At 70.5% G+C, this 57,671-nt stretch carries 53 protein-coding genes (1 of these 53 running past the window's edge); 43 read left to right on the top strand and 10 right to left on the bottom strand.

Features of this window, described 5'->3' with window-relative positions:
- Positions 1–83: 83 nt before the first annotated feature.
- Entirely contained in the window at positions 84–2,060 is a 1,977-nt protein-coding gene (gene thrS / locus ACIRJR_RS21890; RefSeq protein WP_403783332.1) for a threonine--tRNA ligase, read from the top strand.
- Positions 2,061–2,087: 27 nt separating this feature from the next.
- On the opposite strand, the gene ACIRJR_RS21885 is transcribed toward thrS, so the two are convergent.
- On the bottom strand, positions 2,088–2,765 hold the full coding sequence (locus ACIRJR_RS21885) for a potassium channel family protein (protein WP_403783329.1): 678 nt from the start codon (positions 2,763–2,765) through the stop codon (positions 2,088–2,090).
- A gap of 66 nt (positions 2,766–2,831) precedes the next feature.
- Between ACIRJR_RS21885 and ACIRJR_RS21880 the strand changes: the two genes are divergently transcribed.
- Positions 2,832–3,404, top strand: a complete 573-nt coding sequence (locus tag ACIRJR_RS21880) for an HIT family protein (RefSeq protein ID WP_403783326.1) — start codon at positions 2,832–2,834, stop codon at positions 3,402–3,404.
- Between the two features lie 24 nt (positions 3,405–3,428).
- Here the strand turns inward: ACIRJR_RS21880 and ACIRJR_RS21875 are convergent, their stop codons facing one another.
- Positions 3,429–5,099 (bottom strand): hypothetical protein, encoded by a 1,671-nt coding sequence (locus ACIRJR_RS21875; RefSeq protein ID WP_403783323.1) that lies wholly within the window; start codon positions 5,097–5,099, stop codon positions 3,429–3,431.
- 156 nt (positions 5,100–5,255) lie between these two features.
- Positions 5,256–7,481, bottom strand: a complete 2,226-nt coding sequence (locus ACIRJR_RS21870; protein WP_403783320.1) for an elongation factor G-like protein EF-G2 — start codon at positions 7,479–7,481, stop codon at positions 5,256–5,258.
- 279 nt (positions 7,482–7,760) lie between these two features.
- Here ACIRJR_RS21870 and pgsA point away from each other — a divergent pair, with 279 nt between their 5' ends.
- The 19 genes from pgsA (at position 7,761) to ACIRJR_RS21775 (ending at position 27,765) form a co-directional block, all read left to right on the top strand.
- Positions 7,761–8,447: a phosphatidylinositol phosphate synthase gene (gene pgsA, locus ACIRJR_RS21865; RefSeq protein ID WP_403783317.1), complete on the top strand. Its 687-nt coding sequence runs from the start codon at positions 7,761–7,763 to the stop codon at positions 8,445–8,447.
- Positions 8,444–9,367, top strand: a complete 924-nt coding sequence (locus tag ACIRJR_RS21860; RefSeq protein WP_403783314.1) for a phosphatidylinositol mannoside acyltransferase — start codon at positions 8,444–8,446, stop codon at positions 9,365–9,367. Before pgsA ends, ACIRJR_RS21860 begins: the two co-directional genes overlap by 4 nt.
- Positions 9,364–10,524 (top strand): glycosyltransferase family 4 protein, encoded by a 1,161-nt coding sequence (locus ACIRJR_RS21855; protein ID WP_403783311.1) that lies wholly within the window; start codon positions 9,364–9,366, stop codon positions 10,522–10,524. The genes ACIRJR_RS21860 and ACIRJR_RS21855 overlap by 4 nt, the downstream gene beginning before the upstream one ends.
- A gap of 76 nt (positions 10,525–10,600) precedes the next feature.
- The gene (locus ACIRJR_RS21850) at positions 10,601–11,146 is read left to right on the top strand and encodes a hypothetical protein (RefSeq protein ID WP_403783308.1); all 546 of its coding nucleotides are present in this window, start codon (positions 10,601–10,603) and stop codon (positions 11,144–11,146) included.
- A gap of 181 nt (positions 11,147–11,327) precedes the next feature.
- On the top strand, positions 11,328–12,248 hold the full coding sequence (gene pdxS, locus ACIRJR_RS21845; protein WP_403783305.1) for a pyridoxal 5'-phosphate synthase lyase subunit PdxS: 921 nt from the start codon (positions 11,328–11,330) through the stop codon (positions 12,246–12,248).
- 6 nt (positions 12,249–12,254) lie between these two features.
- Complete coding sequence (gene pdxT, locus ACIRJR_RS21840) at positions 12,255–12,848, top strand: pyridoxal 5'-phosphate synthase glutaminase subunit PdxT (RefSeq protein WP_403783302.1); 594 nt, start codon at positions 12,255–12,257, stop codon at positions 12,846–12,848.
- A gap of 61 nt (positions 12,849–12,909) precedes the next feature.
- On the top strand, positions 12,910–13,662 hold the full coding sequence (locus tag ACIRJR_RS21835) for a YebC/PmpR family DNA-binding transcriptional regulator (RefSeq protein ID WP_329226742.1): 753 nt from the start codon (positions 12,910–12,912) through the stop codon (positions 13,660–13,662).
- 119 nt (positions 13,663–13,781) lie between these two features.
- On the top strand, positions 13,782–14,315 hold the full coding sequence (ruvC, locus tag ACIRJR_RS21830; RefSeq protein WP_403783299.1) for a crossover junction endodeoxyribonuclease RuvC: 534 nt from the start codon (positions 13,782–13,784) through the stop codon (positions 14,313–14,315).
- Entirely contained in the window at positions 14,312–14,938 is a 627-nt protein-coding gene (gene ruvA / locus ACIRJR_RS21825) for a Holliday junction branch migration protein RuvA (protein ID WP_403783296.1), read from the top strand. Before ruvC ends, ruvA begins: the two co-directional genes overlap by 4 nt.
- An 80-nt stretch (positions 14,939–15,018) precedes the next feature.
- Positions 15,019–16,104, top strand: coding sequence for a Holliday junction branch migration DNA helicase RuvB (gene ruvB / locus ACIRJR_RS21820; protein ID WP_403783293.1), 1,086 nt, complete (start codon positions 15,019–15,021; stop codon positions 16,102–16,104).
- A gap of 168 nt (positions 16,105–16,272) precedes the next feature.
- On the top strand, positions 16,273–16,755 hold the full coding sequence (gene yajC / locus ACIRJR_RS21815; protein WP_403783290.1) for a preprotein translocase subunit YajC: 483 nt from the start codon (positions 16,273–16,275) through the stop codon (positions 16,753–16,755).
- A 150-nt stretch (positions 16,756–16,905) separates the two neighbouring features.
- Entirely contained in the window at positions 16,906–18,660 is a 1,755-nt protein-coding gene (gene secD / locus ACIRJR_RS21810; protein WP_403783287.1) for a protein translocase subunit SecD, read from the top strand.
- A gap of 1 nt (position 18,661) precedes the next feature.
- Positions 18,662–19,774 (top strand): protein translocase subunit SecF, encoded by a 1,113-nt coding sequence (gene secF / locus ACIRJR_RS21805; RefSeq protein WP_403783284.1) that lies wholly within the window; start codon positions 18,662–18,664, stop codon positions 19,772–19,774.
- The gene (locus ACIRJR_RS21800; RefSeq protein ID WP_403783281.1) at positions 19,771–20,328 is read left to right on the top strand and encodes an adenine phosphoribosyltransferase; all 558 of its coding nucleotides are present in this window, start codon (positions 19,771–19,773) and stop codon (positions 20,326–20,328) included. Before secF ends, ACIRJR_RS21800 begins: the two co-directional genes overlap by 4 nt.
- A gap of 168 nt (positions 20,329–20,496) precedes the next feature.
- Entirely contained in the window at positions 20,497–23,268 is a 2,772-nt protein-coding gene (locus ACIRJR_RS21795) for a RelA/SpoT family protein (protein ID WP_403783278.1), read from the top strand.
- A 25-nt stretch (positions 23,269–23,293) separates the two neighbouring features.
- A complete protein-coding gene (locus ACIRJR_RS21790) occupies positions 23,294–24,604 on the top strand; it encodes a protein kinase (RefSeq protein WP_403783275.1) in 1,311 nt (436 codons plus the stop codon).
- Complete coding sequence (locus ACIRJR_RS21785) at positions 24,597–25,007, top strand: hypothetical protein (RefSeq protein ID WP_403783272.1); 411 nt, start codon at positions 24,597–24,599, stop codon at positions 25,005–25,007. The genes ACIRJR_RS21790 and ACIRJR_RS21785 overlap by 8 nt, the downstream gene beginning before the upstream one ends.
- The gene (locus tag ACIRJR_RS21780; protein WP_403783269.1) at positions 24,991–26,133 is read left to right on the top strand and encodes a caspase family protein; all 1,143 of its coding nucleotides are present in this window, start codon (positions 24,991–24,993) and stop codon (positions 26,131–26,133) included. Before ACIRJR_RS21785 ends, ACIRJR_RS21780 begins: the two co-directional genes overlap by 17 nt.
- Before the next feature lie 135 nt (positions 26,134–26,268).
- A complete protein-coding gene (locus ACIRJR_RS21775) occupies positions 26,269–27,765 on the top strand; it encodes an NF041680 family putative transposase (RefSeq protein WP_403783266.1) in 1,497 nt (498 codons plus the stop codon).
- Positions 27,766–27,854: 89 nt separating this feature from the next.
- Here ACIRJR_RS21775 and ACIRJR_RS21770 read toward each other — a convergent pair whose 3' ends face one another.
- The 3 genes from ACIRJR_RS21770 to ACIRJR_RS21760 form a co-directional block, all read right to left on the bottom strand.
- A complete protein-coding gene (locus ACIRJR_RS21770) occupies positions 27,855–28,637 on the bottom strand; it encodes a phosphotransferase enzyme family protein (RefSeq protein WP_030584751.1) in 783 nt (260 codons plus the stop codon).
- Between the two features lie 502 nt (positions 28,638–29,139).
- Entirely contained in the window at positions 29,140–30,369 is a 1,230-nt protein-coding gene (locus ACIRJR_RS21765) for a DUF349 domain-containing protein (protein WP_403783263.1), read from the bottom strand.
- A gap of 187 nt (positions 30,370–30,556) precedes the next feature.
- Positions 30,557–31,351: a peptidylprolyl isomerase gene (locus ACIRJR_RS21760; protein ID WP_403783260.1), complete on the bottom strand. Its 795-nt coding sequence runs from the start codon at positions 31,349–31,351 to the stop codon at positions 30,557–30,559.
- Positions 31,352–31,498: 147 nt separating this feature from the next.
- On the opposite strand from ACIRJR_RS21760, the gene ACIRJR_RS21755 reads away from it, so the two are divergent.
- The 4 genes from ACIRJR_RS21755 (at position 31,499) to ACIRJR_RS21740 (ending at position 35,941) form a co-directional block, all read left to right on the top strand.
- Entirely contained in the window at positions 31,499–32,185 is a 687-nt protein-coding gene (locus ACIRJR_RS21755) for an MBL fold metallo-hydrolase (RefSeq protein WP_403783257.1), read from the top strand.
- Positions 32,186–32,198: 13 nt separating this feature from the next.
- Positions 32,199–33,461 carry a histidine--tRNA ligase gene (hisS, locus tag ACIRJR_RS21750; protein WP_403783254.1) on the top strand — a complete coding sequence of 421 codons (1,263 nt, stop codon included), beginning with the start codon at positions 32,199–32,201 and terminating at the stop codon, positions 33,459–33,461.
- 424 nt (positions 33,462–33,885) lie between these two features.
- Complete coding sequence (locus ACIRJR_RS21745) at positions 33,886–34,521, top strand: vitamin K epoxide reductase family protein (RefSeq protein ID WP_403783251.1); 636 nt, start codon at positions 33,886–33,888, stop codon at positions 34,519–34,521.
- Between the two features lie 43 nt (positions 34,522–34,564).
- On the top strand, positions 34,565–35,941 hold the full coding sequence (locus ACIRJR_RS21740; RefSeq protein ID WP_403783248.1) for a replication-associated recombination protein A: 1,377 nt from the start codon (positions 34,565–34,567) through the stop codon (positions 35,939–35,941).
- Between the two features lie 9 nt (positions 35,942–35,950).
- Here the strand turns inward: ACIRJR_RS21740 and ACIRJR_RS21735 are convergent, their stop codons facing one another.
- On the bottom strand, positions 35,951–36,652 hold the full coding sequence (locus ACIRJR_RS21735; protein WP_403783246.1) for a DUF2470 domain-containing protein: 702 nt from the start codon (positions 36,650–36,652) through the stop codon (positions 35,951–35,953).
- 188 nt (positions 36,653–36,840) lie between these two features.
- Here ACIRJR_RS21735 and rpsD point away from each other — a divergent pair, with 188 nt between their 5' ends.
- Positions 36,841–37,455, top strand: a complete 615-nt coding sequence (rpsD, locus tag ACIRJR_RS21730) for a 30S ribosomal protein S4 (protein WP_014157362.1) — start codon at positions 36,841–36,843, stop codon at positions 37,453–37,455.
- 14 nt (positions 37,456–37,469) lie between these two features.
- Here rpsD and ACIRJR_RS21725 read toward each other — a convergent pair whose 3' ends face one another.
- Positions 37,470–39,701, bottom strand: coding sequence for an ATP-binding protein (locus tag ACIRJR_RS21725; RefSeq protein ID WP_403783242.1), 2,232 nt, complete (start codon positions 39,699–39,701; stop codon positions 37,470–37,472).
- Positions 39,702–39,941: 240 nt separating this feature from the next.
- On the opposite strand from ACIRJR_RS21725, the gene ACIRJR_RS21720 reads away from it, so the two are divergent.
- The 6 genes from ACIRJR_RS21720 (at position 39,942) to ACIRJR_RS21695 (ending at position 46,543) form a co-directional block, all read left to right on the top strand.
- A complete protein-coding gene (locus ACIRJR_RS21720; RefSeq protein WP_403783646.1) occupies positions 39,942–40,391 on the top strand; it encodes a DUF948 domain-containing protein in 450 nt (149 codons plus the stop codon).
- 7 nt (positions 40,392–40,398) lie between these two features.
- A complete protein-coding gene (locus ACIRJR_RS21715) occupies positions 40,399–40,695 on the top strand; it encodes a DUF6167 family protein (RefSeq protein ID WP_403783239.1) in 297 nt (98 codons plus the stop codon).
- A complete protein-coding gene (gene alaS / locus ACIRJR_RS21710; protein WP_403783236.1) occupies positions 40,695–43,364 on the top strand; it encodes an alanine--tRNA ligase in 2,670 nt (889 codons plus the stop codon). The genes ACIRJR_RS21715 and alaS overlap by 1 nt, the downstream gene beginning before the upstream one ends.
- Positions 43,365–43,372: 8 nt before the next feature.
- On the top strand, positions 43,373–43,846 hold the full coding sequence (gene ruvX / locus ACIRJR_RS21705) for a Holliday junction resolvase RuvX (RefSeq protein ID WP_181011366.1): 474 nt from the start codon (positions 43,373–43,375) through the stop codon (positions 43,844–43,846).
- 100 nt (positions 43,847–43,946) lie between these two features.
- Complete coding sequence (gene mltG, locus ACIRJR_RS21700; protein WP_403783233.1) at positions 43,947–45,704, top strand: endolytic transglycosylase MltG; 1,758 nt, start codon at positions 43,947–43,949, stop codon at positions 45,702–45,704.
- Positions 45,701–46,543 carry a shikimate dehydrogenase gene (locus ACIRJR_RS21695; RefSeq protein ID WP_403783230.1) on the top strand — a complete coding sequence of 281 codons (843 nt, stop codon included), beginning with the start codon at positions 45,701–45,703 and terminating at the stop codon, positions 46,541–46,543. The genes mltG and ACIRJR_RS21695 overlap by 4 nt, the downstream gene beginning before the upstream one ends.
- Before the next feature lie 54 nt (positions 46,544–46,597).
- Here ACIRJR_RS21695 and ACIRJR_RS21690 read toward each other — a convergent pair whose 3' ends face one another.
- Positions 46,598–47,032, bottom strand: a complete 435-nt coding sequence (locus ACIRJR_RS21690) for a hypothetical protein (RefSeq protein ID WP_403783227.1) — start codon at positions 47,030–47,032, stop codon at positions 46,598–46,600.
- A gap of 299 nt (positions 47,033–47,331) precedes the next feature.
- On the opposite strand from ACIRJR_RS21690, the gene aroC reads away from it, so the two are divergent.
- The 7 genes from aroC to nusB all read left to right on the top strand — a co-directional run bounded on the left by aroC (position 47,332) and on the right by nusB (position 53,763).
- Positions 47,332–48,516 (top strand): chorismate synthase, encoded by a 1,185-nt coding sequence (gene aroC / locus ACIRJR_RS21685; RefSeq protein ID WP_403783224.1) that lies wholly within the window; start codon positions 47,332–47,334, stop codon positions 48,514–48,516.
- Positions 48,513–50,159 carry a 3-dehydroquinate synthase gene (gene aroB / locus ACIRJR_RS21680; protein ID WP_403783221.1) on the top strand — a complete coding sequence of 549 codons (1,647 nt, stop codon included), beginning with the start codon at positions 48,513–48,515 and terminating at the stop codon, positions 50,157–50,159. The genes aroC and aroB overlap by 4 nt, the downstream gene beginning before the upstream one ends.
- A complete protein-coding gene (aroQ, locus tag ACIRJR_RS21675; protein ID WP_403783218.1) occupies positions 50,156–50,599 on the top strand; it encodes a type II 3-dehydroquinate dehydratase in 444 nt (147 codons plus the stop codon). Before aroB ends, aroQ begins: the two co-directional genes overlap by 4 nt.
- Before the next feature lie 116 nt (positions 50,600–50,715).
- Positions 50,716–51,534, top strand: coding sequence for a Pro-rich N-terminal domain-containing protein (locus ACIRJR_RS21670; protein ID WP_403783215.1), 819 nt, complete (start codon positions 50,716–50,718; stop codon positions 51,532–51,534).
- A gap of 70 nt (positions 51,535–51,604) precedes the next feature.
- The gene (locus ACIRJR_RS21665) at positions 51,605–52,711 is read left to right on the top strand and encodes a M24 family metallopeptidase (protein WP_403783212.1); all 1,107 of its coding nucleotides are present in this window, start codon (positions 51,605–51,607) and stop codon (positions 52,709–52,711) included.
- Positions 52,712–52,762: 51 nt separating this feature from the next.
- Entirely contained in the window at positions 52,763–53,329 is a 567-nt protein-coding gene (efp, locus tag ACIRJR_RS21660; protein WP_383116240.1) for an elongation factor P, read from the top strand.
- A 2-nt stretch (positions 53,330–53,331) separates the two neighbouring features.
- Positions 53,332–53,763: a transcription antitermination factor NusB gene (gene nusB / locus ACIRJR_RS21655; RefSeq protein ID WP_031097763.1), complete on the top strand. Its 432-nt coding sequence runs from the start codon at positions 53,332–53,334 to the stop codon at positions 53,761–53,763.
- 156 nt (positions 53,764–53,919) lie between these two features.
- Here nusB and bldD read toward each other — a convergent pair whose 3' ends face one another.
- The gene (bldD, locus tag ACIRJR_RS21650) at positions 53,920–54,420 is read right to left on the bottom strand and encodes a transcriptional regulator BldD (protein ID WP_014157378.1); all 501 of its coding nucleotides are present in this window, start codon (positions 54,418–54,420) and stop codon (positions 53,920–53,922) included.
- Positions 54,421–54,639: 219 nt separating this feature from the next.
- Between bldD and pyrR the strand changes: the two genes are divergently transcribed.
- The 4 genes from pyrR to ACIRJR_RS21630 form a co-directional block, all read left to right on the top strand.
- Positions 54,640–55,224: a bifunctional pyr operon transcriptional regulator/uracil phosphoribosyltransferase PyrR gene (gene pyrR, locus ACIRJR_RS21645; protein WP_403783207.1), complete on the top strand. Its 585-nt coding sequence runs from the start codon at positions 54,640–54,642 to the stop codon at positions 55,222–55,224.
- A 90-nt stretch (positions 55,225–55,314) separates the two neighbouring features.
- Entirely contained in the window at positions 55,315–56,331 is a 1,017-nt protein-coding gene (locus ACIRJR_RS21640) for an aspartate carbamoyltransferase catalytic subunit (RefSeq protein WP_403783204.1), read from the top strand.
- A 2-nt stretch (positions 56,332–56,333) separates the two neighbouring features.
- A complete protein-coding gene (locus ACIRJR_RS21635) occupies positions 56,334–57,620 on the top strand; it encodes a dihydroorotase (protein ID WP_403783201.1) in 1,287 nt (428 codons plus the stop codon).
- A protein-coding gene (locus tag ACIRJR_RS21630; RefSeq protein ID WP_403783198.1) for a hypothetical protein crosses the window boundary here: on the top strand, positions 57,617–57,671 show its 5' portion. 560 nt of this gene lie beyond the right edge of the window; the window shows 55 of its 615 coding nt (coding positions 1–55); it begins with the start codon at positions 57,617–57,619; its stop codon lies beyond the right edge, outside the window. The genes ACIRJR_RS21635 and ACIRJR_RS21630 overlap by 4 nt, the downstream gene beginning before the upstream one ends.

Below are 57,671 nucleotides of genomic sequence, written 5' to 3'. Positions count from 1 at the left end.
CGCGTCGAGGCCCCCCGGCTCGGTACGATTCCTCTTGCGCGCGCAGGAGGAATGCGACGCACCCCCTCAGTCAGGAGAGACCGGTGTCAGACGTCCGTGTGATCATCCAACGCGATTCCGAGCGGGAAGAGCACGTGGTGACGACGGGCACGACGGCCGCCGAGCTCTTCCCCGGGCAGCGCACCGTCGTCGCCGCGCGGATCGCCGGGGAGCTGAAGGACCTCGCGTACGAGCTCGGGGACGGCGACGTCGTCGAGCCCGTCGAGATCTCCTCCGAGGACGGCCTGAACATCCTGCGGCACTCCACCGCGCACGTGATGGCGCAGGCCGTGCAGGAGCTCCACCCCGAGGCCAAGCTGGGCATCGGCCCGCCGGTCAAGGACGGCTTCTACTACGACTTCGACGTCGAGAAGCCGTTCACCCCCGAGGACCTCAAGGCCATCGAGAAGAAGATGCAGGAGATCCAGAAGCGGGGCCAGAGGTTCTCCCGCCGGGTCGTCACCGACGAGGCCGCCCGCGAGGAGCTCGCCGACGAGCCGTACAAGCTGGAGCTCATCGGCATCAAGGGCTCCGCTTCCACCGACGACGGCGCGGACGTCGAGGTGGGCGGCGGCGAGCTGACCATCTACGACAACCTCGACGCCAAGACCGGCGACCTGTGCTGGAAGGACCTCTGCCGGGGCCCGCACCTGCCCACCACCCGCTTCATCCCCGCGTTCAAGCTGATGCGGAACGCGGCGGCGTACTGGCGCGGCAGCGAGAAGAACCCGATGCTCCAGCGCATCTACGGGACCGCGTGGCCCACCAAGGACGAGCTCAAGGCGCACCTGGAGTTCCTGGAGGAGGCCGCCAAGCGCGACCACCGCCGCCTCGGCAACGAGCTGGACCTCTTCTCCTTCCCCGACGAGATCGGCCCCGGCCTCGCGGTCTTCCACCCCAAGGGCGGCGTCGTCCGCCGGGCCATGGAGGACTACTCGCGGCGCCGCCACGAGGAGGAGGGCTACGAGTTCGTCTACAGCCCCCACGCCACCAAGGGCAAGCTCTTCGAGAAGTCCGGCCACCTGGACTGGTACGCCGACGGCATGTACCCGCCCATGCAGCTCGACGACGGGGTGGACTACTACCTCAAGCCGATGAACTGCCCGATGCACAACCTGATCTTCGACGCGCGCGGCCGCTCCTACCGCGAACTGCCGCTGCGCCTCTTCGAGTTCGGCACGGTCTACCGGTACGAGAAGTCGGGTGTCGTCCACGGCCTGACCCGCTCGCGCGGCTTCACCCAGGACGACGCGCACATCTACTGCACCAAGGAGCAGATGGCGGAGGAGCTCGACCGGACGCTCACCTTCGTCCTGAACCTCCTGCGCGACTACGGGCTGACCGACTTCTACCTGGAGCTCTCCACCAAGGACCCGGAGAAGTACGTCGGGTCGGACGAGACCTGGGAAGAGGCCACCGAGACGCTGCGCCAGGTCGCCGAGAAGCAGGGCCTGCCCCTGGTCCCGGACCCGGGCGGCGCCGCGTTCTACGGCCCGAAGATCTCGGTGCAGTGCAAGGACGCCATCGGCCGCACCTGGCAGATGTCGACCGTGCAGCTCGACTTCAACCTGCCGGAGCGCTTCGACCTGGAGTACACCGGCCCGGACGGCACCAAGCAGCGCCCGGTCATGATCCACCGCGCGCTGTTCGGTTCCATCGAGCGCTTCTTCGCCGTACTGCTGGAGCACTACGCGGGCGCCTTCCCCGTCTGGCTCGCCCCGGTCCAGGCGGTCGGCATCCCGATCGGCGACACCCACATCCCGTACCTCCAGGAGTTCGCCGCCGAGGCGCGCAGGAAGGGGCTGCGGGTCGAGGTGGACGCCTCCTCCGACCGGATGCAGAAGAAGATCAGGAACCACCAGAAGGCCAAGGTCCCCTTCATGATCATCGTCGGTGACGACGACATGAACGCGGGGACGGTGTCCTTCCGCCACCGCGACGGTTCGCAGGAGAACGGCATCCCCCGCGACGAGGCGATCGCCAAGCTCGTCGACGTGGTGGAGCGTCGCGTACAGGTCTGATCCGTACGCGAGGAGGCCCCCGGAGCGCTATGTGCCCGCCGGGGGCTTCTTCTCGTCCTCCCGCTGGAACACCTCCACCAGCCATGAGGAGAACGACCCCGTCACCGCTCCCAGCAGCGCCAGCCCGCAGGCCATCAGGAAGGCCGCGATCACCCGGCCGACCGGCGTCACCGGCACGGCGTCGCCGTACCCCACGGTCGTGAGCGTCGCGCACGCCCACCACACCGCGTCACCGAACGTACGGATCGAGGCGCCCTGAGCCCCCCTCTCCTGGTAGTACACCGCGAGGGCGCAGGAGAAGCCCAGCAGCCCGGCGGTCAGGCTCGCGTACGCCATCACCCGTGCGTACAGGCTCAGCCGCGGCCTGTCGGTGCGCTTCTGGACCGCCGTGTAGACCTTGACCATCCGCAGCGGGCGCAGCAGCGGCAGGAGGAGGACCGCCGTGTCCAGCCAGCGGCTGTGGACGAACCGCACGCCCAGGCCACTGAGCCGGAGGCGTACGCCGTAGTCCACGGCGAACAGCAGCCAGGTGGCCGCGACGAGGGCGAGGGCGATGTCGCGCCAGGGCTGGTAGCCGACCGGGAAGAGGACCCGCGCCGCGTAACCGGCGAGGAAGACCAGCCCCGCGACGAAGAGCGGCACCTCGGTGCGCTGCTCCCATTCCTCGAGCCGGCCGGGGGCGGGGGATGCGGGGCGGTCGCTCATGGCGCCAGCATCGCGGTGCGCGGACGGGGTCGGCCCCGGCGACACGCGCGGCGGGAGCGAAGCAATATGCTGACCGGCATGACGAGTGAGCCGGAACAGCAGATCGGAGTGGGGACGCCCGACGCGTTCCAGCGCCTGTGGACGCCCCACCGGATGGCCTACATCCAGGGTGAGAGCAAGCCGAGCGGCCCGGGAGCCGGCGACGGCTGTCCGTTCTGCGAGATCCCGTCGAAGTCGGACGAGGACGGGCTCATCGTCGCCAGGGGCGAGCAGGTCTACGCCGTGCTCAACCTCTACCCGTACAACGGCGGCCACCTGATGGTGGTCCCGTACCGGCACGTGGCCGACTACACGGAGCTGGACGGCCCCGAGACCGCTGAGCTGGCCGACTTCACCAAGCGGGCCATGGTCGCGCTGCGCGCCGCCTCCGGGGCGCACGGCTTCAACATCGGGATGAACCAGGGGGCGGAGGCGGGCGCCGGTATCGCCGCCCACCTCCACCAGCACGTGGTGCCGCGCTGGGGCGGGGACACCAACTTCATGCCGGTCGTCGGGCACACGAAGGTGCTCCCGCAGTTGCTGGGCGACACCCGGACGATGCTGGCCGGCGTGTGGCCGGCCGAGCTGCCGTCCGTCTGAGCGGTCTCTCCGCCCCGGGCGAGGTCAGGCGTCGTAGACGTCGGCCCTTCTCGGGGCGGCGTCCTGGACCATGCCGCTGAGGATCGAGGAGCGGGTGTCGAAGCGCTCGGTGTCGACGCCGTGCTCCGTCAGGACCCGCTTGGCGGCGGAGTGCACCACGCGCAGTACCGGGGTGGCCGCCCGCATGGCGTCGTCGGCCATGAAGCGGTGCCCCCACGGTTTGGCCGCCCAGGCGTGGCGCAGGCCGAACGGCTCGGGCAGGACGATCTTGCCGCCCAGGTAGTCGAGCAGCGGGGGATACCAGGTCAGAGGGGCCCTGAGGGCGAGCCGGACGACCTCGCTCGCCTTGATGAGGGGGAGCGCGACCTTCCGGGTCTCCCAGAACCTGACCGCCTTCTTGACCGTCTTGGTCGGCGCCTCCGGCTTGGTGAGGAAGAGCCCGTGGACGGGGCCCAGCGCGTGCCCGGCGACCTCGATCCGCAGGGTCTCGTGGAGCACGGTGACGGTGATCAGCATGGTGATCACCAGCTGGCCGCCCCAGAGGGTGAACTGGACACCCAGGTAGTGCCGGTCGCCGCTGCCGAACTGCTGGTGGTTGCAGATGCGCTGTATCTCGTGGGGCTTGACCTGGAAGGTGGCGACGTCCTCGCCCGCGGGGCGGGAGACGGAGTCCGCGTTCTCCCCGATGGGGGAGACGATCCAGTGCGTGACGGACGGCGTGGGGAAGCCGCCGGTGTTCAGCGGGCCGCGTTCCAGCAGCTTCAGCTGGTCATGGATGGCGCGCACGACGTCCCAGCTGCGGAACTGGTGGATCTCCTTGGCGGGGTCCGCGGGGGCGAGCTCCTCGGCGAGATGCCAGCCGCCCCACCGGGTGCCCATCCCCAGGATCCCCTTGGGGCCGGCGTAGAAGACGGCGTTGGACTGCTGCTCGGCGGCGAGCTTCTCCAGATTCTGGCGCAGCGCCTCGCGTGCGGTCTCGTTGGGGCTCTTGGGCGCGGCCTCGGGGATCTTCGCGATGACGCCGGCGCCGGACAGGAGTCCCTCCCAGCGAGCCCGCAGATCACGCACGGACGTCTCCGCGATCCGCTTGGCGAGCAGCCAGCCGATCACGGGGGCGATCGCGCAGGCACGCAGATAGAGGGCGGGGAGCCCGGTCAGCGGCATGGCGATCAGGAAGACCGCGGCGAGCCCGCCGAGCACGACGAGCAGCAGGCCGCCGAGGGCCTGGAAGAACTTGTCCGTGGACTTGTTGAGGGAGTCGCGCATCCGGAAGGCGAGGACCCAGAACAGCAGGCCGGGCAGGAAGAGGACGCCCAGGACGACGGTGACCAGGGTGAGCTTCCTGTCACGGGCCCTGCGAAGACCGCTGGCGGACAGGCAGTGCTCGACGACGGTCTGCGGGTCGGTGCCGAAGGACTGGATGAGTGCGGCCCGCCCGCCGCCGAGCATGCGTTCCTGGACGGCCCTGGAGAACGCCTCGCCCAGGTTCGGCTTGAAGTAGTCGGACTTGAACAGCTTCGACTCGCCCGGTTTCACCTCGGACTTGTGCCACTCGCTGTTGGCCTTGAGGATCTCGGTCACGTCGCTGTCGCGGTACGCGGCGGAGGCGAGGGCGTTGGTCGCCACCGCCTGTCCTCCCGCGCCCTGGAGCGGGATCTGCGCTCCCGGAGAGAAATCGAATCCGTCGTTGGCCACTGTCGCCCCCACTCGCCCGCACGGCCTGCTCCTGCGGCTGTTCCCAACTACCGTACGTCGCACACCTTCTGAGCTGGGCCCACAGCGTATCGTCCGGGACCGGCGCCCGCCCGCCGATCGGGCCGGGGGCGGGCGCGAGGCACCATATCCGGTCAGCTAGCGCACCTTTGCGCTGTTTTCCTGTGATTCGCGGATGCGGTCGGCGAGCTGAGGAGGCATCGGCTCGTGCCGGGCGTACGCCCGGTCGAAGCGTCCGGTGCCGTGCGTCAGGGAGCGGAGGTCGACGACGTACCCGCCGATCTCGGTCTCCGGCACCTCGGCGCGTACGAGCGTGCGCCCCCCGGTCGACTGTTCGGTACCGACGACCCGCCCCCGCCGCCCCGCGAGATCGCTCATCACCGCTCCCACGTAGTCGTCCGGGGCCAGCACGCCGATCCGCGCGACGGGTTCGAGGAGCTGGATACGGGTGTCCGCCGCGGCCTCGCGCAGGGCCAGCGCACCCGCTGTCTGGAAGGCGGCGTCGGAGGAGTCCACCGAGTGCGACTTCCCGTCGAGCAGGGTCACGCGGACGTCGACGAGCGGGTTCCCGGACGCGACTCCGCGGGCCGCCTGGGCGCGTACGCCCTTCTCCACGGACGCGATGAACTGCCGGGGCACCGAGCCGCCGACCACCTTGTCGACGAACTCGATCCCCGCCCCGGCCGGCAGCGGCTCCACCTGGATCTCGCAGACGGCGTACTGGCCGTGGCCGCCGGACTGCTTGACGTGCCGGCCGCGTCCCACGGCCCGGGCGGCGAACGTCTCGCGCAACGGGACGCGGTGGGGCTCGACGTCGACCTGGACGCCGTACCTGTCGCGCAGGTGTTCCAGGGCGACCTCGGTGTGCGCCTCGCCCATGCACCACAGGACGACCTGGCGGGTGTCCTGGTTCTGCTCCAGGCGCATCGTCGGGTCCTCGGCGACCAGGCGCGCCAGGCCCTGCGAGAGCTTGTCCTCGTCCGCCTTGCCGTGGGCGCGGACCGCCAGCGGGAGCAGCGGATCGGGCAGGGTCCACGGCTCCATCAGAAGGGGGTCGCCGTTGCCCGAGAGCGTGTCGCCGGTCTCCGCCCCGCCCAGTCCGGAGACGCAGGCCAGGTCTCCCGCGACGCAGTGGTCCAGGGGCCGCTGCTGCTTGCCGAAGGGTGCGGAGAGGGCCCCGACGCGCACATCGGCCTCGTGGCGGGCGCCGGCCGCCTCACCGTCGCCGGTGAGGCCGTGGCCGCACACGTGCACGGTGTCGGCGGGGCGCAGGGTGCCGGAGAAGACGCGGACGAGGGAGATCCGTCCGACATAGGGGTCGGACGAGGTCTTGGCGATCTCGGCGACCAGGGGCGCGGCCGGATCGCAGACCGGAGCGGGGCGCCGGGCGCCGTCCGGGGTGGTGACGGCGGGAGGCGTGTGTTCCTCGGGGGAGGGGAGGCCACGGGTGATCAGGTCGAGGAGCTCCACGGTGCCGACCCCCTGCCGGGCGTCCCCGGCGGCGGGGGCGGCGGTGAGCACGGGGTGGAAGGAGCCGCGCGCCACGGCGCGCTCCAGGTCGCCGACGAGCGTGGTGACGTCGATCTCCTCGCCGCCGAGGTAGCGGTCCATGAGGGACTCGTCCTCGCTCTCGGCGATGATCCCCTCGATGAGCCGGGCACGGGCCTCCCGGAGCGGCCCCTGCCGGTCGCCGGAGGGCGGTGCCTCCTGCCGTTCCCCCGAGGAGTAGTCGGAGATCCGCCCGCTGAGCAGTCCGGTGAGCCCGGTGAGGGGGGCGTGCCCGTCGGGGCCCTCGGGGCCCCGCACCGGGAGGTGGAGGGGAAGCACGGCGTCGGGATCGTCGTTCCCGAAGATCCGGCCGCAGAGCCGCGTCATCTCCTCGAAGGACGTGCGCGCGGTGTCCAGGTGGGTGACGACGACGGCCCGCGGCATCCCGACGGCCGCGCACTCCTCCCAGACCGCGCGCGTCGTCCCCTCCACGGCATCCGGCTCCTGGGCGGCCGAGACGACGAAGAGGGCCGCGTCCGCCGCACGCAGACCGGCCCTGAGCTCCCCGACGAAGTCCGCGTGACCGGGGGTGTCCAGCAGGTTGATCCTGAAGCCGTCCCATTCGACGGGGACGAGCGAGAGCTGTACGGAGCGCCGTCGGCGCTGCTCGATCCCGTCGTGGTCGGAGACGGTCGTGCCGTCCTCGACCCGCCCGGCCCGGTTCAGCGCTCCTGCCGTCAGAGCTAGTGCCTCGACCAGGGTGGTCTTTCCCGCGCCGCTGTGGCCGACCAGCACCACGTTCCGTACGGAGGCGGGCCGGTCGGCCGCCGCCGCTCTGCCGGCGGCCCCGGTGTGCGCGTGTGTCCTGTCGCCCATGATGCGTGCCTCCCGATCGGTGGCGCGGTGCCGCGAGTGACTGGGGGAGTGGAGCACGGGCAGGAGGAGCCGTCGCGGCGGCTTCGAGGACGCCCGCGGTCATTCGAGCTTTCCACTCGCGCCGGACGCCGTCCATACGTCACGAGCGAGGAGGTGCGACTTCCCCGGGACATCCGGTGGGACGGGGTGCCCCGCCGATGCCGGGCACGGCTGGTGACTACGATGGGCCAGCCGGTGGCCGCAAGGGCCGCGCGGCGCCCACCGAACCTCGGGAAGGCCATGCTGAACAAGTACGCGCGTGCATTTTTTACGCGTGTCCTCACACCGTTCGCCGCTCTGCTGCTCCGCCTCGGGGTCAGCCCCGACGCGGTCACTCTCGTCGGCACGGCCGGAGTGATGGCAGGTGCGCTGGTCTTCTTCCCCATAGGGGAGTTCTTCTGGGGCACGATCGTGATCACGGTCTTCGTCTTCTCGGACCTGGTCGACGGCAACATGGCCCGGCAGGCCGGGATCTCCAGCCGGTGGGGCGCGTTCCTCGACTCGACCCTGGACCGGGTGGCCGACGGGGCGATCTTCGCCGGGTTCGCGCTCTGGTACGCCGGCCGCGGCGACGACAACGTGCTGTGCGCGGTGGCGATCTTCTGCCTGGCCAGCGGCCAGGTGGTCTCGTACACGAAGGCACGGGGCGAGTCGATCGGGCTGCCGGTCGCGGTGAACGGACTGGTGGAGCGCGCCGAGCGGCTCGTGATCTCGCTGGTCGCCGCGGGCCTCGCCGGGCTGCACGGCTTCGGCGTGCCGGGAATCCAGGTCCTGCTGCCCATCGCGCTCTGGATCGTCGCCGCGGGCAGTCTGGTCACGCTGGTCCAGCGAGTGGTGACCGTACGCAGGGAGTCGGCCGAGGCCGACGCCGCCGCGGTCACCGCCCAGGGCGGGACGGCGGAGCAGGGGAGCGGGGCCGGGCAGTGAGCGGCACCGCATCCGATCTGAGGGGACGGCTCACCGACGGGCTCTACGGTCTCGGCTGGGGCGCGGTCAAGAAACTCCCCGAGCCGGCGGCGGCCGCACTCTTCCGCACCCTGGCCGACCAGGTGTGGAAGCGGCGCGGTAAGTCCGTGCTGCGCCTGGAGTCGAATCTCGCCCGGGTGGTCCCGGACGCCGACGCCGCCCGGCTCGCCGAGCTGTCGAAGGCCGCGATGCGCTCGTACATGCGCTACTGGATGGAGTCCTTCCGGCTGCCGACCTGGAGCCCGCGGCGCATCAAGGCGTCCATCGACGTGCGTGACGCCCACCGGCTGACGGAGGGCCTGGACGCGGGCCAGGGCGTCATCCTCGCGCTGCCGCACCTGGCGAACTGGGACCTGGCGGGCGCGTGGGTCACCACGGACCTGAAGGTGCCCTTCACGACGGTCGCCGAGCGGCTCAGGCCCGAGACCCTCTACGACCGCTTCGTGGCCTACCGCCAGGGCCTGGGCATGGAGGTCCTGCCGCACAACGGCGGGGCCGCGTTCGGCACCCTGGCCCGGCGGCTGCGCGCCGGCGGTCTGGTCTGCCTCGTCGCCGACCGCGACCTGTCGGCCTCCGGCGTCGAGGTGAGCTTCTTCGGCGACACGGCGAGGATGCCCGCCGGGCCGGCCCTGCTCGCCCAGCAGACCGGTGCCCTGCTGCTGCCCGTCACCCTCTGGTACGACGGAACGCCCGTCATGGGGGCACAGGTCCACCCACCCGTCGCCGTACCGGAGACAGGCAGCCGCACCGAGATGACGTCCTCCATGACACAGGCGCTGGCCGATGCCTTCGCCGCCGGGATCGCCGAGCATCCGGAGGACTGGCACATGCTGCAGCGGCTCTGGATCTCCGATCTGGAACCCCAGGGGGAAGCTCCGTGAAGATCGGCATCGTCTGCCCGTACTCCTGGGACGTTCCGGGCGGGGTGCAGTTCCACATCCGTGACCTGGCCGAGCACCTGATCCGCCTCGGCCACGACGTCTCCGTACTCGCCCCCGCCGACGACGAGACACCGCTCCCGCCGTACGTCGTGTCCGCCGGCCGGGCGGTGCCCGTCCCGTACAACGGCTCGGTCGCCCGGCTGAACTTCGGGTTCCTGTCCGCCGCGCGGGTCCGGCGCTGGCTGAACGACGGCACCTTCGACGTCATCCACATCCACGAGCCCACCTCGCCCTCGCTGGGCCTGCTCACCTGCTGGGCGGCGCAGGGGCCGATCGTGGCCACCTTCCACACGTCCAACCCCCGCTCCCGGGCGATGATCGCGGCGTACCCGATCCTCCAGCCGGCCCTGGAGAAGATCAGCGCGCGGATCGCGGTGAGCGAGTACGCCCGCCGGACCCTGGTCGAGCACCTCGGCGGGGACGCGGTGGTCATCCCCAACGGCGTCGACGTCGACTTCTTCGCGCGGGCCGAACCGAAGGCCGAATGGCAGGGCGGCACGCTCGGTTTCATAGGGCGCATCGACGAGCCGCGCAAGGGACTGCCCGTCCTGATGAAGGCGCTCCCCGCGATCCTCGCCGCCCGGCCCGGCACACGCCTGCTGGTCGCGGGGCGCGGCGACGAGGAGGAGGCCGTCGCCTCGCTGCCCGAGGAGATGCGCTCGCGCGTCGAGTTCCTGGGCATGGTCAGCGACGAGGACAAGGCGCGGCTCCTGCGCAGCGTCGACGTGTACGTCGCGCCGAACACCGGCGGCGAGAGCTTCGGCATCATCCTGGTCGAGGCGCTGTCGGCGGGAGCGCCCGTCCTCGCCAGCGACCTGGACGCGTTCGCGCAGGTGCTCGACCAGGGGGCCGCGGGCGACCTGTTCGCCAACGAGGACGCCGACGCGCTGGCCTCGGCGGCGATCCGGCTCCTCGGCGACCCGGAGCGGCGCGAGGGGCTGAGGGAACGGGGCAGCGCGCATGTGCGGCGCTTCGACTGGTCGACGGTCGGCGCGGACATCCTGGCCGTGTACGAGACGGTGACGGACGGCGCCGCGGCCGTGGACACCGACGAACGCACGGGTCTGCGCGCCCGCTTCGGACTGGCCAGGGACTGAGCCGCCAGGTGCGTGCGTTCGAAAGGGGCGTACCGGCGGGCCCGGCCCGCTCCCTCCGACGGTAGCCTTGCCGCCCGTGATCGAAATCCTCATCTGGACCGTCGTCGCGCTCTTCGCGATCGGCCTGTACCTCAGCTGGACCGCCGGGCGGCTCGACCGGCTCCACGCCCGTATCGACGCGGCCCGCGCGGCGCTCGACGCCCAGCTGTTGCGCCGGGCCTCGGTCACCCAGGAGCTGGCGACCTCCGGGGTCCTGGACCCAGCCGCCTCGATCGTGCTCTACGAGGCGGCGCACGCGGCGCGGCAGGCCGAGGAGGAGCAGCGCGAGGTCGCCGAGAGCGAGCTGAGCACCGCCCTGCGGGCCGTGTTCGGGGAGGCGGCACAGGTCGAGGCGGTCAAGGAGTACCCGGGCGGTGAGGACGCGGCGAGGGAACTGGCCGCCGCCGTACGCCGCGTGCCGATGGCCCGCCGCTTCCACAACGACGCGGTGCGCGCCGCCCGCGCGCTTCGCCGGCACCGGACGGTGCGGCTGTTCCGGCTCGCGGGGCACGCCCCCTTCCCCCTGGCGTTCGAGATGGACGACGCGCCGCCGGTCGCCCTGGCGGACCGGCCCGGGAGCTGAGGTCGCCCTGGCGGACCGGCCCGGCAGCTGAGCGGGGCCGCCGGGGGAGCGGGGTGCGGCGGGTCCGGCGGCGTGCAGAACGATCCACGGGGTGTTCATTGGCCCTTGCTGTGGACTGCTCCCGGGGCGTTTGCTCAGGTCTGCAGCAGCCAGCGTCTTTCCACCCCAGTGAGGTCGATCCGTGTCCACGCTCCCCAGCACCCCGCAGTCCACCGAGTCCCCGGCCACCGGCACCGCCCGCGTCAAGCGCGGCATGGCCGAGCAGCTCAAGGGCGGCGTGATCATGGACGTCGTCAACGCCGAGCAGGCGAAGATCGCCGAGGACGCGGGCGCCGTGGCCGTCATGGCCCTGGAGCGGGTGCCGGCCGACATCCGCAAGGACGGCGGCGTGGCCCGGATGTCCGACCCCAACATGATCGAAGAGATCATCGAGGCCGTCTCCATCCCCGTCATGGCCAAGTCCCGCATCGGCCACTTCGTCGAGGCGCAGGTGCTCCAGTCCCTCGGCGTCGACTACATCGACGAGTCCGAGGTCCTGACCCCGGCCGACGAGGTCAACCACAGCGACAAGTTCGCCTTCACCACCCCCTTCGTCTGCGGCGCCACCAACCTGGGCGAGGCCCTGCGCCGGATCGCCGAGGGCGCCGCGATGATCCGCTCGAAGGGCGAGGCGGGCACGGGCAACGTCGTCGAGGCCGTGCGTCACCTGCGTCAGATCAAGAACGAGATCGCCCGGCTGCGCGGCTACGACAACAACGAGCTGTACGCCGCGGCCAAGGAGCTCCGCGCCCCCTACGAGCTGGTCAAGGAGGTCTCCGAGCTCGGCCGGCTGCCCGTCGTCCTGTTCTCGGCCGGCGGCGTCGCCACCCCCGCCGACGCGGCCCTGATGCGCCAGCTCGGCGCCGAGGGCGTCTTCGTGGGCTCCGGCATCTTCAAGTCCGGCGACCCGGCCAAGCGCGCCGCCGCCATCGTGAAGGCCACCACCTTCTACGACGACCCCAAGATCATCGCGGACGCCTCCCGCAACCTCGGCGAGGCCATGGTCGGCATCAACTGCGACACGCTGCCCGAGGGCGAGCGCTACGCCAACCGCGGCTGGTAAGCACCGATGAACGACACCCCTGTCATCGGAGTCCTGGCTCTCCAGGGCGACGTACGGGAACACCTGATCGCCCTGGCCGCGGCGGACGCCGTGGCCAGGCCGGTCCGGCGGCCCGAGGAGCTCGCCGAGGTCGACGGGCTCGTCATACCCGGCGGCGAGTCCACCACGATGTCCAAGCTGGCCGTCCTCTTCGGCATGCTGGAACCGCTGCGCGAACGGGTGGCTGCCGGGATGCCGGTCTACGGCACCTGCGCCGGCATGATCCTCCTCGCCGACAAGATCCTCGACCCGCGCTCGAACCAGGAGACGGTCGGCGGCATCGACATGATCGTGCGCCGTAACGCCTTCGGACGGCAGAACGAGTCCTTCGAGGCCGCCGTCGAGGTCGAGGGCGTGCCCGGCGGGCCCGTCGACGGCGTCTTCATCCGGGCCCCCTGGGTGGAGTCGGTCGGCGCGCGCGCGGAGGTCATCGCGGTGCACGGCGGGCATATCGTGGCCGTACGCCAGGGAAACGCCCTGGCGACCTCGTTCCACCCCGAGCTGACCGGGGACCACCGGGTGCACGCGCTCTTCACCGACATGGTGCGCGCCGCGGGCTGATCCGATCCCGGTAGGATCTCTCGGGTTCGGATCGATTTTGGTGACGCGAAGGAGAAGGCAGATGTCCGGCCACTCTAAATGGGCTACGACGAAGCACAAGAAGGCCGTGATCGACGCCAAGCGCGGCAAGCTCTTCGCGAAGATGATCAAGAACATCGAGGTCGCGGCCCGCACGGGCGGCGCCGACGTGTCCGGAAACCCGACCCTCTTCGACGCCATCCAGAAGGCCAAGAAGAGCTCGGTCCCGAACAAGAACATCGACTCGGCGGTCAAGCGCGGTGCCGGCCTCGAGGCCGGTGGCGCCGACTACGAGACGATCATGTACGAGGGTTACGGCCCGAACGGCGTCGCGGTGCTCATCGAGTGCCTCACCGACAACCGCAACCGCGCCGCGTCCGACGTCCGCGTCGCCATGACCCGCAACGGCGGTTCGATGGCCGACCCCGGCTCCGTCTCGTACCTGTTCAACCGCAAGGGCGTCGTGATCGTCCCCAAGGGCGAGCTGTCCGAGGACGACGTCCTCGGCGCGGTGCTCGACGCGGGTGCCGAGGAGGTCAACGACCTCGGGGACACCTTCGAGGTGCTCAGCGAGGCCACCGACATGGTCGCGGTCCGCACGGCGCTGCAGGAGGCCGGCATCGACTACGACTCGGCCGAGGCCAACTTCGTCCCGACCATGCAGGTCGAGCTGGAGGAAGAGGGCGCACGCAAGATCTTCAAGCTGATCGACGCGCTGGAGGACAGCGACGACGTGCAGAACGTCTTCGCCAACTTCGACGTCTCCGACGAGGTCATGGAGAAGGTCGACGCCTGAGGCGGCGGCACACGGTGCACCGACGGGCCGACGGGACACACCCCGTCGGCCCGTCGCATTGTCAGCGGTAGCCGATAGCCTGCGGGAACAGATGACCGAGCGGCGGAGGGGGCCCACAGATGCGGGTGTTGGGCGTGGACCCGGGGCTGACCCGGTGCGGCGTCGGAGTCGTCGAGGGAGTCGCGGGCCGGCCGCTCACCATGGTCGGCGTCGGCGTCGTGCGGACCCCGTCCGACGCGGAGCTCGGCCACCGGCTGGTCGCGATCGAGCAGGGCATCGAGCGGTGGCTCGACGAGCACCGGCCCGAATACGTCGCCGTGGAGCGGGTGTTCGCCCAGCACAACGTGCGTACGGTGATGGGCACCGCGCAGGCCAGCGCCGTCGCCATGCTCTGCGCGTCCCGCCGCGGCATCCCCGTCGCCCTGCACACCCCCAGCGAGGTCAAGGCCGCCGTCACCGGGTCCGGGCGCGCCGAGAAGGCCCAGGTCGGAGCCATGGTGACCCGGTTGCTGCGGCTCGACGCGCCACCGAAACCCGCCGACGCCGCCGACGCCCTCGCCCTCGCCATCTGCCACATCTGGCGCGCGCCCGCACAGAACCGACTGCAGCAGGCCGTCGCCGCCCACCGCACGCTGAAAGGCCGTACCGCATGATCGCCTTCGTCTCCGGCCCGGTGGCCGCCCTCGCCCCGGCCACTGCCGTGATCGAGGTCGGCGGCATCGGCATGGCCGTCCAGTGCACCCCGGACACCCTCGCCGGCCTCCGGATCGGCAAGGACGCCAGACTCGCCACGTCCCTGGTCGTACGTGAGGACTCGCTCACCCTCTACGGTTTCGCCGACGACGACGAGCGGCAGGTCTTCGAGCTGCTCCAGACCGCCAGCGGTGTGGGCCCCCGGCTCGCCCAGGCCATGCTGGCCACCCACAGCCCGGACGCCCTGCGCGCCGCCGTCGCCACCGGTGACGAGAAGGCGCTCACCGCGGTGTCCGGCATCGGGAAGAAGGGTGCCCAGAAGCTTCTTCTCGAGCTCAAGGACCGGCTCGGGGAGCCGGTCGGCGCGCACATCGGCCGGCAGGGCATCGGCACCGCCGTCAGCAGCTCCTGGCGGGACCAGCTGCAGGCCGCCCTCATCGGCCTCGGCTACGCCACCCGCGAGGCCGACGAAGCGGTGGGCGCCGTGGCGCCGCAGGCCGAGGCCGCGATCGCCGAAGGCGGCCAGGCTCCCGTGCCGCAGTTGCTGCGGGCCGCCCTGCAGACACTCAACCGCGCACGCTGACCCCGGGGCGCCACACCCCCGTACGCCGTCCGGGACACCGCACGGACCGGCACCGAAACACCCGAGGCGGGACTGACGAGATGAACTGGGACGAGACCGGACCCGACACCGGGGACCTTGGCGACGAACGCCTGGACGACCGCCTGGTCGACGCCGGCGCCGACGGCGAGGACACCGCGGTCGAGGCCGCCCTGCGCCCGAAGGACCTCCACGAATTCGTCGGGCAGGAGAAGGTCCGCGAACAGCTCGACCTGGTGCTCAAGGCCGCCCGCGCCCGGGGGGCCACCGCTGACCACGTCCTGCTCTCCGGCGCCCCGGGCCTCGGCAAGACCACCCTCTCCATGATCATCGCCGCGGAGATGGGCGCACCGATCCGCATCACCTCGGGCCCCGCCATCCAGCACGCCGGAGACCTCGCGGCGATCCTCTCGTCCCTCCAGGAGGGTGAGGTCCTCTTCCTCGACGAGATCCACCGCATGTCGCGGCCCGCCGAGGAGATGCTCTACATGGCGATGGAGGACTTCCGCGTCGACGTCATCGTCGGCAAGGGCCCCGGGGCCACGGCCATCCCGCTGGAGCTGCCGCCGTTCACCCTCGTCGGCGCCACGACCAGGGCCGGGCTGCTGCCGCCCCCGCTGCGGGACCGCTTCGGATTCACCGGCCACATGGAGTTCTACGCCCCCACCGAGCTGGAGCGTGTCATCCACCGCTCCGCCGGGCTGCTCGACGTCGCCATAGACACAGCGGGCGCGGCCGAGATCGCCGGACGTTCCCGGGGCACGCCTCGCATCGCCAACCGTCTGCTGCGCCGCGTCAGGGACTACGCCCAGGTCAAGGCCGAGGGCCGGATCGACCGGGACATCGCCGCCGCGGCCCTGCGTGTCTACGAGGTCGACGCCCGGGGACTCGACCGGCTGGACCGTGCGGTGCTCGGCGCCCTGCTGAAGCTCTTCGGCGGAGGGCCGGTCGGCCTCTCCACCCTGGCGGTGGCCGTGGGAGAGGAGCGCGAGACGGTCGAGGAGGTCGCCGAGCCCTTCCTCGTGCGGGAGGGGCTGCTCGCGAGGACGCCACGGGGCAGGGTCGCCACCCCCGCGGCCTGGGCACACCTCGGGCTGGTGCCTCCGCAGCCCGCCGTAAGGGGACAACAGGGCCTGTTCGGGGCGTGACGAAGGACGGGTTGGCCAGCAGGGGAACGTCGGTGCCATGCTGGACGTTGTTCCAATGATGCGGACTCGCTTAGACTCCGCCGATGCCGCCCGTACAGGTCGGTGTACCCACCCCCGTAGACCAGGCCGCGTGAATCCCGCGTGGTCGTGCGAAGGAAGTTCCGTCCCGTGAGTCTCGTGACCCTCCTCCCCTTCATCGTGCTCATCGGGGCCATGTTCCTGATGACCCGGTCCGCCAAGAAGAAGCAGCAGGCGGCTGCGCAGATGCGCAACGACATGCAGCCCGGCACGGGCGTCCGGACGATCGGGGGCATGTACGCCACCGTCAAGGAGATCCAGGACGACACGGTTCTCCTCGAGGTCGCGCCCGGCGTCCACGCCGTCTACGCCAAGAACTCCATCGGTGCCGTCCTGGACGACGCGGAGTACAACCGCATCGTCCACGGCGACGACGAGCTGGAGGGCGAGGGCACGGTCGTGCCCGACGACGCCTCCTCGCTCACCGAGAGTGAGTCCGCGGACGCGGCCGACGACGTGGCCAAGATCGACCTGGGCAAGAAGGCCGAGGACGACGAGGCACCGAAGGACGCCGAGGCCGAGGGCTCCGCGGTCAAGGACGCCAAGGCCGACAGCGAGGGCGACGCCAAGTAGTTCCACGACTCAGAGACGCCGGACACCCCATGGGGTGTCCGGCGTCTCACGGGCCGTGCGGTCTTCTGCGGGGGCGGGTCCCCACAACACTTCGTGGCCGCTCGGGCGCATTACCCGGCGCGGGGCGGTTGGACAGGGAGAAACGAAAAGGTGGCAGCACCGAAGAAAGGCCGGGGCTCAACCGGTGGACAGGGCAGGCCGGGCCGTGCCCTGGCACTGATCCTGATTGCCATGGTCGCCCTGACCGGCGGGATGTTCCTGTCCGGTCACACCACGCCCCGGCTCGGCATCGACCTGGCCGGCGGCACATCGATCACGCTCAAGGCGAAGAGCCAGCCCGGCAAGCCTGACGCGATCAACGAGACCAACATGAACACCGCGGTCAGCATCATCGAACGCCGTGTCAATGGTCTGGGTGTCTCCGAGGCCGAGGTTCAGACCCAGGGCGCATCGAACATCATCGTCAACATCCCCAAGGGGACGAATTCGGCGCAGGCCCGGGAGCAGGTCGGCACGACCGCCCAGCTCTACTTCCGGCCCGTGCTCACCGTCACCGACGGGGGGCCGACGCCCGAAGGCTCTCCGAGCCCGTCCGCCAGCGGTTCCGGGAAGCCGAGCGCCACGCCCAGTGCGAAGGCGAGCGACCCGGAGACCGCTTCGGACCCGAAGACGACGCCTTCGGCGAGCGCCACCACCCAGGGCCGTGCCGTCACCGACGCCCTGAAGGACGCGACGCCGACGCCCTCCGCCTCCGGTGACGCCGACCCGTCGAAGTCCCCGGCTGCGACCGGGACGCCCGACCCCGCCACCGCGGCGCTCGAGAAGAAGTTCACCGCGCTGGACTGCTCCGACAAGGCCGCCCGCGCCAAGGCCGGCGACGGCGTCAAGCCCGAGGACCCCACGGTCGCGTGCAGCTCCGAGGGCGACGCGAAGTACCTCCTCGGCCCGGCCGAGGTCTCCGGTACGGACGTCGACGACGCGAAGGCCCAGTTCGACCAGCAGCGCGGCATCTGGCTCGTCTCCATGGAGTTCACGGACAAGGGCTCCAAGAAGTTCCAGACGATCACCAAGAAGCTGTCGACGCAGCAGTCGCCGCAGAACCAGTTCGCGATCTCCCTCGACGGCGAGGTCGTCTCCGCACCGCAGGTGAACGAGACGCTCAGCGGCAGCGCCGAGATCTCCGGCAGCTTCACCCAGCAGTCCGCGGAGGACCTGGCCAACGTCCTGTCCTACGGTGCGCTCCCGCTGTCCTTCAGCGAGGACACGGTCACCACCGTCACCGCCGCCCTCGGTGGCGAGCAGCTGGAGGCCGGCCTGATCGCCGGCGCCATCGGCCTCGCCCTGGTCGTCATCTACCTGGTGGCCTACTACCGCGGCCTGGCGCTCATCGCGCTCCTCAGCCTCCTGGCCTCCGGCATCCTGACGTACACGATCATGGCCCTGCTCGGCCCGGCCATCGGCTTCGCGCTGAACCTCCCGGCCGTCTGCGGTGCCATCGTGGCGATCGGTATCACGGCGGACTCGTTCATCGTCTACTTCGAACGCATCCGCGACGAGATCCGTGAGGGCCGCACACTCCGCCCGGCAGTCGAGCGCGCCTGGCCCAGGGCCCGTCGCACCATCCTCGTCTCGGACTTCGTGTCGTTCCTGGCCGCGGCCGTGCTCTTCCTCGTCACCGTCGGCAAGGTCCAGGGCTTCGCGTTCACGCTGGGTCTCACGACCCTGCTCGACGTCGTGGTGGTGTTCCTGTTCACCAAGCCCGTCATGACCCTGATGGCACGCACGAAGTTCTTCAGCAGCGGTCACCCGTGGTCCGGCCTGGACCCGAAGCGGCTCGGCGCCAAGCCGCCGCTGCGCCGCTCGCGCCGCGTCAACGCCCGTACCGACCACCCGAAGGAGGCGTGAGATGTCGCGACTCGGCAATCTCGGCGCCCGGCTCTACCGTGGCGAGGTCGGTTACGACTTCATCGGCAAGCGCAAGATCTGGTACGGCGTCTCGATCCTGATCACCATCACGGCCATTCTCGGCCTGGCGGTCAGCGGCCTGAACATGGGCATCGAGTTCAAGGGCGGTGCCGTCTTCACGACGGACACCAAGGCCAAGGTGTCCGTCTCCCAGGCCCACGAGGACGCGGTCGCGGCCTCCGGCCACGAGGCGATCGTCCAGGAGCTCGGCAACGGCGGGCTCCGGATCCAGATCACCGAGGTCGACACCGCCAAGGCCGACCAGATCAAGACCCAGCTCTCCGAGGACCTCGGCATCCCCGAGGCGAAGATCAACGCGGACCTCGTCGGCCCCAGCTGGGGTGAGCAGATCGCCAACAAGGCCTGGGCGGGCCTCGGCATCTTCATGGTCCTCGTGGTGATCTACCTGGCCATCGCCTTCGAGTGGCGGATGGCCATCGCCGCGCTCATCGCGCTGATCCACGACATCACCATCACGGTCGGTGTCTACGCCCTCGTGGGCTTCGAGGTCACCCCGGGCACGGTGATCGGTCTGCTGACCATCCTCGGTTACTCCCTCTACGACACGGTCGTCGTCTTCGACAGCCTCAAGGAGGGCACGAAGGGGATCACCAAGCAGACCCGCTGGACCTACAGCGAGATCGCCAACCGCTCCATCAACGGCACGCTGGTGCGCTCCATCAACACCACCGTCGTCGCGCTGCTGCCGGTCGCCGGTCTGCTGTTCATCGGTGGCGGTGTCCTCGGCGCGGGCATGCTGAACGACATCTCGCTGTCGCTGTTCGTCGGCCTCGCCGCCGGCGCGTACTCCTCGATCTTCATCGCCACCCCGCTGGTCGCCGACCTCAAGGAGCGCGAGCCGCAGATAAAGGCACTGAAGAAGCGGATCCTCGCCAAGCGTGCCGCGGCCGCGGCCAAGGGCGAGTCCGTCGAGGACGAGCGCGACGACCGCGCCGACGACGACTTCGACGAGGACGGCGAGACCGCCGGGACCGTCGTCGGCCAGCGCCGGCAGCCCGGAGGACACGGCCGGACTCCGAGGAACCGCCGATGACCAGCACGGACATCGACGACTCGACCCGGGAGCTGCTGCTCAGCCGGATCCGTGACGTTCCGGACTATCCGAAGCCGGGGGTGCTGTTCAAGGACATCACCCCGCTGCTCGCGGACCCGGTGGCCTTCACCGCGCTCACGGACTGGTTCACGGAGCTGTGCGTACGGCACGGGGCGACGAAGATCGTCGGCCTGGAGGCGCGCGGATTCATCCTGGCCGCGCCGGTCTCGGTCCGGGCCGGGATCGGCTTCGTCCCCGTGCGCAAGGCCGGGAAGCTGCCCGGCGCCACGCTCGGCCAGGCGTACGAGCTGGAGTACGGCACCGCGGAGATCGAGATCCACGCCGAGGACCTGTCGGCCGACGACCGCGTCATGGTCATCGACGACGTCCTCGCCACCGGAGGCACCGCGGAGGCCTCGCTGGAGCTGATCCGGCGGGCCGGTGCCCAGGTCGCCGGGGTCTCGGTCCTGATGGAGCTCGGCTTCCTCGCCGGCCGCGGACGCCTGGAGGCAGGGCTGCGGGACGCCCCGCTGGACGCTCTGATCACCCTCTGACCTGCACCGCGCTGCCGTAGCGCGCGTAAGGACGCACTGGACGGGTACCCGGGAACATCCGGGTACCCGTCCCGCGTTGTGAGGGGTTCCGCAGTCCCCGGGCGAGGACCTGCCCGACGGTCGATACCATGGGCTTTCCGGTAGCCCGGATCCGCACGAGGAGCGCTCTTGCCAGACGAGGCCCAGCCAGTCGCCGCCCCGCAGCCCGAAAGGCCTGAGGGGGCCTCCGCCACGCCCGGGAAGGCGCAGCCCGACGGAGGCGGCGGGTCCGGGAGCGGAACCGCGGGTGAGCACGCACAGGGCCCCGCCCAGGCTCAGGACCACCAGGCTCCCGCCACCCAGGCGAAGCCGGCCCCGCCTCCCGGTACGAAGGCCGCGCCGTCCCCCGGGACGAAGCCGACGCCCCAGACGAAGCCCGCGGAGGCCGCTTCCGAGGCGAAGCCGTCCGGGACCCCCGCGGCGAAGCCGGACCAGGGGCCCGCAGCCGCGAAGCCCCCGGCGGCTCCGGCCGTGAAGCCCCCGGCGCCCGCAGCCGCGAAGCCCCCGGCGGCTCCGGCCGTGAAGCCCCCGGCGCCCGCGCCCGCCGCTAAGCCCCCGGCCAGGACCGCCGCCACCCCGCCGGCCACGCCCACGCGCTCCGGCGGCTCCTCCAACCGTGTCCGGGCCCGCCTCGCCCGACTGGGTGTACAGCGCTCCAGTCCCTACAACCCGGTCCTCGAACCCCTCCTGCGCACGGTCCGCGGCAACGACCCGAAGATCGAGTCCGCCACCCTCCGCCAGATCGAGAAGGCCTACCAGGTCGCCGAGCGCTGGCACCGTGGCCAGAAGCGCAAGAGCGGCGACCCCTACATCACCCATCCGCTTGCCGTCACCACGATCCTCGCCGAGCTCGGCATGGATCCGGCGACGCTGATGGCAGGACTGCTGCACGACACGGTCGAGGACACCGAGTACGGCCTCGACACCCTGCGCAAGGACTTCGGCGACCAGGTCGCGCTGCTCGTCGACGGCGTCACCAAGCTCGACAAGGTGAAGTTCGGCGAGGCGGCCCAGGCCGAGACCGTCCGCAAGATGGTCGTCGCCATGGCCAAGGACCCCCGCGTCCTCGTCATCAAGCTCGCCGACCGCCTGCACAACATGCGCACCATGCGCTACCTCAAGCGGGAGAAGCAGGAGAAAAAGGCCCGCGAGACCCTCGAGATCTACGCGCCCCTTGCTCACCGCCTGGGCATGAACACCATCAAGTGGGAGCTGGAGGACCTCGCCTTCGCGATCCTCTACCCCAAGATGTACGACGAGATCGTCCGCCTCGTCGCCGAGCGCGCGCCCAAGCGTGACGAGTACCTGGCCATAGTGACCGACGAGGTCCAGGCGGACCTGCGCGCCGCCCGGATCAAGGCCACCGTCACCGGACGGCCGAAGCACTACTACAGCGTCTACCAGAAGATGATCGTGCGGGGCCGCGACTTCGCCGAGATCTACGACCTGGTGGGCATCCGCGTCCTCGTCGACACCGTCCGCGACTGCTATGCGGCGCTCGGCACCGTCCACGCCCGGTGGAACCCGGTGCCCGGGCGGTTCAAGGACTACATCGCGATGCCCAAGTTCAACATGTACCAGTCGCTGCACACCACGGTGATCGGTCCCAGCGGCAAGCCCGTCGAACTCCAGATCCGCACGTTCGACATGCACCGCCGTGCCGAGTACGGCATCGCCGCGCACTGGAAGTACAAGCAGGAGGCCGTCGCCGGCGCCTCCAAGGTCCGCACGGACGTCCCCAAGAACACGGGCGGCCGCGGCCAGGACACCGTGAACGACATGGCGTGGCTGCGCCAGCTCCTGGACTGGCAGAAGGAGACCGAGGACCCCAGCGAGTTCCTGGAGTCCCTGCGGTTCGACCTCTCGCGCAACGAGGTCTTCGTCTTCACGCCGAAGGGCGACGTGATAGCGCTGCCCGCCGGTGCGACCTCGGTGGACTTCGCGTACGCCGTCCACACCGAGGTCGGCCACCGGACCATAGGAGCACGGGTCAACGGGCGGCTCGTGCCGCTGGAGTCGACCCTCGACAACGGCGACCTGGTGGAGGTCTTCACCTCCAAGGCGGCCGGCGCGGGGCCCTCCCGCGACTGGCTCCAGTTCGTGAAGTCGCCCCGGGCACGCAACAAGATCCGCGCCTGGTTCTCCAAGGAGCGGCGCGACGAGGCGATCGAGCAGGGCAAGGACGCCATCGCGCGGGCCATGCGCAAGCAGAACCTGCCGATCCAGCGGATCCTGACCGGCGACTCCCTGGTCACCCTGGCGCACGAGATGCGCTACCCCGACATCTCGTCGCTCTACGCGGCGATCGGGGAGGGCCATGTCGCCGCCGCCGGCGTCGTCCAGAAGCTCGTCCAGGCGCTGGGCGGCGAGGACGCGGCCAACGAGGACCTGGCGGAGAGCTCGCCGCCCTCGCACGGCCGCAGCAAGCGCCGGGCCAAGGCGGACCCCGGTGTGGTCGTGAAGGGCGTCGACGACGTCTGGGTCAAGCTGGCCCGCTGCTGCACGCCCGTCCCGGGTGACCCGATCATCGGGTTCGTCACCCGGGGCAGCGGAGTCTCCGTGCACCGCGCGGACTGCGTGAACGTCGACTCGCTCTCCCAGCAGCCCGAGCGGATCCTGGACGTCGAGTGGGCGCCCACCCAGTCGTCGGTCTTCCTCGTCGCCATCCAGGTCGAGGCGCTGGACCGCTCGCGGCTGCTCTCCGACGTCACACGCGTCCTGTCGGACCAGCACGTCAACATCCTGTCGGCGGCGGTGCAGACCTCCCGCGACCGGGTGGCCACCTCGCGCTTCACCTTCGAGATGGGCGACCCCAAGCACCTGGGACACGTCCTGAAGGCCGTACGCGGCGTGGAGGGCGTCTACGACGTCTACCGGGTCACCTCGGCGCGGCGGCCCTAAGGCGGCAATCGGAGGAGGGGAAGGCATGACCGACCTGGGGCTGATCGACGGACGCTACCGGACGGTGAGGCTTCTGGGGCGCGGAGCGATGGGGGTCGTCTACGAGGCGGAGGACGAGGTCCTCCAGCGTCGGGTCGCCCTGAAGAAGTTATCGGCCGTAGGAGCTGTGTCGGGGGGCGCTGAGGCGCTGGCACGGCTCAACCGTGAGGCCGTCGCGCTGGCCCGTATCGACCATCCTGGCGTGGTCTCGCTGTACGACAGCGGGCTGCACGGAGATGCGCCCTACATCGTGATGCAACTCGTCGACGGCGTCGATCTCGCGTCGCTGGTGGAAATGGGTGCCCTGGCGTCCGGTGCGGCAAGTTCTGTGGGCTTCGAGATGGCCCAGGCGTTGGCGGCGGCGCACGAAGCGGGTGTCCTCCACCGCGACGTCAAGCCGACGAACGTGGGGATCACCAGGCTGGGCCGCGTGGTGATCCACGACTTCGGCCTGGCGCGCCTGGCCGGCGAGGTGGCCATCACCCGCGCAGGGGCCATGATGGGAACACCTCAGTTCATGGCGCCTGAAGTGATCATGGGAGCCGCTCCGGGGCCGGCGGCGGACCTGTACGGACTGGGTGTCTGCCTGTATTTCATGCTCACGGGCACCCTGCCTTTCGGCGGTCATACAGAGGTGGGCGCCGTCGTGGACAATGCGCTCGGGGCGGGTGTTCCAGCGCTGAGCACCGGTCGCTTCCCACACCTCCCCGCAGAGCTCGCGCTCCTCGTGGACCGGCTGTGCGCGCGGGAGGCCGCGGCCCGCCCGCAGAAGGCGGCGGAGGCCGTTGATCTCCTGAAGCCGTTCACGGGGGGAGGCCGGGGTGACCTGGCGGTGCTGGTCGCGGCGAAGATACGCGACACCGCGATCCTCCAGGTGTACGAACCCCAGCCGCGGACCGGTGCCACGACGGAAGCGGGTCCCGAGTACGAGTGGGACGAGAACGCGTTTCCCCGCCAGCGCGCAGGGGGGTGGCCTGACGGTTTCCGGCCCTTGACGCTCAGCACAGCTACGAGGCGCCTGGTCCTGAGCAGCATGACACCACAGAACGCGGCGTCACGGCAGCGGGAAGCGGTGAGCCTCGTACTGAGAGGAGAGCTTCAGGAGGCGGTGGAGATGCTGTCCTCCATCACCCAGGTCTGCCTGTCCTCGCTCGGTCCGCACCATCCGACCACACTGACCGGTCAGTTCTGGCAGGCTGTCTGCCTCGCACGCCTCGGGGCCGGCCCCGAGGCGCTTGATCTGTTCGCACGGGTCAAGCGTCACACCGACCACAGGGGGACCGACGGCCATGGGTGAGTACGACGTACGACTGGCTCCGGGCAGCCAGGACGGCGACGCCGAAGAGCACCTGCGCTCGCTGCTGAGCTGGCTACAGGAGGACGAGAGCCTCGACCGGTACGTACGGGGCAGCTACAGAAGTCCGGCACCGCGAAGCGCCGAACACATGGGGGAGGGCCTGGACCTTCTGGCTCTGGTCGCCGGGAGTGCGCTCTCCACGGGGTCACTGGTCTTCTCCGTACTCCAGTGGCAGGCCTCGCGGCGAAGGGCACCGACTCTCATTCTGCGCCGGGGCGCCGTCGAGGTCCACCTTCCCGCAGATCGCGCCACGGATGACGAGGCCCTACGGCGTATCGTGTCCGCCCTCGGTGAGGACAGTCGGCAGAGTCAGGAGCCCGGGGGCGATGACGGGACTGCCTGACCCCGGCGCCTCCAGAGCCGTACTGATCGGCACCGCCGCCTACCGGCATCTGCATGCCTTGCCCGCCGTCGAGGCCAACCTCGCGGACCTCCGGACCGAGCTCTGCGACGCCACGGTCTGGGGGCTGCCCCGACAGCACTGCGCCGTCGTCGCCGATCCCCAGCACGCAGCGGCCATGCTGGACCCGGTACGGCAGGCAGGAGAGGAAGCCACCGACACCCTGCTCGTCTACTTCGCAGGCCACGGGATGCGGGACGCGGAGTCGGCCGACCTCTATCTGGCGCTCGGCGGATCACGGGAGAATGCCGGATACACCGCTGTCGCCTACCAGCACGTGCGGGCAGAGCTCCGTGCCTCCCGTGCCCGGCGCAAGATCGTTGTGCTGGACTGCTGCTTCAGCGGCAGAGCAGCCAAGACGCTTGCCGGCGAGCGGGGGGCGCTGGCCGCCCAAGCCGCGGTCGACGGGGCCTACGTCATCACCGCGTCGTCCCGCGACAGAATGGCGCTCGCTCCGGACGGCGAGCGGTACACCGCATTCACGGGGGAGCTCCTGACACTGCTCCGCGAGGGCATTCAGGACGGTCCCGAACTCCTCGACCTGGACACCGTCTTCCAGGTCCTGGAGAAACGGCTCCGGGGAAAGAACCGCCCGCTCCCTCAGCGTGCGCAGGAGAACGGTGTCGGCCGGCTCAGATTGGTCCGGAACAAGGCTCGCGCCGCGCGCCGCGCCCCGGCAGGCCCCGTCCTCGCTGCCGATGTGAGGGCGTCCATGGTCGCGGCAGGACTCGGCCTGGCCCGGATGCTCCGGGCCGCAGGCCGCGGGAGGGACGCCCTTCCGGTCCTTAGGCTCGCGCTCCAGGAGCGTGTGCCGGACGGCGAGGGCAGCCTCCTCGCGGTGCAGTTGGAACTGGCGGACATCCTCGCGGAGACGGGCCAGAGCGGCGAAGCCATCGAAGTGCTCGAATCGGCTTTCCAGCAGGCCCACAAGATCTACGGACCGGAGGCGTTGCTGGTCTGCCGACGGCTCGCGGACCTGCTGCAGGAATCCGGCAACCACATCCAGGCATGCGAGGTGCTCAAGCACGCACTGGACCTGGCGGAGAACGGGATCCGGGCACAGCCTTAGCTTGTTTTTTAACGACCTTGCTGCACAACCGAGTTGATCGCCTGCTGCTTGGTGATGGCTGGTGCGACAGCGGTGCGGCCTTGGTGTGATCATGTGCGTTGTCGAGACGTTGTTGATCATGCCAAGGTCGCGAGGGTGAGTTTGCTGCACGATGCTGTTCGCGTCGAGTCCCTGACCGTGTTGTCCCGGTTCCGGACCGACTTCTACGACTGCCTGACCGCTCGCGCGGACGCGTTGTTCGAGCTGACGGATGCGGTGCTGTGCACCGACGGGCCGGTGCGGTCGCTCGTGGATCTCGCGCTGGCGCCCGAGCACCGCCGGGGCCACGGCGCCCTCTACGCCGGTCTCAACCGCGGACGGGTGGATGTCGCCCGGCTACGGCGGGTCCTGTCCGAGATGCCGCTGCCGAGGGCCGCGGACGGCCGGCTGGTCCTGGCGGTGGACGTCTCGCCGTGGCTTCGGCCGGACGCCGGGACCGTGCCGGACCGCTCGTTCTGCCACACCTACGGCCGCGGCAGCGCCAAGCACCAGATGATGCCCGGCTGGCCGTACTCGGTCGTCGTCGCCCTCGAAAGCGGCCGCACCTCCTGGACCGCGCTCCTGGACGCGGTCCGCCTGGCCCCCGGCGCGGACCTGGCCGCTGTCACCGCCGACCAAGTCCGCGAGGTGGCCGAACGGCTCATCACTGCAGGCCAGTGGACCGACGGAGACCCGGAGATTCTTGTCGTGCTGGACGCCGGCTACGACGCCCCGCGCATCGCCTACCTCCTGTCCGGCCTGCCCGTCGAGATCCTGGGCCGTACCCGATCGGACCGTGTGATGCGACGCCCGGCACCCTCGCGACAGGAGTTCCTCCTGGACCACCCGAAGGGCGGACGGCCGCCCAAGCACGGCGGGGAGTTCGTCTTCGGCGACCCCACAACCTGGGGCGCCGAGCAGGCAGTCACGGTCACCAATACCCGGCTCTATGGCAGGGCCACCGCCCAGGCGTGGGATCGGCTCCACCCCAGGCTGACCCAGCGGGCCGCCTGGCTGGAGCACGACGGCCCGCTGCCGGTCATCGAGGGAACGGTCATCCGTCTGACCGTCGAGCACTTGCCGTCCGGCGGGGTGAACAAGCCGGTCTGGCTGTGGTGGTCGAGAACTGGTGCCACCGAAGCCGACGTCGACCGGTGCTGGCAGGCGTTCCTACGACGCTTCGACATCGAGCACACCTTCCGCATGCTCAAGCAGACCCTCGGCTGGACCCGGCCCCGCCTGCGCAACTCGGCCGCCGCCGACCGCTGGACCTGGCTCATCATCTCCACCCACACCCAACTCCGCCTCGCCCGACCCCTCGCCACCGACCTCCGCAGGCCGTGGGAGAAACCGGCACTGCCGCATAAACTCACCCCCGCCAGGGTCCGGCGCGGGTTCCGGAACCTCCGCACGACGACGGGCACTCCGGCCGGTGCACCGAAACCGACCACACCCGGACCCGGACGCCCGCCGGGCTCGAAGAACCGACGACCCGCAACCCGCCACGACGTGGGACGTGTCCTCGCCGGCGGCGAGGCACACCAGCGACCAGCCCACCACAAGGTCGGCACCAAACCCCGACGAACCAGTTCAAAGCTAGGCCGGAGCACATGATCAGACGAGGCCACGCCAGCGTCCGATGAACGCCCAGGCGAGCGGACGAGTCGAGGCCCAATTTCGACCTCAGACCATGAAGAACAAGCTCACCCGGCGAGCAGGGCGTGCACCCACTGGTCTTCGCGTTGCTCGGTGTATTCGGCGTCGTTTCGCCAGGCGTCACCGTGACCTTCGGCCCACAGCCTTTCCCAGGGCTGGACACCTTGGGCTGCCTGGTCTCGCAGGAAGTCGTGCATGGAACGCGTACGGCGCCCCAACATAGGCACCAACCGACGGCGTTCGGACTCATCGAGACCATAGGCGTCGGCGAAGACTCGCAGTCGGCTCGCCGCGTCCGGGCGCTGCCAGTCCGGATGCGCGGACAGAGGGATGAACCCGTGAACGGCGTAGGCAACATCCCACAGGCGCGAGCCGGGACCCGCACCGTCCCAGTCGATGAAGGCCCACCGCGTCTCGTCTGCGACCACGAGGTTCCAGGGAGCCAGGTCGTTATGGGCGATGATGTCATCGCCCTCAGCCGGGATCGGCGTCTGCCACCGCGCATCGGAAGGCGGCGTGAAGTCCTGCACGGCATCGTGGAAGTCCCGGATCAGCCGTGCAACGCGAGCCAGCTGTCGAGCGGGGCCGATCAGCGAGAACCGGTCGGGCCAGACCACGTCCCCCGGCATGAAGGTCAGGACCTCACGCCCCTGATCGTCAATGCCGAGCGGACGAGGTGCCGCGCCGAATCCCACTTCGTGCAGGTGGGCAAGCAGGGCATGCACAGCGGGAGTCCATGGTCCGGCCGGACGGCGAACGGTGTCCCCGACGCGAACCACACCCTCACTGACGTTGCCACCGGACAAAGGCTGCTCATCATCGCGCCGCATCGAACCAGTGTGTCGGACCAGCTCGCCATGGTCACCCCATTTTGGGGAGCGTCAGAGTAGGGCGGAGGTTAAAGAACAAGCTTAGGGCGTGTTTCGAAAGTCCCGCCTGCCTGGCGACGCCTGGCACGCTCGCGGCGTTGCGGAAATGCCCTAGTAGCTCCGCTACGAGAACATTTCCGCGCCTTGCGATCGCACGCACCAGACGCCGCCAGGCCCGCCCTCCGGGCGGACGGCGCTACTTTCGAAACACGCCCTAGGCGGGAGAGCCCCGCCGACGCCCGGTCACCGGCCTCCTCCAGGCAGATGGCCCGGTTCGGTGGTGGTGCCTTCCCGCCTACGCGTCGACCTCGTGCCGGCCGTGCTCCAGGAAGTAGTTCGCCTCGGGCGTGCCGTCTACGGCCCTCTCGACCGCGGCGCGCGGTGCGTTGCTGACACCGCGTCGCCATCGTCGCGTACGCCAGGCGTACAGGAGCCCCTCCCGTTCAGGACCGGATCGCCCGGCTCAGCCGCCGAACTCCTCGAGGCCCTTCAGTGCCTGGTCCAGCAGCGCCTGCCGGCCTTCGAGCTCCCGCGAGAGCTTGTCGGCCCGGGAGTTGTTGCCCGAGGCGCGGGCCGCGTCGATCTGCGTGCGCAGCTTGTCCACGGCCGCTTGGAGCTGACCGGTCAGACCCGCGGCGCGTGCCCGCGCCTCCGGGTTCGTCCGGCGCCACTCGGACTCCTCGGCCTCCTGGAGGGCGCGCTCCACGGCCTGCACCCGGCCCTCGACCTTCGGACGGGCGTCACGCGGGACGTGGCCGACGGCCTCCCAGCGCTCGTTGATGGAACGGAACGCGGCCCTGGCCGCCTTCAGATCCGTCACCGGGACCAGCTTCTCGGCCTCGGTGGCGAGTTCCTCCTTGAGCTTGAGGTTCTCGCCCTGCTCGGCGTCCCGCTCGGCGAAGACCCCGCTGCGGGCGGCGAAGAACACGTCCTGCGCACCGCGGAAGCGGTTCCAGAGCTCGTCCTCGGCCTCGCGCTGGGCGCGCCCCGCGGCCTTCCACTCGGTCATCAGGTCGCGGTAACGCGCGGCCGTCGTACCCCAGTCGGTCGAGCCGGAAAGAGACTCGGCCTCGGCGACGAGCCTCTCCTTGACCTTGCGGGCCTCCTCGCGCTGCGCGTCCAGCGCGGCGAAGTGGGCCTTGCGGCGCTTGGAGAAGGCGGAACGGGCGTGGGAGAAGCGGTGCCACAGCTCGTCGTCGGACTTGCGGTCCAGACGAGGCAGCCCCTTCCACGTGTCGACCAGAGCACGCAGACGCTCACCGGCCGACCGCCACTGCTCGCTCTGCGCCAGCTCCTCGGCCTCGACGACGAGCGCCTCCTTGGCCTGACGGGCCTCGTCGGTCTGCTTCGCCTTCTGGACCTTGCGCTCCTCGCGACGCGAGTCGACGGTCGCGACGAGCGCGTCCAGCCGCTTGCCGAGCGCGCTGAGGTCGCCGACGGCGTGGTGCTCGTCGACCTGCTGACGCAGGTGATCGATCGCCGCCGTGGCGTCCTTCGCCGAGAGGTCGGTGGTCTTCACCCGCCGCTCGAGGAGGCCGATCTCGACCACCAGGCCCTCGTACTTGCGCTCGAAATAGGCCAGAGCCTCCTCGGGGGAACCGGCCTGCCACGATCCGACGACCTGCTCGCCCTCGGCCGTACGCACGTACACGGTGCCCGTCTCATCGACACGGCCCCACGGGTCGCTGCTCACAGCGCCTCCTCCACCTGATGCATCGAAGGGGTTCGCCCCCGTGCATCGTCCACAGTTTCCTGGGGCGGGCAGCGCCCGCCCTGCACAACGCCAATCTAGGCGACCGGCCGCCCGGCTGTCCGCACTCAGCACGGCTGAAATTCTCCGGTGCGTTCCAGGAACCCCGCGCCGGGCGGCATGGTCGGGGTCAGGCCTTGTCGACCGTCGCCTTCTCCACCGTGACGGTCTTCTTCGGCGCACCGTCGGCCGCCCCACCGGCCACACCCGCCGCGGCGACCTTCTTGACGGCCTTCAGGCCGGCATCGTCCATGGTGCCGAACGGCGTGTAGCTGGGCGGAAGTTCGGTGTCCTTGTAGACCAGGAAGAACTGGCTGCCGCCGGTGCCCGGCTGGCCGGTGTTCGCCATCGCGACGGTGCCCGCCGGGTACGTCACCGAGCCCTTGGCGTCCGCCTTGCCCAGAGCTGTCAGATTCTCGTCCGGGATGGTGTAGCCGGGGCCGCCCGTGCCGTCGCCCTTCGGGTCGCCGCACTGCAGGACGAAGATGCTGTCCGTGGTCAGGCGGTGACACTTCGTGTCGTCGAAGTACCCCTTGTCCGCGAGGGCCTTGAACGAGTTCGTGGTGTGGGGGGTCTTCGCCGCGTCCATGGAGATGTCGATGTCGCCCTGGCTGGTCTTGAGCGCCAGGGAGTACTTCGCCTTCTTGTCGATCTTCATCGCGGGCTCGGGAGCCTTGCTCTCGCTCTCCGAGGGGGAGGGCGACGCCGACGGGTCGGCCTTCGAGGCCGCGTCCGCGGAGCTCTTCGAGCCGTCGTCGCCGAGGGAGAAGTACGCGCCCGCGCCGGCGACCGCCACCACGGCCACCGTCGACGCGATGATCACCGTGAGACGCCTGGTCCTCCGGCGCGCCTCCTCCCGGCGCGTCTGCTGCCGCTCGAACTTCTCCCGGGCGAGCTGCCGCCGCCGCTGATCGCTGCTGACCACCGGATGGTCTCCTTGTACGTCGTGTGATCGGACCTGGAATGCCCGTACGGTATATGGGTTAGCTGTGGAATGAGGAGCGCCGGTAGGCTCTGGTCTGCCGTATTCCCCTCCGCGGCCCTCCTCGTCGGACGAACACTAAGGACGAACGTGCTGATTGCCGGGTTCCCCGCCGGGGCCTGGGGGACCAATTGCTACCTGGTCTCCCCCGCCGCCGGTGAGGAGTGCGTGATCATCGACCCGGGCCACCAGGCCGCCCAGGGCGTCGAGGAAACGCTGAAGAAGCATCGGCTCAAGCCCGTCGCCGTCGTCCTCACCCACGGCCACATCGACCACGTCGCCTCGGTCGTCCCCGTGTGCGGTGCCCATGACGTCCCTGCCTGGATCCACCCCGAGGACCGCTACATGATGAGCGACCCGGAGAAGGCGCTCGGCAGGTCCATCGGCATGCCGCTCATGGGCGAGCTGACCGTGGGCGAACCGGACGACGTCCATGAGCTGGACGACGGCGCCGTGCTGAATCTGGCGGGCCTGGAGTTCGGCGTCGCGCACGCGCCCGGCCATACCAAGGGGTCGGTGACGTTCAGGATGCCCGAGGCCGCGGATGTCCCGCAGGTCCTGTTCTCGGGCGACCTGCTCTTCGCCGGCTCCGTCGGACGCACCGACCTGCCCGGCGGCGACCCGGCCGAGCTGCTCGACTCGCTGGCCCGTGTGTGCCTGCCGCTCGACGACTCGACCGTGGTGCTGTCCGGCCACGGCCCCCAGACGACCATCGGCCGCGAGCGCGCCTCCAACCCGTACATGAACGGTCTGGCCGCGCCCCGCCGAGGAATGTGACGAGAGAAAAAACGTGAGCACCTTCCAGGCCCCCAAGGGCACGTACGACCTGACCCCGCCGGACTCCGCGAAGTACCTCGCGGTGCGCGCGGCGCTCGCGGAGCCGCTGAGGAACTCCGGCTACGGCTACATCGAGACGCCCGGCTTCGAGGACGTCGCCCTGTTCGCCCGGGGCGTCGGCGAGTCCACCGACATCGTCTCCAAGGAGATGTACGCCTTCGAGACCAAGGGCGGCGACAAGCTCGCGCTCCGCCCCGAGGGCACCGCGTCCGTGCTGCGCGCCGCGCTGGAGGCCAACCTCCACAAGGCCGGCAACCTCCCGGTCAAGCTCTGGTACTCCGGCTCCTACTACCGTTACGAGCGCCCGCAGAAGGGCCGTTACCGCCACTTCTCGCAGGTGGGCGCCGAGGCGATCGGCACCGAGGACCCCGCACTGGACGCCGAGCTGATCATCCTCGCCGACCAGGCGTACCGCTCGCTCGGCCTCAGCCAGTTCCGCATCCTGCTGAACTCGCTGGGCGACAAGGAGTGCCGCCCCGTCTACCGCGAGGCCCTCCAGACGTTCCTGCGCGACCTCGACCTCGACGAGGAGACCCGCCGGCGCATCGAGATCAACCCGCTCCGGGTGCTCGACGACAAGCGGCCCGACGTCCAGAAGCAGCTGACCGGCGCCCCGATGCTCCGCGACTTCCTCTGCGACGCCTGCAAGGCGTACCACGAGGAGGTCCGCGACCTGCTGACGGCGGCGGGCGTGGTGTACGAGGACGACGAGAAGCTGGTCCGCGGCCTCGACTACTACACCCGCACGACCTTCGAGTTCGTCCACGACGGCCTGGGCTCCCAGTCCGCGGTGGGAGGCGGCGGCCGGTACGACGGACTGTCCGAGATGATCGGCGGCCCTGCTCTGCCGTCCGTCGGCTGGGCACTCGGAGTCGACCGCACGGTGCTGGCCCTGGAGGCCGAAGGCGTCGAGCTGGAGATCCCCGCGACCACCAGCGTGTACGCCGTGCCGCTCGGCGAAGAGGCCCGGCGGGTCCTCTTCGGCCTCGTGACGGAGCTGCGCAAGGCGGGCGTCGCCACGGACTTCGCGTTCGGCGGCCGCGGGCTGAAGGGTGCGATGAAGAGCGCGAACCGTTCCGGTGCGCGCTTCACGATCGTGGCCGGTGAGCGCGACCTCGCCGACGGTGCGGTCCAGCTCAAGGACATGGAGTCGGGCGAGCAGGAGCCGGTCGCGCTGGACGCGCTCGTGGCCACGCTGCGGGCCAAGCTCACCTGATCCGCACCCGCTTCCGCACCACACCGTGCCCGCCCGGCGCCCCCGGGCGGGCACCCGTGCGTCCGGGCCCGGCGCCGCGGGGGCCTGCGGGGTGTGTCCGCCGCTTGTGGCGGCCCACGTCAACTCCGAGGGGCTGGATTCATCCTCCAGGCCGGTTTCGGTCGGGGCCGCCGCGGGCGCTCCTCGGCGGCCGGCCCGGCATCGGGTGCGGGTGCGACGCCCGACGGCCACGACCCCTGCGGTGCTGCGGTATCCGCCCGGCGACGCCCCTGGCCGCCCCGCGCACCACGGATCCCGCGGTGCGCGGACACTCCGGGCCAGGGGCGTCCGCACGCACGTCTTTATGCCGATCGAACGGTTGGCCACAACGGCGGTGCGGCACAATGACCCTGCCCGGCTGGCTACTCAGTGATGGAACGGCGATATGACGATGGCAGCGGTAGATCATCCCTCCTCCCGGCAGGACGAGGACAGCGGCGCGAAGACCTTCGGCGGCAGCCGCGCGCTCGCGCTGCTGCTGGTGATCACCGGCGCGGCCGGGCTGCTCGCCGCCTGGGTGATCACGATCGACAAGTTCAAGCTGCTCGAGGACCCGAGCTTCACCCCGGGCTGCAGCCTGAACCCCGTGGTCGCGTGCGGCAACATCATGAAGAGCGAGCAGGCGGCCGCCTTCGGCTTCCCGAACCCCATGCTCGGCATCGCCACCTACTCGGTGGTCATCGGCATCGGCATGGCGCTCCTCGCGGGCGCGCGCTTCCGCGCCTGGTACTGGCTGGGCCTCAACGCGGGCACGCTCTTCGGCGTCGGCTTCTGCACCTGGCTGCAGTACCAGTCGCTCTACAACATCAACTCGCTCTGCCTGTGGTGCTGCCTGGCCTGGGTCGCCACCATCTTCATGTTCTGCTACGTCACCACGCACAACATCAAGCACGGCATCCTGCCCGCGCCCGCCTGGCTCCGGAACACCCTCACCGAGTTCCACTGGGTGCCCCCCGTCCTCTGGATCGGGATCATCGGCATGCTGATCCTGACCCGCTGGTGGGACTTCTGGACCAGCTGACTCGGCAGGGGCTCTGTCAGTGAGGTGACATAGGCTTTCCCGCGTGGAGCCCGACCTCTTTACCGCAGCAGCCGAAGACCGCCAGGAGAAGGACCCGTCCAGCAGCCCCCTCGCTGTCCGGATGCGTCCACGCACACTGGACGAGGTCGTCGGCCAGCAGCATCTGCTCAAGCCGGGCTCCCCCCTGCGCCGCCTGGTCGGCGAGGGCAGCGGGGGGCCCGCGGGCCCCTCTTCGGTGATCCTCTGGGGCCCGCCCGGCACGGGGAAGACGACCCTTGCGTACGTGGTCAGCAAGGCCACCAACAAGCGCTTCGTCGAGCTCTCCGCGATCACCGCGGGCGTCAAGGAGGTCCGGGCCGTCATCGAGGGCGCGCGCCGCGCCACCGGGGGCTTCGGCAAGGAGACCGTCCTCTTCCTCGACGAGATCCACCGCTTCTCCAAGGCCCAGCAGGACTCCCTGCTGCCGGCCGTCGAGAACCGCTGGGTCACGCTGATCGCGGCCACAACGGAGAATCCGTACTTCTCGATCATCTCCCCGCTGCTGTCGCGGTCCCTGCTCCTCACCCTGGAGCCGCTCACCGACGAGGACCTGCGCGCGCTGCTGCGCCGGGCCCTGACCGACGAGCGGGGACTGGGCGGTGCCGTCACCCTGCCCGAGGACGCAGAGGCGCATCTGCTGCGGATCGCGGGCGGGGACGCGCGGCGCGCGCTCACCGCGCTGGAGGCGGCGGCGGGGGCGGCTCTCACCACGCACGAGCGGGAGATCACGCTCACGACGCTGGAGGAGACGGTCGACAGGGCCGCCGTGAAGTACGACCGCGACGGCGACCAGCACTACGACGTGGCCAGTGCCCTGATCAAGTCCATCCGCGGTTCCGACGTGGACGCCGCCCTGCACTACCTGGCCCGGATGATCGAGGCCGGCGAGGATCCGCGCTTCATCGCACGGCGGCTGATGATCTCCGCCAGTGAGGACATCGGACTCGCCGACCCGACGGCGCTGCCCACGGCGGTGGCGGCGGCCCAGGCGGTCGCGATGATCGGCTTCCCGGAGGCCGCGCTCACCCTCAGCCACGCCACCATCGCTCTGGCGCTCGCCCCCAAGTCCAACGCGGCGACGCTGGCGATCTCCGCCGCGCAGGAGGACGTGCGCAGGGGCCTGGCGGGCCCGGTCCCCGCCCATCTGCGCGACGGCCACTACAAGGGCGCGGCCAAGCTGGGCCACGCCCAGGGCTATGTCTATCCGCACGACGTGCCCGGCGGCATCGCCGCCCAGGAGTACGCACCGGACGCCGTCCGCGGCAGGCGCTACTACGAACCCACGCGGTACGGCGCGGAGGCGCGCTACGCCGATGTGGCGGACCGGGTCCGTGAGCGGCTCGGCAGGGGAGAGCCGGGTGGACCGGCGTCGTCCTCCTGACCGCCCGGCTCAGCAGGAGGCCGCCTCGAAAAGCGTGTGCATCGCCCGGCGCAGCCCGGTGACGTCGCGTACGGGGTCGGGAAACTCGAACCGGGCGTCGAAGCAGGCACTCCCGCCCTCGATGAACCGCACCCGGAGACCGAAGCGGTCCAGCGCCACGGGGACGGCGGCCGGCCGCTGCTCCGCGCAGCCGCACTCGGCCCGGTCGCCCAGCAGCGCGGACAGCGTGGCCATCCGGTCGCCGTGGGCGGAGTGAAGGTGCTGGAGCAGCTCCGCCTCGTGATCGGCCAGCGGGTCGGCGACGGCGTCGCGGAAGTCCTCGGGCTCCACCTCCTCGAACCCCCACAGGTCGTCGACCGACGCCTCCCCGGTCTCCAGCCGCAGCATCATCCGGCCGGGCTGTGCGAGCCCTGGGACGGCGGTGAGCCAGCCGGCGATCCGGGCGCGGCCGCGGATCCGGTGCGGGACGGAGACCGGAGCGACATCCGTGATCTCCAGCACGGCGGTCAGCTCGTCCCCCTGGGCGCGGGTCGCGGCCCGTACGACCGGGGATTGTGCGGGGAAGCCGAGGAACAGATCCCCCTCCGGGCCGACGCTCCTGCTGTCGGGCATCAGCTGATCCGGGTGGATCACCGACAGCCCCGGTACGAGCAGCACCGCGGAGCAGGTACTCTGTACGAGAGTTCGTGTGCGCTCGGCTGCTGACGGCATCCGAGTGTTTTCAAGCCCGCTGGGACGCGGCTGACCACGATCAGATCGGCCTTCCGTCGTAGCAGCACCTTCAGGTGTGCTGCCGCTGTCTGTGCTGTCCGTGACGTGTGTGGTGTTCCCAGGGCGAGACATGCGATCTCCTTGAGTAAGGTAAGCCTAACCTAACCTACAACGGAGGTCTGGAGAACGTGCCTAACCAGTCGCGTCCCAAGGTCAAGAAGTCGCGTGCCCTCGGCATCGCCCTGACGCCGAAGGCTGTCAAGTACTTCGAAGCCCGCCCCTACCCGCCGGGCGAGCACGGCCGTGGCCGCAAGCAGAACTCGGACTACAAGGTCCGTCTGCTCGAGAAGCAGCGTCTCCGCGCGCAGTACGACATCAGCGAGCGCCAGATGGCGCGTGCCTACGACCGCGCCCGTAAGGCCGAGGGCAAGACGGGCGAGGCGCTGGTCGTCGAGCTCGAGCGCCGTCTCGACGCCCTGGTCCTGCGTTCGGGCATCGCCCGCACCATCTACCAGGCCCGCCAGATGGTCGTCCACGGCCACATCGAGGTCAACGGTGGCAAGGTCGACAAGCCGTCCTTCCGCGTGCGCCCCGACGACGTCGTGCAGGTCCGCGAGCGCAGCCGCTCCAAGGTCCCCTTCCAGGTGGCCCGCGAGGGTGGTTACGACACCGACGGTGAGACCCCGCGCTACCTCCAGGTGAACCTGAAGGCCCTGGCCTTCCGCCTGGACCGTGACCCGAACCGCAAGGAAATCCCGGTCATCTGCGACGAGCAGCTCGTCGTCGAGTACTACGCCCGCTGACGCAGGCGTAGCGCTCAATCGAGCTCGGGCCCGCCCCTCCCCGTCGTACGGGAGGCGGCGGGCCTTCGCGTTCCCCCGGAGGAGCCGGCCCCCGGCTCCTCCTCCACGGCGGTGGTGCCGTCCGTCCCCGTCGCACTCTCCCGGTCCTCGCCAGGGTCCGCCCCCGCCCGCAGGGCCCGCGCCACCGCGGCGCTCGCGTCCAGCCGGCGTCCGGAGAGACGCTCCGCGTCGTAACGCGCGTCGCCGAGCTCCGCCCTCGCCCGCTCCTCGCACTCGGCCCGCGGTCTGCCGTAGTGAGCCGAGCCGAACAGCGGCAGACCCACCGAGGGCCAGATCCGGTCCGCCGCGCCCTGCAGCGCCGCCGCCTCCGCGGCGTCGCCCTCGGCCACGGTGATCAGGGCCAGCAGTTCCAGCGAGAGGACCGTGCCGAGAAGGTCGTGGAACGCGTGCGCGATGGACAGGGACTCACCGAGCATCCGGCGCGCCCGCCCGGTCAGCCCGGTCCGCAGCGCCGCGTAGCCCAGGACGTAGAGCGCGTAGGCCAGGGTCCACCGCTCACCGTGGTCCTCGCAGATCTCGCGGACCTCCTCGCAGATCGAGGCGGCCCCGTCCAGGTCCCCGCGGAACGCAACGGCCATGCCCAGTTCGACCTGGGCCATCAGTACGTTGCTGTTCAGCTCGCCGATCTCCCGGTAGCGTCCGAGCGCCTCACGGAGCAGCTCCTCGGCCCTGACCGGGTCGTCCGTGACGATCGAGAGGCACCCCGTGCGGTGCACGGCGTAGGCCACCGCCGTGGCGTCCCCCGAGCGCTCGCCCTCCTCCCGGCACTCCTGCAGGGCCGACACCGCGCCGACCGGGTCCCCCTGCAGCACCGCGACGTAACCGAGCACCCACAGGGCCTTCAGGCGTGAGTGGTCGTAGGGGGTCTCCTCCTCCAGGACGTGGTCCAGCCAGTGGCGGCCCTCCGAGAGCCGTCCGCACCCCGCCCAGTAGAACCAGAGCGTGCCCGCCAGGTACTGCGCGAGATGTACCTCGTCCGGGCTCTCCATCGAGCACTCCATCGCCCTGCGGAGGTTGGGGAGTTCGCTGTCGATCCGGGCCGCGGCCTCCGCCTGCCTCGGGCTGAACCAGTCGAGCTCGCACCAGGTGGCGAGCCCGAGGTACCAGTCCCGGTGCCTGCGTCGCAGCCGCTCGGCGTCCCCGGTCGCCCGCAGCCACTCGGCGCCGTACTCACGCACGGTGTCCAGCAGCCGGTAGCGGCTGCCGACGGCCGAGTCCTCCCGCAGTACGACGGACTGCGTGAGCAGTTCTTCCAGCACGTCCAGCACCGAGTCGGCCGGCAGGCCCGCGCCGCTGCAGATGTACTCGACGGCCTCCAGGTCGAACTGTCCGGCGAAGACCGAGAGGCGTGACCACAGCAGCCGCTGCTCGGGAGCGCACAGCTCATGGCTCCAGCCGATCGCCGTACGCAGGGTCTGGTGGCGGGGGAGCGCGCTCGGACTGCCGCCGGTCAACAGCCGGAAGCGGTCGTCGAGCCGGTGCAGCACCTGCTCCATGGTCAGGGCGCGCAGCCGGCCGGCCGCGAGTTCCAGGGCGAGCGGGATGCAGTCGAGCCGGCGGCAGAGCTCCCGCGCGGTCTCCCGCTCCTCCTCCGTCAGCCGGAACCCGGGCCGTACGGCGGCGGCGCGCCGTGCGAAGAGTTCCAGGGCGTCGTCGTCCGTCATCGGCGCCAGCGGGAAGGTGAGTTCGCCGTCCACCCGCAGCGGACGGCGGCCCGCCGCGAGCACCTGGAGGCCCGGCGCCCTGCGCAGCAGCTCCCGCACGAGTCCGGCGCACGCGTCGGTGAGCTGCTCGAAACCGTCGATCACGAGCAGGAGCCGGCGCTCCGCACAGTGCTCGACCAGCACGGCACGCGGCGGCCTGCCGGTGTGGTCGGTGAGCCCCAGGGCGTCGACGAGCGCGTGTTCGAGCAGGTCCGGGTCGTGGACGGCCGAGAGCTCCGCGAGCCAGACGCCATCGCAGTACCGTTTCTCCATCAGAGTGGCGACCCGGGTGACGAAGCGGGTCTTGCCGACGCCCGCGACGCCCGCCACGGTGAGGAGCCTGGACCTGCCCAGGAGTGCCTGGAATTCGGCCAGTTCGCCGTCGCGTCCCACGAAGGCGTTCAGCTCGGCCGGGAGGTTTCCGCGCACGGGGACGGGCTCCGGGGCGTCGGGGCCGGGGGAGGGGCGCTGAGGGCGTCGCATGAAACACGCAGAGTACTGGCACGTAAGCTCTCCGTACAATCGCCCCGGGTCGGGGACCCGCGCAGCCCGCCCGTAATGCGGTACGGCGTGCGACGCCCGGCGCGATAGGCTCGGGTGACGACGATCGGCAGTGGTGGCAGGACGCGCCGGCCGAGCGGCGGCAGGCAGATACCGGCCGGGGGCGAGTCCCGGCCGACGAGGACGACGAGCAGAGAGCGGTGCACTGTGTCCGGTGGAGAGGTGGCCGGCATCCTGGTGGCCGTCTTCTGGGCGATCCTGGTCTCCTTCCTCGCCGTGGTACTGGTGAGGCTGGCCCAGACGCTCAAGGCGACCACCGCGCTGGTGGCGGACGTGACGGAGCAGGCGGTCCCGCTGCTGGCCGACGCCTCCGCCACACTGCGTTCCGCGCAGACCCAGCTCGACAAGGTCGACGCGATCGCCAGCGACGTCCAGGAGGTCACCTCCAACGCGTCCGCGCTCTCGACCACCGTCGCGTCGACGTTCGGCGGTCCGCTCGTGAAGGTCGCCGCGTTCGGCTACGGGGTGCGGCAGGCGATCGGCCGCCGTACCGCCGGGGAGCCGGAGCCGGCCCGCCGTGCCTCCCGCCGCACCGTGATCGTCGGCCGTACCGTGCCGTCCGCCCGCGACAGGAAGCGGAACGGCCGAAGCTCCCGCGGACAGAAGGACTGACCCAGCGATGTTCCGCCGTACCTTCTGGTTCACCGCCGGCGCAGCCGCCGGCGTCTGGGCCACCACCAAGGTCAACCGCAAGATCCGGCAGCTGACCCCCGAGAGCCTCGCGGCGCAGGCTGCCGACAAGGCGATCGAGGCCGGTCACAAGCTGAAGGACTTCGCCCTCGACGTGCGTGAGGGCATGGTCAGGCGCGAGGCCGAACTGGGCGGCGCGCTCGGCATCGAGGCACCGGCCGACCCCGAACTCGTCGTCCACCGCACACTCCCCTGCAACTCGAACAACCGGAATGAGGACCACTAATGGAGTCGGCTGAAATTCGCCGCCGCTGGCTGAGCTTCTTCGAGGAGCGCGGTCACACCGTCGTGCCTTCGGCGTCGCTCATCGCGGACGACCCGACTCTGCTGCTGGTCCCCGCGGGCATGGTTCCCTTCAAGCCCTACTTCCTCGGAGAGGTCAAGCCGCCCGCCCCGCGCGTCACCAGCGTGCAGAAGTGCGTGCGTACGCCGGACATCGAAGAGGTCGGCAAGACCACCCGGCACGGCACGTTCTTCCAGATGTGCGGCAACTTCTCGTTCGGCGACTACTTCAAGGAAGGCGCCATCGAGTTCGCCTGGGCGGCGCTCACGAACTCGGTCGAGGACGGCGGCTTCGGCCTCGACCCCGAGCGTCTGTGGATCACGGTCTACCTCGACGACGACGAGGCCGAGCAGATCTGGCGCGAGAAGATCGGCGTCCCCGCCGAGCGCATCCAGCGGCTGGGGAAGAAGGACAACTTCTGGTCCATGGGCGTCCCCGGACCCTGCGGCCCGTGCTCCGAGATCAACTACGACCGTGGCCCCGAGTTCGGTGTCGAGGGCGGCCCCGCCGTCAACGACGAGCGCTACGTGGAGATCTGGAACCTGGTCTTCATGCAGTACGAGCGCGGTGCCGGCGACGGCAAGGAGGACTTCCCGATCCTCGGCGACCTGCCGTCGCAGAACATCGACACCGGTCTCGGCCTCGAGCGCCTCGCCATGATCCTGCAGGGCGTGCAGAACATGTACGAGACCGACACCCTGCGCGTCGTCATGGACAAGGCCACCGAGCTCACCGGTGTGCGCTACGGCGCCGAGCAGGGCTCCGACGTCTCCCTCCGCGTCGTCGCCGACCACATCCGTACGTCCGTGATGCTCATCGGCGACGGTGTCACCCCCGGCAACGAGGGCCGTGGCTACGTCCTGCGCCGCATCATGCGCCGCGCGATCCGCAACATGCGGCTCATGGGAGCCACCGGACCGGTCGTCCGCGAGCTGGTCGACGTCGTCGTCGACACCATGGGGCAGCAGTACCCGGAGCTGGTCACCGACCGCAAGCGCATCGAGACGGTCGCCCTCGCCGAGGAAGCCGCCTTCCTCAAGGCCCTCAAGGGCGGCACGAACATCCTCGAGACCGCCGTCACCGAGACCAAGGCCGCCGGTGGCAAGGTCCTGGCCGGCGACAAGGCGTTCCTGCTCCACGACACGTGGGGATTCCCGATCGACCTCACGCTGGAGATGGCCGCCGAACAGGGCCTCGCCGTCGACGAGGACGGCTTCCGCCGTCTGATGCAGGAGCAGCGGGACAAGGCCAAGGCCGATGCCAAGGCCAAGAAGACCGGTCACGCCGATCTGTCCGCCTACCGGGAGGTCGCCGACAACTCCGGCGTCACCGAGTTCACCGGCTACACCTCCCACGAGGGCGAGTCGAAGATCGTCGGCCTGCTCGTCGACGGTGTGCCCTCGCCGGCGGCCTCCGAGGGCGACGAGGTCGAGGTCGTCCTCGACCGCACCCCCTTCTACGCCGAGGGCGGCGGCCAGCTCGCCGACCAGGGCCGGATCAGGCTCGACACCGGCGCCGTCATCACCATCCGTGACGTGCAGCAGCCCGTGCCCGGCGTCTCGGTCCACAAGGGCTCGGTCCAGGTCGGCGAGGTGACGGTCGGCGCCTCCGCCTACGCCGCCATCGACAACACGCGCCGTCGTGCCATCGCCCGTGCCCACAGCGCCACGCACCTCACGCACCAGGCACTGCGTGACGCCCTGGGCCCCACGGCCGCCCAGGCCGGTTCCGAGAACTCCCCCGGCCGCTTCCGCTTCGACTTCGGCTCACCCGCCGCCGTACCCGGCACCGTCCTGACCGACGTCGAGCAGAAGATCAACGAGGTCCTCGCCCGGGAGCTCGACGTCCAGGCCGAGGTCATGTCCATCGACGACGCCAAGAAGCAGGGCGCCATCGCGGAGTTCGGCGAGAAGTACGGCGAGCGGGTCCGTGTCGTCACCATCGGGGACTTCTCCAAGGAGCTGTGCGGCGGTACGCACGTCGGCAACACGGCCCAGCTCGGCCTGGTGAAGCTGCTCGGCGAGTCGTCCATCGGCTCCGGTGTGCGCCGCATCGAGGCCCTGGTCGGAGTGGACGCGTACAACTTCCTCGCCAAGGAGCACACGGTCGTCGCCCAGCTCCAGGAGCTTCTCAAGGGCCGTCCCGAGGAGCTTCCCGAGAAGATCTCCGGCATGCTCGGCAAGCTGAAGGACGCCGAGAAGGAGATCGAGAGGTTCCGCGCGGAGAAGGTGCTCGCCGCCGCCGCCGGGCTCGTGGAGTCGGCCAAGGACGTGCGCGGGGTCGCCCTCGTCACCGGACAGGTCCCGGACGGCACCTCGGCCGACGACCTGCGCAAGCTGGTCCTCGACGTGCGTGGACGCATCCAGGGCGGCCGCCCCGCCGTCGTGGCCCTGTTCACCACGGCCAACGGCCGCCCGCTGACCGTCATCGCCACCAACGAGGCGGCCCGCGAGCGCGGTCTCAAGGCCGGTGACCTGGTCCGCGCCGCCGCCAAGACCCTCGGTGGCGGTGGCGGCGGCAAGCCGGACGTCGCCCAGGGCGGCGGCCAGAACCCGGACGCCATCGGTGACGCCGTCGCCGCTGTCGAACGCCTCGTCACCGAGACGGCGTGACGCCGGACATGTCGCAGATGCGCCGTGGACGCCGACTCGCGATCGATGTCGGTGATGCCCGTATCGGGGTCGCCTCGTGCGACCCCGACGGGATCCTCGCCACGCCGGTGGAGACCGTGCCGGGACGTGACGTCCCGGCCGCCCACCGGCGGCTCGGCCAGATCGTCGAGGAGTACGAGCCGATCGAGGTCATCGTGGGCCTGCCCCGCTCCCTCGGTGGCGGCGAGGGCCCGGCGGCCGCGAAGGTCCGCGCGTTCGCCCAGGTGTTCGCCCGTTCGATCGCGCCGGTTCCCGTGCGCCTTCTGGACGAGAGGATGACCACAGTGACGGCCACTCAAGGGCTGCGCGCTTCGGGCGTGAAGTCCAAGAAGGGCCGGTCTGTCATCGACCAGGCTGCCGCTGTGGTGATCCTTCAGAACGCTCTGGAGTCCGAACGGGCGTCAGGCGCTGCGCCGGGTGAGGGCGTCGAAGTGGTTGTCTGATCGCGATACGGTAACGTTCCGCGCGATGCGCCGGTGTTCGAACAGACACCGCACAGCAAAGCGAAGAGACGGAGCGTCGTCTCGCGGCTCAAGGGGATCGATGACTGAGTATGGCCGGGGCTCCGGCTCCGAACCGTGGCATCCCGAGGACCCCTTGTACGGGGACCAGGGATGGGGAGGCCAGCAGGCCGCCCACGGCCAGGACCAGGGCCAGTACGACGGCCGGCAGCAGCCCTACGCCCAGGACCCGTACGCCCAGCAGGGCTACCAGCAGGACCCGTACGGCCAGCAGCATCAGCAGGATCCGTACCAGCAGCATCAGCAGCAGCACCAGCAGGACCCGTACGGCCAGCAGCACCAGCAGGACCCGTACCAGCAGCAGCCGTACGGCGCGCCGCACGACCCCTACGCCCAGCCGCAGCAGCCGCAGTACGACAACGGTGGCTGGGACACGGGCCAGCAGGCGGCGATGCCGTACGGCGCCCAGCAGCCTTCGTACGGCAACGACTCCGGTGGCTACGGCGAGCAGGCCGACCAGTACGGCACCTCCGAGGCGTACCCCCCGCCGCAGCCCCCGGGGCACCGCGAGCAGGCACCCCAGCAGCAGGGCCAGGACTGGGACCCGGACGTGCCGCAGGAGGAGACGCATCCTTTCTTCACGGGCGCGGACGAGCCGGCCGACGAGCGCGGCCCCCGCACCCGCTCCCGGTCCCGTGAGGACGACGAACACGACGACGACCCGCGTGAGTCCGGCCGGGGCGGTGGTGAGCGCCGGGGCAAGGGCAAGAAGAAGAGCCGCAACGGCTGCGCCTGCCTCGGTGTGGCCGCGGTCCTCGTCGGCGGCCTGGGCGGAGTGGGCTATTTCGGCTACTCGTACTTCCAGGGCCAGTTCGGCGAAGCCCCCGACTACACGGGCAGCGGCACGGGCTCGGTCGAGGTGGAGATCCCGGAGGGTGCGTACGGGAACGAGATCGCGAGCATCCTGAAGAAGGCCGGCGTCGTGAAGTCGTCCGACGCCTTCATCTCGGCCCAGAAAGGGAAGTCGATCCAGGCCGGTGTCTATCTCCTCAAGAAGGAGATGTCGGCGGACAATGCTGTCGCGCTCATGCAGGACCCGAAGAGCCAGAACGCTCTCGTCATTCCCGAGGGCACGAGCACCGGCGGCATCTACAAGGCGATCGACCGAAGGCTGCAGCTGAAGACGGGGACCACGGCCAAGGTCGCGAGAACCAAGGCCGAGAGTCTCGGGCTGCCTGATTGGGCGGACGACGACCCCAAGATCAAGGATCCGCTGGAGGGGTTCCTCTTTCCGGCCGCCTACGCCGTGCCCAAGGACTCGAAACCCGAGGACGCGCTGAAGAAGATGGTCACGCGGGCCAACAAGGAATACGGAAAGCTCGACCTCGAGCAGAACGCGAAGAAGCTGAATCTGGACTCTCCGCTCGACCTCATCACCGTGGCGAGCCTCGTCCAGAAAGAGGGAAAGTACAAGCACGACTTCGACAAGGTTGCGAGGGTGGTCTACAACCGGCTCAAGCCGGACAACCTCGAAACCGTCGGAAGGCTCGAATTCGACTCGACAGTCAATTACATTCGAGATGAGAGCACACTGGACATCGGTGCCGTCGACGATCTGCGAAAGATCGACGATCCGTACAACACGTACAGCATCAAGGGGCTCCCCCTCGGGCCGATCTCCAATCCGGGTGCGGACGCGTTGCACTCGGCGATCAGTCCGGCATCCGGCCCTTGGTACTACTTCGTCTCCGTGACCGAGGACAAGACGCTGTTCGCGGTGACGAACGAGGAGCACGAACGCAACCGCAAGCAGTACGAAGAGAACAAGGCAGACCAGTGAGCGCCACGCACCGGGCCGCCGTTCTCGGCTCGCCCATCGCCCATTCCCTCTCCCCGGTCCTGCACCGCGCCGCGTACGCGGAGCTCGGCCTGGACGACTGGTCCTACGAGCGCCATGACGTGGACGAGGCGGCGCTGCCCGGCTTCGTCGAGGGGCTGGACCGGTCCTGGGCGGGGCTCTCGCTGACCATGCCGCTCAAGCGGGCGGTCATTCCGCTGCTGGACGGGATCAGCGACACGGCGGCGTCGGTCGAAGCCGTCAACACCGTCGTGTTCACCGAGGACGGCCGCCGCCTCGGTGACAACACGGACATCCCGGGGATGGTCGCCGCCCTGCGCGAACGAGGCGTCGAGAAGGTCGAATCCGCCGCCGTCCTCGGAGCGGGCGCCACGGCGTCCTCCGCGCTGGCCGCCCTCGCCGAGATCTGCGCCGGGCCCGTCACGGCCTATGTGCGCAGCGCGGCGCGGGCCGACGAGATGCGCGGCTGGGGCTCACGCCTCGGTGTCGACGTCAGGATCGCGGACTGGGCCGAGGCCGACGAGGCCCTGCACGCCCCCCTGGTGATCGCCACCACCCCGGCCGGCGCCACCGATACCCTGGCGGACGCCGTTCCCGCGGCGCCCGGCACCCTGTTCGACGTCCTGTACGAGCCCTGGCCGACCGCACTGGCCGCTCGCTGGGCTGAAGCCGGAGCCGGTGTGGTGGGAGGCCTCGACCTCCTCGTGCACCAGGCCGTTCTCCAGGTGGAACAGATGACCGGTCAGGATGCACCGCTCGCCGTCATGCGCGCCGCGGGTGAGGCCGCCCTGGGCGGGCGTACCCCGGGCGTCTCCGGCTGAGGCGGGAGGGCGGGACGTGGCGTCGTCCCACCCTCGGGCCTGCCTTCCGGACGGTCAGGCCGCCTCGGAGACCCAGCAGGTCTTGTAGGTCACGATCTCGCTGCCCTCCTTGTTGGCGATCTGGATGCCGATGCCGTACAGACCGGCGTCGCTCTGCGCACTGGTGTACCAGGCGCGGCCACCGGGGGCCCCGCCGTCGTAGGAGTGCCAGCTCCAGTACTTGATGCCGCCGCCGTAGTTGCGGGAGACGAAGCGGACCTCGGGGTGGTGACCGTCCGACGAGATGTCCAATGCGGTGAGCTCCAGGTCGATGGAGGTGATGGTGCCCTTGCTCCACCAGCGGTACCCCAGCTCACCCTGGGCGCCGCCCGAGGTGCACGTCATGTAGCGCCAGTCGGAGTTGCCCTCCCCGGCGTGTGCGGTGCCACCGAGGGTGGCGGTGAGTGCCAGCGCGGCGCCCAGGGTGAGCGAGATCAGGGATTTACGCATGATGTTCATCCTTGTGGATTATTTGTGTGTCAGTTATTGCGCTGCGATTATCACCACCCTCTGATGGGTCGTCAAATGTAATTCAATTCGTGTATTCATATGGCATATATGGCGCGTGAATGTATGAATGTGGTGACTTTTCCGGTTGGTCGGGTCCGGTGTTCGCCCGACAGCGCCGTCCGTCTGATGGACCGGCGGCGGGTCCGCCCTCCCGATCGTGGGAGGATCAGGGGCGGCGGGCCAGGGCCGCGCACCCGGTCGCGCCGTTGCAGTTACAGGCGCGAGCATGAGGAGCACCGTTGAGCAGGTTGCGCTGGCTGACCGCCGGAGAGTCGCACGGCCCCGCACTGGTGGCGACGCTGGAGGGTCTTCCCGCCGGTATCCCCGTCACCACGGAGATGGTGGCGGACGCGCTCGCCAGGCGACGGCTCGGTTACGGGCGTGGCGCCCGGATGAAGTTCGAGCGGGACGAGGTCACCTTCCTCGGCGGCGTCCGGCACGGCCTGACCATGGGCTCGCCCGTCGCCGTCATGGTGGGCAACACCGAGTGGCCCAAGTGGGAGCAGGTCATGTCGGCCGACCCGGTCGACCCCGAGGTGCTCGCCGCGCAGGCCCGCAACGCCCCGCTGACCCGCCCCCGGCCCGGTCACGCCGACCTCGCCGGGATGCAGAAGTACGGCTTCGAAGAGGCCCGCCCGGTCCTGGAGCGCGCGAGCGCCCGTGAGACCGCGGCCCGCGTCGCCCTCGGCGCCGTCGCCCGCTCCTACCTCAAGGAGACCGCGGGCATCGAGATCGTCTCCCACGTCGTCGAACTGGCCGCGGCCAAGGCGCCCTACGGTGTCTACCCCAAGCCCTCCGACGTCGAGCGTCTCGACGCCGACCCCGTGCGCTGCCTGGACGCCGAGGCGTCGAAGGCGATGGTCGAGGAGATCGACCAGGCCCACAAGGACGGCGACACCCTCGGGGGAGTCGTCGAGGTGCTCGCCTACGGAGTCCCCGTGGGCCTCGGCTCGCACGTGCACTGGGACCGCAAGCTGGACGCACGGCTGGCCGGTGCCCTGATGGGCATCCAGGCCATCAAGGGCGTCGAGGTCGGCGACGGCTTCGACCTCGCGCGGGTCCCGGGGTCGAAGGCCCACGACGAGATCATCGCCACGGAGAACGGCATCAAGCGTGCCTCCGGCCGCGCCGGCGGCACCGAGGGCGGGCTGACCACCGGTGAGCTCCTGCGCGTCCGTGCCGCGATGAAGCCCATCGCCACCGTGCCGCGCGCGCTCGCCACCATCGACGTGGTGACCGGTGAGGCCGCCAAGGCGCACCACCAGCGGTCCGACGTCTGCGCCGTCCCGGCAGCCGGGATCGTCGCCGAGGCGATGGTGGCCCTGGTGCTGGCCGACGCGGTCGCGGAGAAGTTCGGCGGCGACAGCGTCGCCGAGACCCACCGCAACGTGCAGTCGTACCTCTCCCACCTCCAGATCCGGTGAGCGGCCCGCTGATCGTCCTGGTCGGCCCGATGGGGGTCGGCAAGTCCACGGTGGGGGAGCTGCTCGCCGAGCGGCTCGGCACCACCTACCGCGACACCGACGCGGACGTCGTCACCACCGCCGGCAAGTCGATCCCGGAGATCTTCTTCGACGAGGGCGAGGAGCACTTCCGGGCCCTGGAACGCGACGCCGTGCGGGAGGCCGTCGCCGGGCACCCCGGCGTGCTCGCGCTCGGCGGCGGTTCCGTCCTCGACGGGTCGACCCGCGCGCTGCTCGCCGGCCGCCGGGTCGTCTATCTCTCGATGGACGTGGACGAGGCCGTCAGGCGCGTCGGGCTGAACACCGCGCGCCCGCTGCTCGCCGTCAACCCGCGCAGGCAGTGGCGCGAGCTCATGGACGCCAGGCGCCATCTGTACGAGGAAGTGGCGGGCGCGACCGTCGCGACCGACGAACGCACCCCCGAAGAGGTCGCCCAGGCGGTCCTCGACGCATTGGAACTGCCGGAGCGCACGGGCGAACCCGTACCGGCCGGCCGGGACAGGACAGCCATGACCGAGCAGGGCAGCAGGACCATCCAGATCGCCGGCACGGCGGGCACCGACGCCTACGAGGTGCTCGTCGGACGCCAGCTCCTCGGCGAGCTGCCGAACCTCATCGGCGACCGGGCCAAGCGGGTCGCCGTCCTGCACCCCGAGGCGCTCGCCGAGACCGGCGAGGCCGTCCGCGAGGACCTCGCGGCCCAGGGTTACGAGGCCATCGCGATCCAGCTGCCGAACGCCGAGGAGGCCAAGACCGTCGAGGTCGCCGCCTACTGCTGGAAGGCGCTCGGCCAGACCGGCTTCACCCGGACCGACGTCATCGTCGGTGTCGGCGGTGGCGCCACCACCGACGTCGCGGGGTTCGTCGCCGCCTCCTGGCTGCGAGGAGTGCGCTGGATCGCCGTACCGACGACCGTGCTCGGGATGGTCGACGCAGCGGTCGGCGGCAAGACCGGCATCAACACCGCCGAGGGCAAGAACCTCGTGGGTGCCTTCCACCCGCCGGCCGGGGTTCTCTGCGACCTGGCGGCACTGGACTCGCTGCCGGTCAACGACTACGTCTCAGGCCTGGCCGAGATCATCAAGGCGGGTTTCATCGCCGACCCGGTCATCCTCGACCTCATCGAGGCCGACCCCCAGGGCGCCCGTACTCCCGCCGGACCGCACACAGCGGAGCTCATCGTGCGCTCCATCAGGGTCAAGGCCGAGGTCGTCTCCAGCGACCTCAAGGAGTCGGGCCTGCGGGAGATCCTCAACTACGGCCACACCCTGGCCCACGCCATCGAGAAGAACGAGCGCTACAAGTGGCGCCACGGCGCGGCCGTCTCGGTCGGCATGGTCTTCGCAGCGGAGCTCGGCCGGCTCGCGGGCCGCCTGGACGACGCCACCGCCGACCGGCACCGCGCCGTCCTGGAGTCCGTCGGGCTGCCGCTCACCTACCGGGGTGACCAGTGGCCGAAGCTCCTGGAGAACATGAAGGTCGACAAGAAGTCCCGCGGCGACCTGCTGCGCTTCATCGTCCTGGACGGCATCGCGAAGCCCACCGTGCTGGAGGGCCCCGACCCGGCCGTCCTGCTCGCCGCCTACGGGGAGGTCTCCGCGTGACGGCCCGCAGGGTCTTCGTGCTCAACGGCCCCAACCTCGGCCGTCTGGGCTCCCGCGAGCCCGATGTGTACGGGGCGACGTCCTACGCCGGTCTCGTCGACACCTGCCAGGCCGTCGGCAAGGAACTCGGCTTCGACGTCGAGGTCCGGGAGACCAACGACGAGGGCGAGTTGATCCGATGGCTCCACGAGGCGGCGGACGGCTCGATTCCGGTCGTCATCAACCCGGGTGCCTTCACGCACTACTCGTACGGAATGCGCGACGCCGCAGCCCAGCGCACCGCCCCGCTGATCGAGGTGCACATCTCGAATCCGTACGCGCGTGAGGAATTCCGCCACACCTCCGTGATCGCCCCGGTGGCCACCGGGACCGTGGCAGGATTCGGGATCGGCTCCTACCGGCTCGCCCTGCGCGCCCTGGCCGGCGAACTGACGGACTGACGGACTGACACCGGGCACTTCGTGCCTTCCCCGCCCGTTCACCCCACGGCGGCCGGGGAAGGTACGGTTGCCGTTCGACCAGCGCCAGTTGCCTGTACGAGACGGAGTGGCACCGGATGCAGCACGCAGTGGGGGCCCCGCTGCCTCCGCCCCAAGGACCCGGGAACGGGCCGTGGACGCACCAGGCACAGCACTCGGCCCACCCCGGCCAGGCGGCGGGGCCGCCGCCTCCCTCCGCGGCGCCTGGAGCACATCCTCAGGCGCCCCTGCCCCCGCATGCCCCGATGCCTCCCGCCCCGGAGACCACCGGGCACGTCCAGCTGCCCCCGGGCGGACCCGTCCCGCTGCCCGCGCCGCCCGCCGAGCCGGGCACCGGTGCGGCGACCCTGGCCGTGCTCCTGATCGGCCCCGCCGGAGCGGGCAAGACCACGGTCGCCAAGCTCTGGGCCGGCCGGCGCCGGGTCCCCACCGCGCACGTGTCCCTCGACGACGTCCGCGAATGGGTCTGCTCCGGCTTCGCCGACCCGCAGGCCGGATGGAACGACCACTCCGAGGCCCAGTACCGCCTTGCCAGGCGCACCTGCGGCTTCGCCGCCCGTAATTTCCTGGCCAACGGCATCTCGTGCATCCTCGACGACGCGGTCTTTCCCGACCGGCCGGTCGTCGGCCTGGGAGGCTGGAAGCGGCACGTCGGCCCAGGGCTGCTGCCGGTCGTCCTCCTGCCCGGCCTCGAGGTCGTCCTGGAGCGCAACGCGGCCCGCAGCGGCAACCGCAGGCTGTCGGACGAGGAAGTCGCCCGGATCCACGGCCGGATGGCCGGCTGGTACGGCTCGGGGCTGCCGATCATCGACAACTCCACCTACGACGTCGAGACCACCGCGAGGGTCCTCGACGACGTCCTGGCCCGCTCCATAGCCAGCCCGCCCGCCTGGTAGCGACCGTGCGGTATCCCGGTCGGGTGCGCTGACCGGGCGGGGCTCCGCCGGCGCTCGTAGGCTCGGAAACATGTCAGAGGTGTACGCCGTCCGACGCGGGCAACTGCGTGACCGGTACGCCGCCGCCGGATCCGCGGCCGCGCTGGTCTCCCGCCCCGCCAACGTCCGGTATCTCGCGGGCGCGGCCCCGCCCGGTGCCGTGCTGCTGCTCGGTCCCGTCGAGGACGTCCTGCTCTGCCCCCGCGCGCCGACGGGGGACCCCGCCCACGGGCGCCCCGACGAGCGGCTGCGGCTGACCGTCCTGCCGGAGAGCGACGGTGACCCGGTCGTCGCGGCCGCCGGACTCGCCGAAGGCCTGCAGGCCGGCTCCCTGGCGGTCGAGGAGCACGACCTGACGGTCGCCCGGCACCGCGCCATGGGCTCCGCCGCCCCCCGCCTGCGCCTCGGTGATCTCGGCGGCACGGTGGAGCAGCTGCGCCTGGTGAAGGACGAGGAGGAGATCGCCTGCCTGCGGATCGCGGCCGAGATCACCGACCAGGCGCTCGGTGAACTCCTCGAATCCATCCTGGTCGGGCGTACCGAACGCCACCTCGCCCTGGAGCTGGAGCGCAGGCTGGTGGACCACGGAGCCGACGGCCCGGCCTTCGCCACCTCCGTGGGGACGGGCCCCCATTCGGGCCTGGGCCGCCACCGGCCCACCGATCGCCGGGTCGAGGAAGGCGATTTCCTCTCCGTCTGCCTCGGCGCGAACTACCGGGGATACCGTTGCGAGATCGGCCGTACGTTCGTCATCGGGACCAGTCCCGCGGACTGGCAGATCGAGCTCTACGACCTTGTTTTCGCCGCTCAGCGGGCCGGACGTGAGGCTCTCCTCCCCGGCGTCGCCTGCCGCGACGTGGACCGCGCGGCCCGCCATCTCCTGGACTCCGCGGGCTACGCGGACGGCCTCCAGCCGAGCACCGGGCACGGGGTCGGACTGGAAATCGACGAGGACCCGCAGTTGGCACCGGCAGCCATGGGTAAACTGGACGCTTGTGTGCCGGTCACCGTCGAACCGGGGGTCCACCTCCCGGGCCGGGGCGGTGTCCGGATCGATGACACGCTCGTCGTGCGCCCCGAGGCGGACGGCGGACCCGAGCTACTCACCATTACGACCAAGGAGCTGCTCGCGCTCTAGCGCGCGTTCGTTGGTTGTCCACCAGCTTTCAGTCCAGGAGATTCCGCAACCGTGGCTTCCACGAACGACCTCAAGAACGGCCTGGTGCTCAAGCTCGACGGAGGCCAGCTCTGGTCCGTCGTCGAGTTCCAGCACGTCAAGCCCGGCAAGGGCCCCGCCTTCGTGCGCACCAAGCTCAAGAACGTGCTCTCCGGCAAGGTCGTCGACAAGACGTTCAACGCCGGCGTCAAGGTCGAGACGGCCACCATCGACCGCCGCGACATGCAGTTCTCGTACATGGACGGCGAGTACTTCGTCTTCATGGACATGGACACGTACGACCAGCTCATGGTCGACCGCAAGTCCGTCGGCGACGCCGCCAACTTCCTGATCGAGGGCTTCACCGCCTCGGTCGCGCAGCACGAGGGCGAGGTGCTCTACGTCGAGCTCCCCGCCGCGGTCGAGCTGACCATCAAGCACACCGACCCCGGTGTCCAGGGTGACCGCTCCACCGGCGGCACCAAGCCCGCCACGCTGGAGACCGACTACGAGATCGGTGTCCCGCTCTTCATCACCACCGGCGAGAAGATCAAGGTCGACACCCGTACGGGCGACTACCTCGGCCGGGTGAACAGCTAACCGTGGCTGCCCGGAACAAGGCCCGCAAGCGCGCCTTCCAGATCCTTTTCGAGGCCGACCAGCGCGGTGAGTCCGTGCAGACGGTCCTCGCGGACTGGGTGCGGCTCTCGCGGACCGACGACCGACAGCCGCCGGTCGGGGAATTCACGATGGAGCTGGTCGAGGGGTACGCGCAGTACGCCGACCGGATCGACGACCTCATCGTCACCTACGCCGTGGACTGGGAGATCGACCGCATGCCGGTCGTCGACCGGAGCATCCTGCGGCTCGGTGCGTACGAGCTGATCTGGATGGACTCGACCCCGGACGCCGTCGTGATCGACGAGGCGGTGCAGCTCGCCAAGGAGTTCTCCACGGACGACTCCCCGGCCTTCGTGAACGGCCTGCTGGCCCGTTTCAAGGACCTCAAGCCGAATCTCCGCCGGGAGCAGTAGCCTCCGGCGGTCTCGAGCCGAACGAAGGGCCCACGGTCGATGTGTGACCGTGGGCCCTTCGGCGTCCCCCGGGCGGGCCGGGACGACATGAGAACGCCGGGCCGGTGGGTCCTCAGGGACCCCGCCGACCCGGCGGTGCGTTCTTCGTCGGGGCCGTCAGCCCTCGTCGTGCGCGACCGCGCGACGCGCGTCCGCGTCCAGCACGCCCCAGCTGATCAGCTGCTCCGTGAGCACGGACGGCGACTGGTCGTAGATCACGGCCAGGGTCCGCAGGTCGTCCTGGCGGATGGAGAGCACCTTGCCGTTGTAGTCGCCGCGCTGGCTCTGGATCGTCGCCGCGTAACGCTGCAGCGGTCCGGCCTTCTCCGGCGGCACGTGGGCGAGGCGCTCCAGGTCGAGGACCAGCTTCGGCGGCGGCTCGGCGGCACCGCCGGGGGTCGTGCCCGGCAGGAGCTCCTGCACCGGGACGCCGTAGAAGTCGGCCAGCTCGGCAAGGCGCTGCACGGTCACGGCGCGGTCGCCGCGCTCGTAGGAACCGACCACGACGGCCTTCCAGCGACCCTGCGACTTCTCCTCCACGCCGTGGAGGGAGAGGCCCTGCTGGGTGCGGATGGCGCGGAGCTTGGCCCCGAGCTGCTTGGCGTATTCGCTGGACATAAGGCTCCCCGGACGCTGGAACATTGCGGCTGGGCCGCGTGGCTGGTAACTCACTGTGAGGTTACGCAGCGTTACTTGGCTGCGTCAAGCCGAAAGGTCCGGGATGCCACCTCCTGGGGGCGGGGCCAGGGCCTCGCACAAGCCCTGGTAACGTGGATGACGCAATTTCGACGTCCTTTAACGTCCGTCCAGTGAGGCGGAGAAGGAGGTCCGTTTCTTATGGACGCACAGCATGACCAGACCGGCAATGCGGCACGCCCCGTTCTCGAGGCTCCCGACATCGCCCGGGTACTGACCCGGATCGCCCACGAGATCGTCGAACGCGCCAAGGGCGCCGACGACGTGGTGCTTCTCGGCATCCCGACACGGGGGGTCTTCCTCGCCGGTCGGCTCGCCGGAAAACTCGAAGAGATCACCGGCCGGAAGACGCCGGTCGGGTCACTCGACATCACGATGTACCGCGACGACCTCCGGATGCGCCCCGCGCGTGCCCTGGGACGCACCGAGATCCCCGGTGAGGGCATCGAGGGCCGCCTCGTCGTGCTCGTCGACGACGTGCTCTTCTCCGGGCGCACGATCCGGGCAGCACTCGACGCGCTCGGCGACATCGGCCGGCCCCGTGCCGTGCAGCTCGCGGTCCTCGTCGACCGCGGCCACCGCGAACTCCCGATCCGCGCCGACTACGTCGGCAAGAACCTCCCCACGTCGCTGCGGGAGACGGTCAGGGTCCAGCTCGCCGAGGAGGACGGCCGCGACGCCGTGCTGCTCGGCGTCAAGCAGGCCGTCCCGGCAGGCGAGCAGTAGCGGAGCCCCGTCCCGTGCGTCCCACCGGCCGCACGGCCGCTTCGCCACGCCCACCCGCCTGATTCCTCCACCCTTCACGGAGAACTCAAGATGCTGCGCCCTCCCGGGGACAACCCCCGGACCCCCCGTCACCTCATCTCGGCCGCAGACCTCACCCGCGACGACGCCGTCCTGATCCTCGACACCGCCGAGGAGATGGCCCGGGTCGCGGACCGGCCGATCAAGAAACTTCCCACGCTGCGTGGACGAACGGTCGTCAACCTGTTCTTCGAGGACTCGACCCGCACGAGGATCTCGTTCGAGGCCGCCGCCAAGCGCCTCTCCGCCGACGTCATCAACTTCTCCGCGAAGGGTTCGTCCGTCTCCAAGGGCGAGTCGCTCAAGGACACCGCCCTGACCCTGGAGGCCATGGGCGCCGACGCCGTCGTCATCCGCCACGGCGCCTCCGGGGCCCCCTACCGCCTCGCCACCTCGGGCTGGATCGACAGCGCGGTCGTCAACGCCGGTGACGGCACCCACGAGCACCCCACCCAGGCGTTGCTGGACGCGTTCACGATGCGCCGCAGGCTGGTCGGGCACGACGCGGGCATCGGCCGGGACCTCGAAGGCCGGCGGATCACGATCGTCGGTGACATCCTGCACAGCCGCGTCGCCCGGTCCAACGTCCACCTGCTCCACACCCTCGGTGCGCACGTCACCCTGGTGGCCCCGCCCACCCTCGTGCCGGTCGGCGTCGAGCAGTGGCCCTGCGACGTCAGCTACCGCCTCGACGACGTGCTGCCGAAGTCCGACGCGGTCATGATGCTCCGTGTGCAGCGCGAACGGATGAACGCCGCCTACTTCCCGACCGAGCGTGAGTACTCCCGCCGCTACGGCCTCGACGGCGAACGCATGGCGAAGATGCCGGAGCACGCCATCGTGATGCACCCCGGCCCGATGGTCCGCGGCATGGAGATCACGGCCGAGGTCGCCGACTCCGACCGCTGCACCGCCGTCGAGCAGGTCGCGAACGGCGTCTCCACCCGCATGGCCGTCCTGTACCTGCTGCTCGGCGGCTCCGAGACCGCCCTGCCCTCCGCCTCCGCCCGTACCGAGGAGAACAAGTAACCATGAGCAAGATCCTGATCCGCGGTGCGAAGGTCCTCGGCGGCGAGCCGCAGGACGTCCTCATCGACGGCGAGACCGTCGTCGAGGTCGGCACCGGCATCGAAGCGGCTGACGCCACCGTCGTCGAGGCGGCCGGCCAGATCCTGCTGCCCGGCCTCGTCGACCTGCACACCCATCTGCGCGAGCCCGGACGCGAGGACTCCGAGACGGTCCTCACGGGCACCAAGGCGGCGGCGGTCGGCGGCTTCACCGCCGTCCACGCCATGGCCAACACCTTCCCCGTCGCCGACACCGCCGGTGTCGTCGAGCAGGTCTGGCGGCTCGGCAAGGAGTCCGGCTACTGCGACGTGCAGCCCGTCGGCGCCGTCACCGTCGGCCTGGAGGGCAAGCAGCTCGCCGAGCTGGGAGCCATGCACGACTCCGCCGCCGGAGTGAAGGTCTTCTCCGACGACGGCAAGTGCGTCGACGACGCCGTGATCATGCGCCGCGCGCTGGAGTACGTGAAGGCCTTCGACGGAGTCGTGGCGCAGCACGCGCAGGAGCCCCGCCTCACCGAGGGGGCCCAGATGAACGAGGGCATCGTCTCCGCCGAACTCGGTCTCGGCGGCTGGCCCGCCGTCGCCGAGGAGTCGATCATCGCCCGCGACGTCCTCCTCGCCGCCCACGTCGGCTCCCGGGTGCACATCTGCCACCTGTCGACCGCCGGCTCCGTGGAGATCGTCCGCTGGGCCAAGTCCAAGGGCTGGAACGTCACCGCCGAGGTCACGCCGCACCACCTGCTGCTCACCGACGAACTCGTACGGACCTACAACCCCGTCTACAAGGTGAACCCGCCGCTGCGCACCGAGGCCGACGTCATGGCCCTGCGCGAGGCCCTCGCCGACGGCACCATCGACTGCGTGGCTACCGACCACGCCCCGCACCCCCACGAGGACAAGGACTGCGAGTGGGCCGCCGCCGCCATGGGCATGGTGGGCCTGGAGACCGCGCTCTCCGTGGTCCAGCAGACGATGGTGGACACCGGGCTGCTCGACTGGGCGGGTGTCGCCGACCGCATGTCGACGCGCCCCGCCGCCATCGGCAGGCTCGAAGGACACGGCCGGCCCGTCTCGGCGGGTGAGCCCGCCAACCTCACCCTGGTCGATCCGGCATACCGTGGAGCTGTGGACCCCGCGGGCTTCGCCTCCCGCAGCCGCAACACTCCGTACGAGGGTCGCGAGCTGCCCGGCCGAGTTACCCACACCTTCCTGCGGGGCCGTGCCACGGTCGTCGACGGGAAGCTCGCGTGACAACACTCAACCCCCTCCTCCAGCTGGCCGCCGACCAGAAGTCGGCCGAGG

The organism is Streptomyces sp. NPDC102402 (assembly GCF_044765765.1).
GTDB lineage: Bacteria > Actinomycetota > Actinomycetes > Streptomycetales > Streptomycetaceae > Streptomyces.
This window is presented reverse-complemented; position numbering and strand designations above follow the sequence as displayed.

Excerpts from the sequence above, each read along its gene's own strand:
- ACIRJR_RS21835 (WP_329226742.1), top strand. The coding sequence starts at position 12,910 with ATGTCCGGCCACTCTAAATGGGCTACGACGAAGCACAAGAAGGCCGTG.
- ACIRJR_RS21785 (WP_403783272.1), top strand. The coding sequence starts at position 24,597 with ATGGGTGAGTACGACGTACGACTGGCTCCGGGCAGCCAGGACGGCGAC.
- ACIRJR_RS21880 (WP_403783326.1), top strand. The coding sequence starts at position 2,832 with ATGCTGACCGGCATGACGAGTGAGCCGGAACAGCAGATCGGAGTGGGG.
- ACIRJR_RS21640 (WP_403783204.1), top strand. The coding sequence starts at position 55,315 with ATGCTGCGCCCTCCCGGGGACAACCCCCGGACCCCCCGTCACCTCATC.
- ACIRJR_RS21690 (WP_403783227.1), bottom strand. The coding sequence starts at position 47,032 with ATGCGTAAATCCCTGATCTCGCTCACCCTGGGCGCCGCGCTGGCACTC.
- ACIRJR_RS21665 (WP_403783212.1), top strand. The coding sequence starts at position 51,605 with ATGTCAGAGGTGTACGCCGTCCGACGCGGGCAACTGCGTGACCGGTAC.
- alaS (WP_403783236.1), top strand. The coding sequence starts at position 40,695 with ATGGAGTCGGCTGAAATTCGCCGCCGCTGGCTGAGCTTCTTCGAGGAG.
- ACIRJR_RS21800 (WP_403783281.1), top strand. The coding sequence starts at position 19,771 with ATGACCAGCACGGACATCGACGACTCGACCCGGGAGCTGCTGCTCAGC.
- ACIRJR_RS21770 (WP_030584751.1), bottom strand. The coding sequence starts at position 28,637 with ATGCGGCGCGATGATGAGCAGCCTTTGTCCGGTGGCAACGTCAGTGAG.
- ACIRJR_RS21735 (WP_403783246.1), bottom strand. The coding sequence starts at position 36,652 with ATGCCGTCAGCAGCCGAGCGCACACGAACTCTCGTACAGAGTACCTGC.
- bldD (WP_014157378.1), bottom strand. The coding sequence starts at position 54,420 with ATGTCCAGCGAATACGCCAAGCAGCTCGGGGCCAAGCTCCGCGCCATC.
- mltG (WP_403783233.1), top strand. The coding sequence starts at position 43,947 with ATGACTGAGTATGGCCGGGGCTCCGGCTCCGAACCGTGGCATCCCGAG.
- ACIRJR_RS21670 (WP_403783215.1), top strand. The coding sequence starts at position 50,716 with ATGCAGCACGCAGTGGGGGCCCCGCTGCCTCCGCCCCAAGGACCCGGG.
- secF (WP_403783284.1), top strand. The coding sequence starts at position 18,662 with ATGTCGCGACTCGGCAATCTCGGCGCCCGGCTCTACCGTGGCGAGGTC.
- ACIRJR_RS21870 (WP_403783320.1), bottom strand. The coding sequence starts at position 7,481 with ATGGGCGACAGGACACACGCGCACACCGGGGCCGCCGGCAGAGCGGCG.
- ruvX (WP_181011366.1), top strand. The coding sequence starts at position 43,373 with ATGTCGCAGATGCGCCGTGGACGCCGACTCGCGATCGATGTCGGTGAT.
- ACIRJR_RS21635 (WP_403783201.1), top strand. The coding sequence starts at position 56,334 with ATGAGCAAGATCCTGATCCGCGGTGCGAAGGTCCTCGGCGGCGAGCCG.
- ruvB (WP_403783293.1), top strand. The coding sequence starts at position 15,019 with ATGAACTGGGACGAGACCGGACCCGACACCGGGGACCTTGGCGACGAA.
- ACIRJR_RS21715 (WP_403783239.1), top strand. The coding sequence starts at position 40,399 with ATGTTCCGCCGTACCTTCTGGTTCACCGCCGGCGCAGCCGCCGGCGTC.
- ACIRJR_RS21885 (WP_403783329.1), bottom strand. The coding sequence starts at position 2,765 with ATGAGCGACCGCCCCGCATCCCCCGCCCCCGGCCGGCTCGAGGAATGG.
- pgsA (WP_403783317.1), top strand. The coding sequence starts at position 7,761 with ATGCTGAACAAGTACGCGCGTGCATTTTTTACGCGTGTCCTCACACCG.
- ACIRJR_RS21725 (WP_403783242.1), bottom strand. The coding sequence starts at position 39,701 with ATGCGACGCCCTCAGCGCCCCTCCCCCGGCCCCGACGCCCCGGAGCCC.
- ACIRJR_RS21790 (WP_403783275.1), top strand. The coding sequence starts at position 23,294 with ATGACCGACCTGGGGCTGATCGACGGACGCTACCGGACGGTGAGGCTT.
- ACIRJR_RS21745 (WP_403783251.1), top strand. The coding sequence starts at position 33,886 with ATGACGATGGCAGCGGTAGATCATCCCTCCTCCCGGCAGGACGAGGAC.
- ruvA (WP_403783296.1), top strand. The coding sequence starts at position 14,312 with ATGATCGCCTTCGTCTCCGGCCCGGTGGCCGCCCTCGCCCCGGCCACT.
- pyrR (WP_403783207.1), top strand. The coding sequence starts at position 54,640 with ATGGACGCACAGCATGACCAGACCGGCAATGCGGCACGCCCCGTTCTC.
- ACIRJR_RS21780 (WP_403783269.1), top strand. The coding sequence starts at position 24,991 with ATGACGGGACTGCCTGACCCCGGCGCCTCCAGAGCCGTACTGATCGGC.
- ruvC (WP_403783299.1), top strand. The coding sequence starts at position 13,782 with ATGCGGGTGTTGGGCGTGGACCCGGGGCTGACCCGGTGCGGCGTCGGA.
- pdxT (WP_403783302.1), top strand. The coding sequence starts at position 12,255 with ATGAACGACACCCCTGTCATCGGAGTCCTGGCTCTCCAGGGCGACGTA.